Source organism: Nitrincola lacisaponensis (assembly GCF_000691225.1).
Lineage (GTDB): Bacteria > Pseudomonadota > Gammaproteobacteria > Pseudomonadales > Balneatricaceae > Nitrincola > Nitrincola lacisaponensis.
Window position 1 is genome coordinate 1 of sequence record NZ_JMSZ01000021.1, and the last position, 57671, is coordinate 57671.

Consider the following 57671-nt stretch of genomic DNA (forward strand, 5'->3'; position numbering starts at 1 on the left):
ATTCATCAAATGCTGTTTCGGGAGGAATATATTATTTCTTCTTTTCATTCGGCTGAAGATCCAAATAATCCCGGGTTCACAAGAACAGGGCGATCATATGAAGAGTTTAAAACTATTCAGCTTGAAGGTCATGGCCGTGGCATAGGGTGGGGCCTGTTTGTTATAGGTTTGCTAGTGGTCCCCTGGATTTTATTCAATATCAGCGTTCAAAACCCTGTCCGCTTTGATCGTAAGCGTCGCATTGTGTACACCTGGTCACGTGGGTGTTTTATGTGCATTCAGTTGCCGGAAAACACTGATGATCCACTAGCGCAGATCCGTGCCCATGTCCCACATGCGCCCAAAGTTAAGGACCCTTATAATCCCGACGGTGCTCTGGTGTTTTGGCTGCCGTTTCCGAAAAAAGAAGCCAATATGCCGATCGGTGTGGGTGCTAATTGCTTCATCGCACGAGCAGCGATCCGCTATCAGGCGCATTATCTGCGGGAGTTCATCGCCGATTTTATGACCAGCCCGGACCCACAATGGCTGAATCAGTTGGGATCGAAGCGTAAACCCAAGTATGTTCTGTGGATGGATTACTTCTTTTACAATATCGCCCGATTGCAACTACTGCCACAGTTTGCATTCAAAAAACGCAAAACTGAAAAGGCGATTGAAGAATTTATGCAGAATCCACGTACAGAGTTGTACACCAAGGATATGCCCTATTGATGGGGTGGGGCGGTTGTTGAGGACATAGAAAAGGATATTTTTAAAATCACGGAGATCTATATGTCAGTATATACTGTTTTAAGAGTTGAAAGTGTTAAGGATGGTGGGGCGGGTCATCAGGTTGGCTTGCAGAAGGGAGATATATTGCAAAAATATAACGACTATAAAATCACCAGTCATGCCAGTTTAGTTATTGCAAGTAGAAAACATAATGATCCTGATAAACCGGTTGTTTTGAGTGTTAATAGATCGGGGCAGGATTTGACTTTAAATGTTCAGCATGGAAAGTTAGGTGTTTCTTTTGAAGAGATTTTTACGTCATTAGATAATGAAAAGGTTGTGGAGTCGAAAGATAAGTCACTTATTAAAATCCTGAGTGTTGTTGCGTATGCATTTTTGATACTAGGTATTATCTCAAGTGGATTGGCATTTATTGCTTATGCTGATTCTTTTGAAATTGTAGCACTGCTTGCAGGTGTCGCTTTGTTAATTCAGAGTGTGACGGTTTTTTCTTTGCTAAAAGTTATTGCGGTAATGGCATTAGAGGTTAAAGATATTAAGTATCAGGTTTGTAAGTGATAATGTGGTATTTATGTCGCAATCATCTCATACAGCGACGTACATAAATAACTCCTGTCATGTCTGCATCCCTACACTGCAGGGTGTAGTACGTTCTTGACCCGCTAAAATAAACATAAATGGAGAAAAGCGATGGCTATTTCTACCGGAAATCGCGGTGTTGTGTACACTGGCCCAGGAGAAGTTGAAGTTCGCTCGATTGCCTTTCCTGAACTGTCTATCGGCAAGCGCCAATGTCAACATGGTGTTATTCTTAAAGTCCTCACAACCAATATTTGTGGCAGTGACCAGCATATGGTTCGCGGTCGCACCACGGCACCTTCGGGCCTTGTTCTGGGGCATGAGATCACAGGTGAAATTATCGAATGTGGTCGGGATGTCGAATTCCTTAAGGTCGGTGACATTGTCTCTGTGCCTTTTAATATCGCATGCGGCCGCTGTCGCAACTGCAAGGAAGGCCGGACAGGCATCTGTCTGAATGTTAACCCTGCACGTCCCGGCGCAGCTTATGGCTATGTCGATATGGGTGGATGGGTAGGTGGTCAGGCTGAGTATGTGATGGTGCCTTATGCCGACTTTAATCTGCTCAAATTCCCGGATTCAGATCAGGCGCGCGAGAAAATTCGTGATTTGACTCTGTTGTCAGATATTTTTCCAACCGGTTTTCATGGCTGCGTGACGGCAGGTGTCGGGCCGGGTTCAACGGTATACATTGCCGGGGCAGGGCCTGTCGGGCTTGCGGCGGCAGTCTCTGCACAGTTGCTGGGTGCGGCCTGCGTAATTGTCGGGGATATGATTCCGGATCGTCTGGCACAGGCAAAAAGCTTCGGATGCGAGACGATTGATCTTCGACAGGATGCCGAGTTGCCTGAGCTGTTGGAGCAGATCCTGGGCGTGCCTGAGGTCGATGCAGCAGTCGATTGTGTTGGCTTTGAAGCACGCTGCCATGGTCACTGTCATCATGAAGAAAGGCCTGCAGCGGTATTGAACTCGATGATGGATATTACCCGTGCGGGTGGCCAGATCGGTATACCGGGCCTGTATGTCACAGAAGATCCCGGCGCAACGGATGATGCCGCCAGGCATGGCAGTCTGAGCATGCGCTTTGGACTGGGTTGGGCTAAATCCCACTCCTTCCATACCGGTCAGTGTCCGGTCATGAAATACCACCGTCAGTTGATGCAGGCGATTCTGTTCGACAAGGTTCAGATTGCCAAAGCGGTTAACGTTCAGGTGATTTCACTGGATGATGCGCCCAAGGGCTATGCAGACTTTGATGGCGGCGCGGCGAAGAAATTTGTGATCGATCCTCACCGGTTGTTTGCGGCCTAAGCGCTTCTCGTTGCTGACCTTGTACCTTGTCACCTCTTGAAAGGCCTTTACGGGCCTTTTTTTATGCTGTTCATCACCTCCTGAAGCAAGCCTCTTGCGCAAAAAAATGCGATAATGTGCGGTTTCGCCAAAAGCTCCGTCTAATCCCAATCCGGTACCCCGCTCATGGAAATCAAAGTTAACTTTCTCGACAATCTCAGACTTGAGGCCAAGTTTGACGACTTTACAGTCATCACTGACCAGCCGATTCGTTACAAAGGGGATGGTTCAGCGCCCAGCCCCTTCGATTATTTTCTGGCGTCCTCAGCGCTGTGTGCGGCGTATTTTGTGCGGGTTTACTGTTTGGCGCGCAATATCCCGACAGAGAATATCCGTTTGTCGCAGAATAATATTGTCGACCCTGAGAACCGTTACAACCAGATTTTCAAAATTCAGGTGGAGTTGCCGGAGAGTATTTCAGACAAGGATCGTGAAGGGATTTTGCGTTCGATCGATCGTTGTACTGTGAAAAAAGTGGTACAGACGGGGCCGGTGTTTGAGATCGACACGGTTGAGAATCTGGATGAAGATGCGCAGGCGCTGTTGATGGTCAAACCGGAAGGGGAGTCCAGTACCTTTATTCCGGGTAAGGATCTGCCGCTGGAGCAGACCATTGCCAATATGACCGCGATTCTGGCTGACCTGGGTATGAAGATTGAGATTGCCTCCTGGCGCAATCTGGTGCCGCATGTCTGGTCGCTGCATATCCGTGATGCCGCATCGCCGATGTGTTTTACCAATGGTAAAGGTTCCACCAAAGAGAGTGCGCTGTGTTCGGCGCTGGGCGAGTTTATTGAGCGTTTGAGCTGTAACTTTTTCTACAACGATCAGTTCTTCGGTGAAGAGATCGCCAATAGCGACTTTGTCCATTATCCGAATGAAAAGTGGTTCAAGCCGGGCGTCGATGATGCCCTGCCTGAGGGGCTGCTGGATGAGCATTGTCTGGCGATCTATAACCCGGATGATGAGTTGCGTGCTTCCAACCTGATTGATACCAATTCCGGTAATGTGGCGCGGGGTATCTGTGCGCTGCCGTTTGTGCGCCAGTCTGATGAGGCGGTGGTGTATTTCCCGTCTAACCTGATTGAGAACCTCTATCTCAGTAATGGTATGAGTGCAGGCAACACGCTGTATGAGGCCCAGGTGCAGTGTTTGTCGGAGATTTTTGAGCGGGCAGTCAAGCGTCAGATTATTGAAGAAGAGCTGGCCTTGCCGGATGTGCCGCCATCGGTACTGGCGAAGTATCCGGCGATTGTTGAGGGTATCCAGGCCCTGGAAGCGCAAGGCTTTCCGGTATTGGTCAAGGATGCGTCACTGGGTGGCCAGTTCCCGGTCGCCTGTGTGACTTTGATGAATCCGCGTACGGGGGGTGTCTTTGCGTCCTTTGGTGCGCATCCGACACTGGAAGTGGCGCTGGAGCGCAGTTTGACGGAGCTGTTGCAGGGTCGCAGCCTGGAAGGTCTGAATGATTTCCAGCCACCGACCTTTAACAGTCTGGCGGTGACGGAACCGAACAATTTTGTGGAGCACTTTATCGATTCTTCCGGGGTGATCTCCTGGCGCTTCTTCAGTGACAAGGCAGATTTCGAGTTCTGTGAGTGGGACTTCAGTGGTTCCAATCAGCAGGAGTCCGAGACACTGTTCGGGATTCTTGAAGCCATGGGGCATGAAGTCTATATGGCTGTACATCAGGATCTGGGCGCTCCCGTGTGCCGTATTCTGGTGCCGGGTTACTCTGAGGTTTATCCGGTGGATGATCTGGTGTGGGATAACACCAATAAAGCGCTGTTGTTCCGCGAAGATATTCTTAACCTGCATCGTTTGACCGACACGCAACTGGCAGATCTGCTGGAGCGTCTGGAGGAGAGCCAGCAGGATGAATATATGGATATCATCACCCTGATTGGCATCGAGTTCGATGAGAATACCCCTTGGGGGCAGTTGACGATTCTGGAGTTGAAACTGTTGATTCATCTGGCCTTGGGCCAGCATGAAGAGGCGCTGGAGCGGGTGGAGCATTTTCTGCAATACAACACCAACACGGTTGAACGCGGGCTGTTTTACCGTGCCGTGAATGCAGTGCTGGAAATAGAGCTGGATGACAGTCTGTCTCTGGATGATTTTTTACCGAATCTGCAGCGCATGTTTGGTGAACAGACGATGCAGGCGGTAGTGGGATCAGTTAACGGTGACGTGCGTTTTTACGGTCTGACACCCACCAATATGCAGCTGGAAGGGCTGGATAAGCACTTGCGCCTGATCGAGAGCTACAAAAAACTCCATGCCGCCAGAGCGGCTGCAGGTTAAAGGCTTTTGTGGGCATACATGGCGCGGTCCGCTTTCTGGAGCAGGGCGGATGCGCTGTCACCGTCCTGCGGGTAGCGGGCAACACCGAGGCTGGTGCTGATGCGGATTTCGATATCACCCAACTGGAAGGGTTGTTCGATTGCCTGAATCAGCTTCTCAGCAACATGACTGACTGCTTTTTGCTCAGCATGTGGCATGAGAACCACAAACTCATCGCCTCCAATGCGTGCCAGCGTATCTGAATTACGTAAATGACTTTGCAGACGTTCAGCCACCGCTTGCAGGAGCTGGTCACCCATTTCATGACCCCAGCGATCATTCACGGGTTTGAAACCATCCAGGTCGAGAAAAATCACGGCGAGGGTGTGTTGATAGCGCTGCGCCTGATTGAGCAACTGTTCCAGGCGATCCATCAGCAGGCGGCGGTTAGCCAGTCCGGTTAGCGGGTCGTGGTTGGCCAGATGCAGTATTTCCCGTTCCGCTTCCTTGCGCTTGGAGATGTCGGTGACAAAATTCAGCGTAGCGGGCTGGCCATACCAGTCTACGACAACACCACTGACCTGAACATCCAGCAGGCTCTGGTCCTGGCGCAGTAATTGCACTTCGTAACGTTGCGGGGCAGTTTCACCCTGTAGCCGCTTACGATAATTCTGTTCAATCAGGCCGCGGTCCGCAGGTGCAACCAGTTCCAAAAATGTAGGCAGGTTGGTCAGACTTGCGAGACTGTATCCGGTCAGCTCCGCCAGACGGGGGTTCCCATACACCAACCGATCCTGCTGAATCACGGCGATGCCTTCATGGGCAGTATCGAGCAATGAACGATAAAAGTATTCGCTTTCGCGCAGCCGGGTTTCGATCTGGTTTTTGTCTTCCAGCGTGTTCTCCAGCGTCTGTTTCAACTGTAGCAAGCGTCGGTGGGCGCGGAACTGCAACAAACCTATGGCTAATAGCAGACTGACAAGGGCGGCTGCACCGACCAGAACCCGTAAGGTCATTGTCCAGTCCTGCCGGTAGTGCATGGCAATCTGAATATGCTGGTTAATGGCGGTGTTGATATCGGTTTCGGTCAGCGTGCCAACAGCCTGATCCAACTGCTCCAGCAGGCTGTTGTGCTCCTTTAAAACACCGATGCGAAGCAGGTTTTTGTAGTCCGGGATTTCACCGGCGACTTTGAGATTGAACCAGCCCTCTTTGCGAATAGTGTAGGCCGCAACCGTCAGAGCCCGAATGCTGGCGTCGGCGATGCCCCGATCCACCAGATCGAAGGCTTCATATTCTGAATCAACAGGGATGAGAGTGATCGCAGGATAATCACGCTTCACCCGCTCATACACGGAGGTGCCCGCAGGGAGGGCTACGCGTTTTCCGGAAAGCTGTCGCAGATCCGAGATATAAGGGTGCTCGTTGCGGGTCACGACAACATTTGGATCGATCAGATAGGGACGGGTAAAGTCCAGCCACTGGCTGCGGGCTTCAGTTTTATTCAATAAACCGATGATATCGCATTCGCCTGCCTGGGATTTTTTTAGCGTTTCATTCCAGTCGGCAGTCTGGACTATTTCGACCTTGAGCGCGGCCCGTTCAAAGATCAATCGCAGCAGATCTGCAGCGATCCCGATGAACTCACCTTCCGGAGTCAGTTTCTCCAGTGGCTCCCAGTCTGGGTCAACACACATCTGGACAGGTTGTTGTGTCCAGTCAGGTTCGGCGTGGCTGATTGTTGAGCCAAACACAAGTGTACACAACACACAGGTGAGCAGGTGTTTGAAACTCAAGCAGTCGACTCCTGAAGGATGGGAAATCTGTTGTCACGGTTGTGCGGAGTATATATTAATCAGCTAATTCAGAAAAATATATTTCGGAATTTTTCAAACGGATAGTTGATTTTAATCATATAAAACCTATGGATTTTGAGTAATTCAAACAAATTCTTTTTTTGTCGCTGTGTATTGGTTAGACTCGGGAACGCTGCAGAAAAAGTATAAGTAGTCACTGGAGCCGTCGTTGTCATCTAAATTATCGCTGCGTTTTATTTTGATTCTGGTCTTCCCGCTGATGCTGGTGTTGAGCAGTTTTGCATCAGTCGTTGCCAAGGGCCCTGCATTCGATCAGGTGTTCAGTGAATCCGGCGTCATGATGCTGTTGATTGAGCCAGAATCAGGACGCATCGTGGAAGCCAACAAGGCTGCAGCGGAGTTCTACGGTTATCCGCTGGATCAACTTCAACAGATGACTATTCAGCAGATCAATACCTTTACTCCCGAGCAGGTGGCGCGAGAGCGTGCCGCTGCTGAGTCAGCCGGGCGCAATTACTTTATCTTCAGGCATCGTCTTGCCGATGGTGAGATTCGCACGGTTGAAGTGCATTCCCGTCCTTATCGTTTCAACGATCAGAATCTGCTTTTCTCTATTATTAATGATATCTCTCCTGGTCGGCATGCGGATCAGGATTTGTGGTATTACCAGGAGCAACTGGAAGCGCTGGTCGATGCCCAGGTTGAAGAAATTCAACGCAGTCGCTCATTTCAGTACTGGACGCTGATCGGTGCGTTGGTGATTCAGGGATTGGTAATCCTGCTGTTAATCATCAATATTCAGCGCAAACGTCAGTTGCAGCGTCAGCAGCAGCAAACAACCGAGGCGCTGACCAATCTGGCGACAACCTTTGCACCCTTGTCGGGTCAGGATTTTTATCAGGCGGTATCTCAGTATCTGGTTGAAAAACTCAATGTCGATTATGTCTTTGTAGCCGCTTTGACTTGCGATGCCAGGCGTGCCGAGGTGCTGGCGGGCTGGGCTGATGGTAAACCCATACAACCCTTTGGTTACTCACTGGAGGGAACCCCCTGTGCTGATGTCTACGATGCGCATCGTATGATCCGCGCTCAGGGAATTCAGCAGGCTTATCCTGACGATGCCCTGTTGGCGGAGTTGGGCGCAGAAGCCTATATTGGCAGTGTGCTACTGGACAAGCGTCAGCAACCGGTTGGTTTGCTGGTCGCATTAAGTCGTCAGCCGATGCATAACGCCCATTCAGCCGATACGCTGATGCAGCTCTATGTAGATCGTGTCAGTGCTGAAATGCAGCGCAGTGAAGTTGAGCAGCAATTGGCCCAGATGGCGCACTTTGATCCCTTGACGAGCCTGCCCAACCGGACATTGCTGGCGGATCGTCTTAAACATGCGATGGCTCAGGCGTTGCGACATGAACAGATGCTGGCCATCCTGTTTATCGACCTGGATGGTTTTAAAGCGGTGAATGACAGCCATAGCCATGCAGTGGGTGATCAGTTGCTGGTGAGTATTGCTGCCCGAATGAAACAGGTGATACGTGATGAAGATACACTGGCACGTTTAGGGGGCGATGAGTTTGTGGCGGTGTTGCAGCATTTACACAGCCCTAATGACAGTGTGAAGTTCCTGAATCGTTTATTGACGGTAATTTCTGAGCCGGTGCTATTGGATGATTTGGAGTTCAGTATTTCAGCCAGTATCGGGGTGGTGTTTTATCCCCAGCAGGAAGGGCTGGATGCTGACCAGTTATTGCGCCAGGCTGATCAGGCAATGTATCAGGCCAAGCAGGCCGGCAAGAATCGCTACCATTTCTTTGATGTTGAGCGTGACCGGGCATTGCGGGATCAGCATGAAGGCTTGTTGAGAATACGTCAGGCACTGGAAGAGGGCGAGCTTGAACTCTATTACCAGCCCAAGGTGAATATGCGCAGTCGAGAGGTGATCGGTGCAGAGGCCCTGATTCGCTGGAATCATCCTGAACGAGGTGTGCTACCGCCAGCCAGTTTCCTGCCACTGATTGAGAATCATGTCCTGGCAATCGATATCGGCTATTGGGTGTTGAATACCGCGCTGGATCAGATTCTGAGCTGGCGTGAGCAGGGTATCCATGTACCGGTCAGCGTGAATATCGATGCTATCCATCTGCAGCATCCGGGCTTTGTGGACCAACTGGCGTCTGCACTCAGCCAGCGTCCAGGCATTCAGCCGTTTGACTTGCAGTTGGAAATACTGGAAACCACCGCGCTGGATGATGTCAAACAGGTATCCGGCATTATGCTGGCCTGTCAGCGTTTAGGTGTCGGCTTTGCACTGGACGATTTCGGGACAGGCTACTCGTCACTCACCTATCTGAAGCGTTTACCGGCTGAACTGTTGAAAATTGATCGCAGCTTTGTGCGTGATATGCTCGACGATCCGGAAGATCTGGCTATTCTGGATGGTGTGATACGTTTGGCGGGTGCATTTCAGCGACAGGTCATTGCTGAAGGGGTAGAAACCCAGGCACATTGTGATGAATTGTTGAAGCTGGGGTGTGAGTGGGGACAGGGATATGCAATTGCCCGCCCCATGCCCGCGTCCAGCCTGCCTGGCTGGTTAGCACAGTGGCTGCAATCTGAAAGCGTACCGTCTGCGTAGCATTAAACGCTTAATTCTTATACTCTATAAGACTTCCCTTATATTCAGTGCCGAGATGTTATGAAGCGGTTAAAACCTTTTGTGTTACCGGTGTTGCTGCTGGCTGTGTCCATAGCAGGATTTATGTTGCTGAAAGCGACTCGCCCGGAGGCACCGCCTGTTGATGAGGAGCAACGTCGCTGGCCTGTGGCTGCAATCAGCGTTGAAAAAGCCCCCCTGAATCCTGCCGTCCGGCTGTTTGGTCAGATAGATACGGCTGCTCTCACCAGTATTCGCTCTCGCAGTGCCGGTGATATTGAGCAGGTGCAGGTGCAGGTTGGTGACTGGGTGCAGGCGGGTGATCCGCTGATTCAGCTTGATCCGCTGGATGCCCAGGCTGAAAGGGATCTGAAACAGGCTGAGCGCGATGACTTGCTGGCGCAGCGTGAGCAGCGTTTGGCACAGCACCAGACCGACCTGCAATCACTGGCACAGGAGCGCGAGCTTCTGGCATTGGCCGAGCGTCAGCTGACCCGCTATCGGCAACTGGTTCAGGCGAACCGTGTGTCTGAACGGGATGTTGAGCTGGCTGAGCAATCCCTCAGGCAACAGCGTCTGGCGGTGCTGCAACGTGAGCTGGCTGTGGAACAGCACCCGGCCAGACTGCAGCAGTTGAATGCGGCCTTGCAGCGAGCGGAAACCCAGTTGCAATTGGCAGAGCGCAATCTGCATGCGACCGAGTTATTGGCACCGGAAGCCAGCCGTGTTGTGGCGCTGCTGGTGTCACCGGGTGACCGGGTGACGGCGAACACGACCTTAGCGACGCTGGTTGTGCCTCAGCGAATTGAGCTGCTCGCCAACTTGCCTTTGCGTTACGTCACCGAAGTTCAGGCCGCTGTTGCTGCACAACAGCCGGTGTGGGTGGAGGCGCTGATTGATGGGCAAGCCTATCGCTTTGTTCTTGAGCGTTTTGCTGCACAGACGGATCGTTCGGCCAGTGTCACCGGTTATTTTCGTCTGGTATCCGGCGATGCCAGTCTGCTTCCTCTGGGGCGCTTTGTCGAAGCCCATATGACCCTGCCGGTACAGGCTGACAGTATCTGGGTGCCGACATCTGCGCTCTATGGGCGTGATCGTGTCTACCGTATTCAACAGGGTGTGTTGCAACCGGTGAGTGTCGAATTACTGGGTGAATTTGAACAGCACCAGCAGCCGGGCTTCTTGTTGCGCGCGGATGTTCTGGCCGAGGGCGATCTGTTACTGGCGAGTCGGCTACCACAGGCGATTGAAGGCTTGGCGGTTGAGGTGGTCGGGAGTCAGCCATGAGTCTGCAACGCGGGTGGATCGCTTTATTTTTACAGCATCGGCTGGCCAGCAATCTGCTGATTGTGCTGATGTTGATGTCTGGCTTCTGGGCATTGATGAAGCTGAATACCCAGTTTTTTCCGACTTTCTCACTGGAAATTATCAGTGTTCGGGTCATCTGGACAGGTGCCAGTGCTGAGGATATTGAGTCAGGTGTGACGCTGCCGTTGGAGCAGGAACTGCGTAGCGTTGATGGTCTGAAGTCGATGACATCAACCTCCAGTCAGGGTATTTCCGCGATTACCCTGGAGTTTCGTGATGATACGGATATGACTCAGGCGCTGGCTCAGGTTGAAGACCGTGTCGCGCAACAACGCAATTTACCTGTTAATGCTGAAACGCCGGTTGTCTCCCGGGTTGTGCGCTATGAACCCATCGTGCGTATGTTGCTGACGGGGCTGCAATCCATGGATGAATTGCGTGTGCTGTCGCGTCAGTTTGAGCGTGAGCTGCTGGATATCGGGATAGAAAAGGTCGACTTTACCGGGCTTCCGGAAGAGGTCATGGCAATCGAAGTACCCAGTCATGCCTTGCAGGCTCTGCAGTTGACACCTCGGACGATGGCCGAGATGCTGGCGCGTTACACCACGGATCAGCCTGCGGGTGATTTTGGACGTGATCAGGGAACCCGGCAGCTAAGGGTATTGCAGCAGGCGCGTACGGAGCAGGCATTTTCACGGCTACCCCTCACCAGTGGTATCGATGCGGGACGTATCGAGCTGGGTGATGTCGCCTATATCGAACGTCGTGCCAGAGAAGGTGAGACGCGGATTCGCTATCAGGGGCAGCCTGCAATCGAGTTGCTGTTGCAGCGTACCGAAAGTACCGATGCACTGGTGGCGGCACGACAGTTCAGTGACTGGTTGCGAGTGACGGAAGCCTCCCTGCCTGCCAATGTCGAGCTGATTGTCTATGATCAGTTGTGGCAACTGATCAGTGAGCGTATCCAACTGCTGCTGAAAAATGGTGTTGGCGGCCTGCTGCTGGTGTTGGCTATTCTGTTTCTGTTCCTGAGTGGTCGTCTGGCCATCCGGGTTGCAGTGGGTATTCCGATTGCGTTCACCGCTGCATTCGTAGCGCTGTATTTAGCCGGAGGCAGTATTAATATGCTGTCCCTGTTCGGCTTTATCATGTCACTCGGTATTATCGTGGATAATGCAATTGTCGTCAGTGAGCATGCCTACACCCTGCGAAGTCAGGGAAAATCACCTGTCGATTCTGCCTATGAAGGGGCTCGGCGCATGCTAGGGCCTGTCATTGCGTCCTCTTTGACTACCGTGGCGGCGTTCTTCCCGCTGATGTTGATTGGTGGTGTGATCGGCAAAATTCTGTTTGAGATCCCGCTGGTCGTCATTTGTGTGATTCTGGCGACCCTGTTGATCAGTTTTTTAATCCTGCCGCATCAGTTGAGCCACGGACTGGCGGTGTCGCGTGCCCAGTTGCGTGAAGAAGAGCAGGGTTTCCGGGGGCGTTTTGAGCAGGGCTTGCTGCGTTTTCGGGACGGTTTTTTTCGTCGCACCCTGCAGCGTGCTATTCAGCAGCGCTGGACGACCTTGAGTGCTGCATTGGCCTTGCTGATTTTGTCTGTCGGGTTGATGGCTGGTGGTCGCGTCGGGTTCACGTTCTTTCCAAGCCCGGATGGAACGACTGTGCGTGCCAATATCTCGTTTGTTGCGGGAACCCCACCGGAAACGGTTGCTGCTTTTATGCAGGAGGTAGAGGCCGCTCTGGATCGGGTTGAATCCGATCAGGAGGAAGCCGTAGTCAAGGTCAAGGTGACCCGGTTGGGGCAGGGAATCAGTAGTCAGGGCACCGGGCCCCGAGGGGACCAGTTTGCTTCGATGATAATCGAACTGACCTCGCCTGATCGTCGTAAGCTGTCCAATCAGGCGTTAATCAATCAGTGGCAGCAGCAGATCCCCACCGCGCCGGGACTGGATTCGGTATTGATTACCGCGGTGTCCGGTGGTCCGCCAGGACGTGATGTGGATGTGCGCTTGAGCGGCGCAGATGCTCTGACGTTAAAGGCCGCAGCTGAAGTGCTGGCGGCACAGATGGCAGACATTCCGGGTTTGTATGCGGTTGAAGATGATACTCCTTACGGGCGGGAACAGTTGCTGATCAGCCTGACGCCACAAGGGGAGGCGCTAGGGCTGACGCCTGCCGGTCTGGCCAGTGAGCTACGCGGTTTTTTTGACGGGACACTGGTACAGCGCTTTCAGGATGGTCTGGAGGAGGTTGAAGTGCGGGTATCCTTGCCAGCCAATGAACGCCACAACCCCTTGACCCTGGACCGACTGTTTTTACCCTTGCCAGAGGGTGACTGGGTGCCTCTCGATCATGTGGCGCAGTTCAGCAGTCAGCCCGGCTTTGAAACGCTTCGGCACGCAGATGCCCGGCTGGCCATGCATGTGTCAGCAGAAGTGGATCGCAGCCAGGGGAATGCCGGGCTGATTCGTGAGCGTCTGGCGGCGGAGGTGCTGCCCAAACTGGCCAGTGACTTTGGTGTGGAGTGGTCATTTCAGGGGCGTGCTGTCGATCAGCAGGAAACGCTGGGAGATATGAAAATGGGGCTGGTGTTTGCACTGGTTGCTATTTATATCGTGCTGGCCTGGATGTTTGCTGATTACCGCCTGCCACTGGTGGTGATGGCGATTATTCCGTTCGGTCTGCTGGGTGCAGTGGCCGGACACTGGGTGTTAGGCCTGGAACTGACCATCCTGTCCTTCTTCGGGATCTTTGGCTTGACCGGAATCGTGGTGAATAACTCTATTATTCTGGTGAGCTTTTATCAGGAGTTGCGACGCCAGGGGATGGCGGCAGAGGAGGCCATCGTCGAAGCCGCCTGCCAGCGACTCAGAGCCGTGTTGATTACCTCGATTACCACGATTGCCGGTTTGACTCCGTTGCTGTTCGAGACCTCGGTGCAGGCGCAGTTCCTGATTCCGATGGCCGTTTCGATCATGTTTGGTCTGGCTGTTGCAACACTGCTGGTACTGTTTGTTATTCCTGCGCTGATGCGAGTTGCTGTGCGCTAAAGCCGCTGACCTGGGTTCGTAGCAGCCTGGGGACGGCGGCCTGTACGGCCGGTGATTCCCGCCAGCGCCATAAGCGTTCACGTGCGGCTCTTCCGGTGGCCTGAATATCAACGACCGGCTTCACATATCCTTCGGCAAACTCAGCAAACATCTGCGCTTCAAGTGGCGTCATCAGCCAGGGCTGATGGCGTAATGCGGTTGGAAAGTCACGCAGTTCGGGTACAAATTCAGTGATAAAGCGCGTCTCGGCATCTTGCTTGAGTGATTGTTGTACCGGATTGTAGATGCGCAGGGTATTAAAACCGGTCATGCCTGCCTGCATTTGTATCTGGGGGTAGTGAATACCGGGATCAAAATCGAGAAAGTGTTGTGCCAGATGCAGTGCAACGGATTTCCAATCCAGTTGCAGGTGATGGCATGCGACGCTGACCAGCATCGCCCGCATGCGAAAATTGACAAAACCGGTGGAGAGAAGGGCCCGCATGCAGGCATCCACCAGTGGCAAACCTGTTTGTCCTTCTGCCCAGGCTGTAAAGAACTCCTGCTGTTGAACCGGATCAAGCTGCTGCTGGTGCTCGGCCAATAATCGCTGGTATGCCGGATTCAGCGGCTCAAATTCAATTCGGCAATCAGATTCAAATTTCTGTACAAAGTGACAATGCCAGCGCATACGTGAGTAAAACGCCCGTCGATGCCGACTGGCAGGCAGGGGCTTCAGTGCATGCAGGACACTGCGTACTGACAGGTTACCATAGGCCAGATACGCGGACAGGCGTGATGAAAACTGCCGGCTGCTATGCGGCTTGCTGATATGAAAACTGTACTGTTCCAGGCGTTCATCGATGAAGTGCTGCAACTGCTGCTGTGCGGCCTGTTCGCCACCCGGTTGATAGTGCGGGTTTCGACTCAGCCACAGACGCGGCAGTTGCTGGCATTTCAGGCTGTACGCCCGGTGCTCCGGCTGCAGTTGCAGCGTCGTCAGCTGTTTTAGCTGAACCTGACAGCAGGGCTGTTTGAGAAACTGATCCGCAAAGGCTCGCCAGCCTGAGCGCCCACGATGGCCTCGTTGTACTGCATACTGGGGTATTTCTTGCCAGTGAACGCCATGTGTGCGACACCAGCGTGCCACGGCCTGATCACGCTGAAAAGTCGACATCACCCCGATTTCTTCATGGCTGTAAAGGTTCTGCAGGATGAAGTTTTCACTCAAAGACTCAAGCAGGGTGATAAAGTCGCACCAGAACACCTGCAGGGATAAACCCTGTTGTTTGAGTTGCCCGGACAGGTCGGCCAGCGATTCTACAATAAAGCGTTGGTGTGAGCTGTGCAGGTGCGGGTCGTTGAGAAGCGAGGGTTCAAAGCAATAACAGACTAGGGTGCGTCGTCCTGATTGACAAGCCATAGCCAGGGGGGCGTGATCCTGCAGGCGCAGATCGCGTTTTAACCAGACAATATCAATCAGTTCCATCGTGGCATCCTTGAAGCGTCGAATGCCTATGCGTATTTCGGGGTGATTTGGATCACTTTGCTGTAGTTACAGTGCGTCGAACAGATCCCCCTGCAGTGATGGTGGCCTGAAATCACGTGTGTTTAACCCCTGTTCGGTGTTGAACTGCAGTTGCCAGCGCTGACAGGCTTTTTGAAAACGCTGGGCAATCAACTGAGCAAATACACCTTCGCCACTGAAGCGCTTGCCAAATTGGGCGTCATAGTTCTGACCTCCCCGGCATTGTCGCATCAGACTCATGACCTTGGCGGCCCGATCCGGATAATGTGCTTCCAGCCAGGCTTCGAACAGTGGTGCCACTTCCCGTGGCAAGCGTAACAGCATCCAGTTGGCTGTACGTGCACCCGCCTGATGCGCAGCTTCCAGAAGTCGTTCAATTTCGTGGTCAGTCAAGCCGGGGATGATGGGTGACAGCAGGGTGCCGACCGGCACACCGGCTTCCCTGAGGGTCCTGATGATTCTTAAGCGCGCCTGAGGTGACGCGGCGCGTGGTTCAAGGCTGCGCTTGAGCTGCATATCCAGACTGGTCAGGCTGATAAAGACACGTACCAGGCGCTGTTGTGCCAGGGCCTGGAGTACATCCAGATCTCTGAGGATCAGCATGCTTTTGGTGACCAGAGTGACCGGATGACGGGCTTCCAGTAACAGGGACAATAGCTGCCGGGTGGTCTGGTATTTGGCTTCAATCGGCTGATAGCAATCGGTATTGCCCGACAGGTTGATCGGGCGACAGATATAACCAGGCCGGCAGAGCTCTTCCCGCAGCTGTTCAACCAGGCCTGTGCGAGCAATCAGACGGGTTTCAAAATCCAGTCCGGGCGACAGGTCCCAGTAAGCATGCGAGGGGCGCGCATAGCAGTAGACACAGCCATGTTCACAGCCACGGTAAGGGTTAATGGAGCGGTCAAATGGCAGGTCCGGAGAGCTATTCCATGACAGGGCGCTCTTGCAGGCTTCATCACGTACTTCGGTAGCAAGGGTTTCCTGCTGTTCTTCATGCCACCAGCCGTCGTCTACCGCTTCACTGATGCGGTCTGCAAAACGGTTATCCGGGTTGTAGGTTGCTCCCCGTCCGCGACGGGGGGCGGTGGATTGATCAGCCATAAAATCACCGATACTGTTTTTATATACAGTATACGATTGCAGGCTATAAATAAAGAGGCGATTAACCGGTCAATGCAACATACTACCAGCGCTTGGCTGGAGTGCTCTGTACGAGCAATCTTAGTGTTGGCAGGCAAGCTATCACTTGCAATATATGGACAGATATACCCGTTACGGGTATAGTTTTAAAAATGGACGGATATGGACGTTTTAAAGCGAAAGGACTTTGCACGGTGGCAAGCTACTGAAAAGCTCTCCGATACGGTCTTGTGCAAGGCTGTTCAGGAAATGGAGAGTGGGCTGGTTGATGCTGATTTGGGTGGCAACTTATACAAGAAACGAGTCGCTCGTCCTGGTGCGGGTAAGAGCAGTGGCTACCGCACTTTGTTATCGGCCCGTGTTGGCCACCGTTATGTATTCCTGCATGGCTTTCCGAAAAGCGACAAGCCGAATATCACTCAAGACGAGAAAAAAGCGTTGCAGTATGCAGGCAAGGTATTTCTGGAGCTATCAGCCAAGGGGTTGGCAAAGGCATTACAGGCTGGTGTTTTACTGGAGGTGTGTTGTGACAAGTAAAATCATTGAATCTTTGCGCGGTGACTTGGCCGCGCTGCACGACGCAGGCGCGATCAACAAAGTAACCATGCGCCAATTCGACGCGATTTGCCCGCCACCAGTGCGCGAATTCAGTGCCGACGATATTAAACGTTTGCGTGAAGCATTGCACTTCAGCCAGCCCGTATTCGCCCACCACCTGCATACCAGCGCTTCGACGGTACGCAAGTGGGAGCAGGGTGAAACGCGTCCTGCTGGCCCAGCGCTCAAGCTGCTTAACGTTATCGCCGATAAAGGCTTGCAGGCTATTATCTGATGATTGAACGCCGAAGATGCAGATAGTGGCGTCACAAATTACCTCATTCAGTTCTCTGCCATTGGAAGCTACCCACCGCACTTGCGGCGATAGTACTTGAGTGCCTGAGAGCCCAGCACTATCAGCAACAGGGCAATGATTCCCTGGGATATTGGACGTGTAAAAAACAGTGTCCAGTCATTTTGTGAAATCAGCATGGATAAGCGGAAGTTGCTTTCAGCCATGGGGCCCAGTAACACCCCCAGTACGATTGGAGCCAGAGGAAAATCCATACGGTTTAGCAGGTAACCTATCAGGCCAAATCCGAGCATCACATACAGGTCGGTGGTGTTGCCGTTGATGGTGTAAACGCCAATGGACATCAGTACGAGGGTGGTGGGCACCAGTAGGGTCGAAGGCAGTCGAAGTACCTGTGCAAACAGCCGTGTTGCCAGCATGCCCCCCAGTACAAAGAGCAGCAGTGATGTCAGTAACAGCTGCCAGATGAAGCCGAAAACGATATCGGCAGAATCGGTGAACAGGCGCGGTCCAGGCTGCAATCCATGGATCATCAATGCACCCAGTACCAGTGCTGCAATCAGGTTACCCGGGATACCGAGTGTGAGTGCCGGTATCATGGAGGATGCATTGTCAGCACTGTTGCCACATTCTGCGGCAGCGACACCTACCGGGTTGCCCTGGCCAAAACTTTCAGGTTCTTTGGCATTGCGCTTTGCCTCGTTATAGCTGAGCAGGGCTGCCAGATTCCCCCCGGCGCCCGGCAGTATGCCGACACAGACTCCGATGATTGAGGATTTTGACCAGGTGCGCCAGTAATCGCGGATCAACTGCAGGGCTTTGGAGGATTTGTGGGTACGGAAATTGGCGGGATCATAGTGTGCACTATTCTGCTTTTCCGCCATCTCCAGAATGGGTGGCACGGCATACAGGCCAATCAGCACAACCATTAATGGGAAGCCGCCAATCAGGTAGAGATTATCAAAGGTGAAACGCTCTTCGCCGCTGAGCGTATCAACGCCCACCAGTCCAATCAAAATTCCCAGTAAGGCCGCCAGCATCCCCTTGAACAGATCACCACCCACCAGCACTGCAATGCTGGTCAGGCCAAATACGGCGACCCAGAAATATTCTGTAGGACCAAACGCCAGGGTCATTTGGGCCAGAGGAGGGGCCAGTGTCATCAGTGCAATGGCACTGACGGTGCCACCAACTGCTGAAGACCAGCAGGCTGTTTTTAATGCCAGCCCGCCCATTCCTTTGCGGGTCATCGGGTAGCCGTCAAAGGTGGTTGCAATGGCGGAAGGTGTACCCGGAATCTTTAACAAAATGGCAGGAATCGCGCCACCATACATGGAGCCATTGTAGATACCTGCAATCAGGCCCAAGGCAATCAAAGGATCAAAACTATAGGTGAGTGGCAACATCAAGGCGATCGCCATCACCGGATTCAATCCTGGCAGGGCGCCGATCAAAATACCCGCGAGTGTGCCAACGAGCATGCTGAGCATGGAGGCGGGGGCCATAATGACGCCAAAGGCATGAAGCATTGCATCGAACATGATGTTTTCCTCAGACAGCCAGGAAAAATTCGACTGGCAGCGAGCGCTTGAGTACCAGTGCAAATAAAAGATAGAGAGCAGTAATAAAAACCAGCGTAATGGACAGAATCACCACGGGTCGTCGTTCTCCGATCAAGAGTGCCAGCGTGACGATGAATAGCGTGCTGCTGGTGTAGAAGCCGGCTACCGGCAAGAGCACGAAGTAGCCTATACAGCTGGTGAGTGTGGCGATGAATTTAGCCGGGTGGTCCATCAGTCGCATCTGGATCAGTTGGCTGTTCATCAAGCTTCTGAGCATTAACCCCAGTGCGAACAGGCTCATCAGTACACCGACACTGACCGGAATATACGCAGAGTCATCGTAGAAATCCTTTCCATACCAGACAGTGCCGATTCCCAGTAAAAAGAACAGGACACCTGTACAGAAATCCCGATAATTCATGCTGATCTCCCGTGTATCACACTCGACAGTTGGGTCTCATATCTATCCGTAGACAGACAGGAGGATATGAGACCCGATTCAGGTTCAGTTACGCTTCAAGCCCAACTGACCCAGTAGTTCACCCAGTGCTTCGGATTCATTCTTCAGGGCTGCCCGAAGGTCTTCTCCACGCATCAGGACAGGTACTTCTCCCTGCTTAGCCAGAAACTCCAGTAGTTCCGGGTTCTCCAGTGCACGCGCTACGGCATCGGCAATCACTGTTGCATGCGCTTCACTCATGCCGTTAGGCCCCAGCATCATTCGCCACAGCACAGTTTCCAGTTCGGGATGCCCAAGCGCTTCCAGGCCGGAAGCCTGAGGTAACGCCGGGTTGTCGCTGGCGGATGTGACGATCAGGCATTTGGCCTGGCCATCCTGTGCATAGGGTAGTACTGGAGGGATAGAGCCGCCGTAAATGTCGATATGCCCCCCCAGGAAGTTTTGCAGTGTTTCACCCGCGCCACCGAACGGAATGGCCCGGGCCTGGATGTCATAAGCTGCAAAAATGCGCTCGGCTGCCAGACGCATGGTGCCGCCTACGCCATCGTTACCATAGGTATAACGGCTGGGGTTGTTTTGTAATTCCGTCAGGAACTCTTCAGCGGTATCCGCTGGAAAGTCAGGTTTTACACAGAGCGTATAGGCACTTTGTGAAATGCTGGTAATCGGTGTCAGGGAATCGTAGGAATATTGAACGCGCTGCATATGCGGCACGGTTGTGATCGGGCTGTTCCAGGTGGACAGCAGTGTATAGCCATCCGGACGGGCGCGGGAAACCTGGTTAACACCGATGGCGCCACCGCCACCGGCAACGTTAATAATGGCAGCAGATTGCTTCAGTTCAGGTTCAAGATACTGATTCAGCATACGCGCGACAGAGTCGGTCCCGCCACCTGCCGGTGCTGGCACGATAATTTCAATTGGACGGTTTGGATAGTTACTTGCCAGAGCGGTCGTACAGGCAAGTGCGAGTGCGCAAGCACCCAAGAGGCGAACTGTGTACATGGTCATTTACCTTTTTAGTTTTATTTTACGGCCGTTGCCGATCTGTTTTAGTTGGGCTGTTCGCCCAGGGTTACGCGGTATCGAAAACGTTCAGGGCGTCCATGTGCCCGTCGGAACTCAATCACCCGGCCAATGGGGTTTCTGGCAAGGCGTTGAATGACAGCTACCGAAGACCCTTGTGGTAGCTCAAGGTATTTGGCGCTCTGGTCAGTGGCCAGGCCGAATGACAATTCATCGGTGGCTGAGCTGATCAGAATGCCAAACTGGTCCAGAAAAACGGGATAAAGCAGGGGCCCGCTGGTTTTGAAGTTGATCTTCTCCAGGCCGTTAAAATCTGGAAGTCTCAGATAGAGTTCTTCAAACAACAGCGGCTCACCCGACCAGAGACGTATACGTTCAAGGCGTATACAGGGTGATTTTGCCGGATCACCAAAGGCTGCCAGGACATCAGCAGGTGCCTCAGTGATCTCACAGCTGATAATGCGGCTTTCCGGTATCATCGGCTGATCATTGCCTTCCATGTCCATTACATGAAAGAAGCGAAACAAGTCGGCTCTGAAGGCCGGGCGTTTGACAAAGGTGCCTGTGCCTCGACGGCGCTCAAGCAGGCCCTCTTCGGAAAGCTGTTTGAGAGCCATGCGCATGGTGGCAACGGCTACACCATATTCTTCAGCCAGACGGTTTTCCGACGGAATCATGTCGCCAGGCGCCCACTCACCCTTTGCAATCCGTGAAGCCAACTGATCCCTGAGTCTTGCGTAGAGTGGCAGACGGTCATCAAAAGCACTGTTGATTGGATTGCTCAGCATAAAAAGCGTCCTGTTTCGGTTGATGCGTTTCATGAATACTAATACTATAGTTCTTCAGTAGTCAACTAGTTCTCTATAGAACTGAATAACCTCATATGACCTGAACGTCGGGGTATAAAATAGATGCAAACAGCAGGTTTCGACTGCCATGCTCACGTATATGGTGTGGTAAACAGAACACAGGGATCGAATTATAAACCCCGATCCGTTGCACCTTTAGCCACCTGGAAGCAACATCTGCAGAGCTGTGGCCTGGCAGGCGGAGTCATCGTTCAGCCGAGTTTTCTGGGTCACGATAATCAGCAATTGCTGGATAATCTGGCGATTGCCGGTTCAACCTTCAAAGGGGTTGCTCAACTCCCCAGTGATGCTTCATTGGCAGAAATGCAACGTCTTGATCAGGCAGGTGTAGTGGGTGTGCGCTGGAATCTGATTGAACATCGTGCCGAGCTGCCAGATCTTGACGACCCGCAATGGATTCAGTTTCTTGAGCAGTTAAAGGCGATGGACTGGCACCTGGAACTTCACCTGGAAGGGGATCGCTTGCCTGCTTTGTTGCCGGGCCTGATCCAGCGAGGGGTACGACTGGTGATTGATCATTTTGCCTTGCCTTATCTGGATAACCCTGACCAGGATGCAGGGTTTCAGCAAATCTTGCAGGCCGGTCAACAGGGTAATCTGTGGGTCAAGCTGTCGGCGCCTTACCGCTCTCCAGTGCAGGACCTGAAGCCTTATGTGTCTGCTTTATTGAACCATTTGGGCAGTGAGCGTCTGGTGTGGGGAAGCGACTGGCCCTGGACCCGCCATGAAGGCAAGCACGGCTATCCTGATACGCTGGCCTGGTTGCGTGAGTGGGTTGAGGATTCAGCCGACCGTATCTGCATACTGGAACGCTCACCGCGTACCCTCTACCGGATTACCGGGTAGGGGGTAAGCAGTTCATTGCCTCTCAGGTTAGCAGTCGCTCAGCTACTTCGATGAAGCCAAAGCCACCTTCCTGGCGGGTGATGTATTTTGGTGGTCTTGGCAGGCTGTCCAGGCAGTGGCGGATGTTGGCAACACCAAAGGTCAGCCGGAAGTGTTCAAACATGGCCGCGTCATTGGCTGAGTCGCCGATAAACGCAGTTTTGTGCAGCCAGTCCTGTTCCGGTACGCCCTGATCACTGAGCCAGGCCAGAGCGGTCGAGGCTTTGTCGTAGTCACCATGCCAGGCATTGATGTGAATGGAGCTGACCCGAGCATGCAGTCCTGAGGTTTGGAGTGCCTGACGCAACTGTTCAATCTCTTCCGCTGTATTCTGATGCTGCTGGCGAATATCGAACGCAATATCGGTTTCACGGTAGCGCTGATCCGCTGTGGCGCGTGCAAACGGAAAATGCTCAAGCAGTTGTTGCTGAATCTGGCGCAGTGCCTGGTATTGTTCACTGCGTTCTGGTTCTTCAAGGCGGTAGTGCGTATCGATCCGTCCCTGACCATTTTTCTGCATCCAGAAAGCACCGTTTTCACCTATGACGGCGGCAACAGGCCAGGTACGCACCATGCAGTCACACCAGCCAGCACAAGCACCGGTTACCGGAATAACCTGAATACCCGCTTCGGCCAGCTGTTCCAGAGCCTGCAGTGTCTGGCTTGGCAGTTTTCCTTGCCAGGTCAGCGTGTCATCGACATCGGTAAACAGATAGCGAACCTGATGCATTAGACTGTCGGGTAGTGGCAGGGCAAATTCTGCTTCAAAGAGGTTAAGGTGTGTCATGAACAGACGGCTCCAGGGTCACAATCAAAGGTTGGTGATCAGATAACGGGGTTTGTGTATCGACTGTAAAGGTCGCGGCTTGCAGTGACTGCAGCCAGATATAATCGCGGCAATGGGGTCCTTCTGGCCATTGCTCTGGATCATGCACACCGCAGGTTGGTATGGATGCTTGTCCAGGAAAACACTGCTGAAATGCATCCTGCCAGCCCTGCTGTGTCAGCCAGTGATACTGATCACTGCGACTGACCAGGTTCAGATCACCGCAGAGCAGGGTAGCCTGAGCCGGATAGGGCTGTGCATAGATACCCTGGCCCTTGGCACGTGTTGGTAAACGGTCCTGCCTGGCCAGGTCGCTGAGATAGGTCAACTGAGCATGGCGCTCTGCTGTATCATGGTACGCCAGATGGGTGTTGAAAATACGGATAGGTTGAGGGCCCTCAATCAGCGTCTCCACAGCGTTGCGAGGTGTTTGCCAGAGCTCTGTCGAGCCGGTACCGGGCAGGCTGTGCAGACGCTTGTCGAGCAGAGGCGCATTGACCAGTGTCAGATTTCCGAATTCCCGGCGCTGGTCCTGCTGTGGACCTGGCCAGCTCAGCGCCGCACCCCAAACCGGGGTGTATTCGCTGAAGGCCTGACACAGGACGGCGAGCTGGTCTGGTTGCATTGGCGATACGTACTCGTCGAAATAGCGAGCGACTTCCTGTAAACAGATCACCGTCAGCGGGCCTTGATCACGGATGTATTCAATCATCCGATCCAGCGCGATCTGTCCATCACAGCCTTTGCCACTCTGGATGTTCCAGGTGAGCAGACGTATGGGGGTCTGGGGCATTATTTCAGTCCTGCATGCATAAAGGATTGTAAGAAGCGCCGCTGAAAAATCAGGAAGACAATCAGCAACGGGCCGATGGCAATCAGGGTTCCGGCGCAGATGACTGGCCAGTCGACACCTGATTCCGGCGCACCGAAAATAGCCATACCCACGGTTAACGGGCGGCTGTTGATGGTATTGGTCACCACCAGCGGCCAGAGGAAGTTATTCCAGTGATGGCTCACCGACACCAGACCATAGGCCAGATAGGTCGGTTTGGCGAGTGGTACATAGACCTTCCACAACACCCCCAGCCAGGTACAGCCTTCCAACCGGGCCGCATCTTCCAGTTCTTGTGGCACTGTTTTAAAGGTCTGTCGCAGCAAGAAAATGCCAAAGGCACTGGCCATATAAGGCAGGCCAACCCCCAGCCAGGTGTCGATTAACTCCAGTTTGGCCAGGGTGCGGTAGTTCTCGACAATCAGAATTTCCGGCACGATCATCAGTTGCAGCAGCACCAGCGCAAAAATCAGGCTGCGTCCTTTGAAAGGCATACGTGCCAGCGCATAGCCTGCCAGGGTACAGAGAATCAGCTGGAAGACTAAAATCAGTCCGGTGATCATGACGGTGTTGAACATATAGCGCATAAAGGGTGCCTGTTGCCAGGCGGTCACAAAGTGTTCCAGTGTCAAGGGCGCGAACAGGTCAAAACGGGTGGCATATTCCGCTGGATGAAACGCCGCCCAGAAGGCGTAAAGCAGCGGAAATATCCAGACCAGGCCCAGTGTCCAGGCGGCGGTAAAGGAAAACATTCGAGTCAGTGTTGGCATCATCTTGTCTCAGCGGTAATGAACACGGCGTTCGATCAATAAAAACTGCACCAGTGCCAGCAGTATCAGTAGTGTCAGCAGAACCAGTGTCAGTGCAGCGGCATAGTTGCTGTCAAAGAAGCTGAAGGCGTTTTCATAGATGTAATAGAGCAGCAGATTGGTGGCGTTATTGGGGCCCCCTTTGGTCAGAATAAACAGGTGATCGACCAGCTTGAATGCATTCAGGACCGCATTCACCAGCACAAACAGCGTGGTTGGCATGAGCAAAGGCAGGGTGATGCGCCGGAATACATACAATGGACTGGCATTCTCTACGGCAGCGGCGGCATAGATATCCTTGTTCAGGCTTTGCAGTGCGGCCAGATAAAAGATCATGAAGAAACCGGCTTCCTTCCAGATCGTCATCAGCATCAGACTTGGCAGGGCCCAGTTCGGATCACCCAGCCAGTTGATTCCGGAAAGACCCACTGAATTGAGGAGTTTGTTAAACAAACCGATTTCAGGGGTGTAGAAAAACAGCCAGATATTGGCGACAGCAATCATCGGCAACATGGTTGGCGTGAAGTAGGCCAGACGCAGGGCTGCACGACCACTGATCTTGCTATTGACCCAAAGTGCCATGGCCAGAGCCAGTCCCATGGAGGTGGGTACGGTGCCGATGGCGTACCAGAGGTTGTTGTAGAAAGCCTGCCAGAACACGGCATCGTCGAGCATCGAGCGATAGTTTTCCAGTCCGGCAAACTCTGACGGACGTCTGCCGCGTGCCGGAAAAAACAGTGAATGCCAGAGGGTGGTCAGTGCTGGAATATGGGTGAATGCCAGCAGCAGTACTAATGCAGGCAGCAGCATTAACCAAGCATAAAGTTGATTGAGACGGTTCATCAGACAACCTGGATCACAAAGAGAGACAAGTGGTAGCCTCCAGGGAGGCTACCGGTTTGGGCAGTATCAGTAGCGAGACAAAATACGCTGCGCCTGATTTTGTGCACTGTCCAGCGCTTCCTGAGCGGATTGCTGTCCGTTCAATGCGGCCTGAATGGCATCATCCAGCAGCTTGCGGACACGGCCAGACTCATGCGTTGAAAGCTCGGCAGTGGCGTACTCCAGCTGGTCACGGGCTACGGCAGCCGGTGGGAAGTCGGCAACATAGGCCTTCAGCGCATCCGTTTCATAGGATGCCGGGCTGACGCCCATATAGCCGGTGGCAATGCTCCAGTGAGCTGCCTGTTCCGGAGACGTCATGAAACGTACCAGTTGCAGGGCAGCACGGCGCTCTTCTTCACTGGCATCCTTGAACAGGTAAAAGTTACCTCCGCCGGTTGGTGAACCCAGGCGCTTGTTTGCTGGCAGCATGGCAACCCCAAAGTCAAAACTGGCGTTGTCTTTTACAGCGGTCAGGTTGCCGGTGGAGTGCCACATCATGGCTGTTTTCTGCTCCAGGAAATTTTGACGCAGGGTGCCCCACTCAATCATTCCCTGCGGCATAACCGCATATTTGCCGCTCAGGTCCTGCCAGTAGGTCAGTGCCTCTACCACACCCGGGTTATTGAAGAAGGTTTCGTTTCCTTCGCTGTTCATCAGCACTTCGTCGTTCTGCATCGCCAGGGCACCGAACATCCAGTAAGGATAGCCGGTGGATGGAATCATCAGACCCCACTGATCGACTTCGTTGTTACTGCCACGTACGGTGAGTTGCTGGCCCATTTCAACCATTTCTTCCCAGGTTTGGGGTGGTTGTTCCGGGTCCAGCCCCGCTGTGCGGAAGGCATCCTTGTTGTAATACATCACAATGGTTGAACGCTGGAAGGGAATACCCCAGACCTGGTTATCAACCACGCCGTTTTCCATCAGAGCGGGGTAGAAGCTGTTCAGCCAGGCACGCTCCTCATCTGTTTCGACGACTTCGTCGAATGGCACGATGGCATCAATGCCCATCAATTCGTGTACATCAATGGAAAACAGCACGGATAGCTGTGCCGGTTGTCCGCTGTTTAACGCCGCAAGTGCTCTGACCCGGGTATCGTTGTAGTTGCCTGCATAGATGGCATTGACTTTGATATCCGGGTGTTGCGCCTCAAATTCACTGATCATGCCATCCACCACATCGGTGAGCGGTCCACCCACTGAGATGGGGTAATACATGGTGAGCTCTGTTTGCGCATGGGCGACGGTGCTCAGTGCGAATGCGGTAAAGCCGGTCGCCAGCAGGCGCTTAGTGCTGCGTAACATGGTGTAACTCCTTTTGGATTAAAGAGTGGGTTGTGAGCGTGGGTTGAGCGTAATCGGGCAGACGTTGCCCGGTGGTATTGCAAAACAGGTGCTGGTCATCACTGAACCACTGCAGGTTAAGCCGGGTGCCTGTCGCAAGCAGTTGGTGTCCGGGCAGGCGCAACTTGATCAACTGCTGTGACAGTGAAGGCAGGCAGGCGTCGATAATGGTGTCGGCACCATGGTAATCACAACGCTGCACGTCAGCGGCGATGCCGGTTTCTGCCAGGCGGATATGTTCGGGGCGCACGCCTAGCATCGATCTGTCCTGATGGAGCAGGTTCATGGGTGGGTTGCCGATGAAGCGTGCCACAAAGGTGTTTTCCGGTGTCTGATAGAGAGCGTTAGGTGTTCCGCACTGGGCAATTTCACCCTGATTCAGCAACAGAATGCGATCAGCCATGCTCATGGCCTCCACCTGGTCATGAGTGACGTAGAGCACCGTCATCCCCAGGCGTTGCTGTAGCGCACGCAGTTCAACTCGCATTTCATTACGCAGCTTGGCATCCAGATTCGACAGAGGTTCATCCATCAGGCATAGGGGTGCTTCGGCAATGATGGCTCTTGCCAGAGCGACTCGCTGACACTGTCCACCTGACAGTTGTGAAGGCTTTTTGGCCAGGTGGTCACCCAGATTCACCAGATCGGTGACACGCTTGAGTCGCTGATCCCGCTCCAGTGCTCCAACGCCACGGGCTTTCAGACCAAAGACAATGTTTTCGGCAATACTCAGGTGAGGAAACAGGGCATAGGACTGAAATACCATTGCCAGACCTCGCTTGCCGGGTGGCAGATGGGTTATATCCTGGCCGTTCAGGTGAATCGATCCGGCCGATGGATCTTCCAGTCCGGCAATCATTTTCAAGGTGGTGGATTTACCACAGCCGGATGGGCCGAGCAGGGCGACAAACTCCCCTTGGGCAATTTCAAAACTGATATCTTTGACGGCCAGTGTTTCCTGCCATTGTTTACGCAGCTGGCGCACTTCCAATTGACTCATTGAGCCTCCTCAGACTCTTAATTCAATACCCGCGGCTTCAGCCAGGCTGGCAAGCTCGGGGGTGATCTGATCGGTTACAAACAGGTCTGTATCACTCAGGGTCGCGGTGCGGACAGGAGCTTTGCGCAGATACTTGCTGCTGTCGGCGACCAGAATACGCAGATCACTGTTTTCAATAATGGCGCGGGACAGGTGTGATTCTTCCGGCGAAAAATCCATCAGTTCGCCTTCAGGCCCCAGTCCGCCAATACCAAAAATGCCGTAGTTCACCTGGAAACGGCGCAGAAAGCGGGTAGCATCTTCCCCCATCAGATCCTGATCGGAAGGACGTATGCGCCCACCTGTCAGCAGTGTTTCGATTTTCGGGTTATGGCAGAGCGCCATGGCGGCATTGAGGTTGTTGGTGATGACCTGCAGCCCCGGATGATCGATCAAGGCAGCGGCAACCTGTTGTGGTGTGGTACCAATACCCAAAAAAATGGTGGCGCCTTCGGGTAACAGCGCGGCAACGGTTTGCCCGATACGACGCTTGGCATCCAGATTGATGACCTGACGGGTCTGGAATGACAGGTTGCGGTTATGGAAGGGTAAACGAATACCGCCATGCACCCGCTGTACCAGTCCCCGGTCACTCAACTCATTGAGATCCTTGCGAATGGTTTGTACAGATACATGAAATGCATCGGTCAGCTCCTGGCTGGAGAGCTGTCCCCCCGCTTGCTTGAGCCAGGCGAGTATTTTGATTTGACGCTCGGATAATTCCATATCTGACCTTCGAACGAACTCTGATAAGTGATTTAAGCTTTCGAACGAGAGTCTAGGGCCGGAATATTTCATCCGAATGACGGAATTATGATGATTTCGTAAACCTTGCAAACAGGGTGCATTGCAACAGGCAGGGCGCATATGCCGCAATAAGTGTCGCTATCACGACAGTTTTGTTCGCTGTCAACAGTAATATTGATTTTACTTGATGTTTATCAAGTTTTTTATTTGGTGGTACAGTTTTTTTGAGTTTTAGGGTGGTGTGAGTCAGATCAATACGCGTTATTAAAAAGAACAATAGGAGAAAATCATGCAGATGATTTTATCGATCGCCTTTGTGGCGGTCCTTGTGTCAGCAGTGCTGATTGTACTGCGCTGGGGTGATCTGAAGTGTAAAGGAACCATGCCGGTATCCTTGTTTACCTTTATTGCTATTCTGTTTACATCAGGCCTGGATGTTGGCCTGATCATGTTTCCGCTGACAGAGTTTCCGGTATATGCAGAAGATTCTGCGTATGCTTTCACCAATCCGCTGGCGATTGAGTTTGGCTTCTGGGGTTTTCTGGTCTGGGGGCTCTACTTCCTGACCACGTTTTACTTCTGTGTTGTTGAGCCCAGGTTGAAGCTGTTCGAGATCCCGGTGGTCAAGATCGTCAACAACTTTGTCATCATCACGACCTGTGCCTTCACCGGTTTCCTGTTTCTGAGCTATCTGCCTGATTATATTGAAGGGATCAGTGATCCTGTTCGCTATCTGCTGGTGGCAGCGGTTGTGATGGCAGCGGTGATGTCCAGCACTGATATCAAATATGTCAAAATTCTCAGTGTCAGTTCAACCTGGTTGTTCTTTGCACTGATTGCGGCCATCTGGTTCAGCTCTGGTATGGGCGTCGGGGGCTTGGCGAGTAGCCTGAGCAATGTTGGTGGATACTTCAGCAACCTCCATCGTTTTGTCACGCCAATTACCGAATATCACGAATTTTATCTCTTCTGGTGGTTTGCCTGGAGCATCATGATCGGCCAGTTTGTCGCCCGCTTTGTGGGCGGGCTGAAAGCCTGGCAGTTACTGGTGGCATTGCTGGTGTTCCCATCTATCCCGCTGGCCATCTGGTTTGCAGTGCTTTACTTCCACTTTGTGTTTGATCAGGAAATCATAGGTTATCTGAGAATGGCCATGGTCGTGGTGGGCATTATCTTTGTGATCAACTCGCTGGACTCATTGATCCGCCTCTATACCGAGAATCTTGGTATGACGGTTGAGCGCTTTGGAAAACCTGCCTATATACTGGGTAACTGGACGCTGATGTACGGCATCATTCTGCTGTATCAGTTCACACCATTTGAGATCCAGTGGGTCGGTCTGGTCGTTATCACACTCTATATGGGTATCTACTCCATGCTTTTCCTTAAACGTGAAGATGTTCAGGCGGTGGTACACAGGGTTCACACGAGTGGCTGAACAGAAGTTGGTAAAAGGCCGATACGGCATCCGCTGTATCGGCATACAAAGCACATATATTTGATATTTCTTATCTCAGGAGAACACCATGCGTAGCAAACTGATTCCAGTTGCGTTCATTGCTGCGGTACCCATGTTTAGCGTTGCACCGGCTGTTGCAGAAGATGGGCCATTTTCGGCCAACATCAGCCTGGTTTCTGATTACGTATCACGCGGTTATAGCCTGTCGAATGGCCGACCTGCGCTCCAGGGAGGGCTGGATTATAACCATGAAAGCGGACTCTATGTTGGCACCTGGGGCTCCAGTGTCTCGGAGCGTGCGCTGGTGGAGGGTGTTGATGGTGTCGAGATTGATATCTATGTCGGCTATGCCGGTGAGGTGGGAGAGCTGGGCTATGATGTCAGCCTGGCGCGTTACATTTTTCCGGGATCGCATGACAGTAAGGAGACCGACTCTACCGAGTTTGTAGGTGTGCTCTCCTGGGATTTCCTGAGCTTTGCCTACAAACGCGATTTTGATTTCAAGGTCCATTATTACAATCTGTCTGCCTCTTATGAGGTGATGGACGGGCTGTCGATGGATGCGAGCTTCGGTTATTCCAAACCCGATAATGACAGTTCCTACCGTGACTGGAGTCTTGGCGCCACCAAGCACCTGGCCGGTCTTGATTTTGGTCTTCACTATGTCAACAGCAGCGTGAAGAATACGCCTAATTTCGATGATACGGTGGTGTTCTCGATCAGCAAGACCTTCTGATACAGACAACTCAGTGCAGAATGAACACGGGGTTGATCACTGACCCGCCCCGTGTTTTTCTACCATGCAGTCCAGATAGGATTCGGTCATGCGAAGTGCCAGAGAGCAGGGCACTTCGCAACCATCCATCGCCTGTTGCAGCCATAGACCATCCATCATCAGACTCAGTCCCCGGCTCACATCCAGAGCCTGCTCCAGTGGCATGAGTTTTTTCAGATAACACAACAGGTTACTCTGAAGGCGACTGTAAATCAGGTTCTGGAGTCTGACAAACCCCGAACTTTTTGGGGTTTGCGCATACAACGCCAGCCAGGCGCGTGCATTTTCCGGGTTAAAAATCTCCGGATCAAAATATCCCCCCAGTACGGCAGACAGTTTTTCCCGAGGGGTTGTTGCTTCACGCATCAGCGCCACTACGCGATCGCCGATCAGGCGATTCGCATAACGCACGACGGCATTCAGCAGTTCACCTTTATTCTTGAAGTGATAGTTGACGATACCGTGCGACATACCAGCCTGCTCACCTACACGGGCGACAGTGGTGTTTGCCAAACCGTGCTCCAGCATGACCTGATAGGCGGCGCGGGTGAGGTCCATGCGTCGAATATCTCTGATTCGGGTCTTCATACAACAATTATTCCCTGGGGCTGAGGGTCTTTTTTTATTTCAGTGGCGCAGTATAGGCCAGTCTGCTGCATCGACGCTATCCATGTAGGGCGTTTGTGCCTGGCCACCCCAGCGTTGGATGAAGCTGCCATCCGGATCATATTCCTGTGCCTGCTTGTGCAAATTGAAATGCCGCAGTCCTCGGGGATCCGCGCCTACACCTGCCAGATATTGCCAATTTCCCCAGTTGCTGGCGACATCGTAATCCAGCAGTTGCTGTTCAAAATAGGCAGCACCGTAACGCCAATCCAACTGCAACTCATTGACCAGACAACTGGCTACCCACTGACGTCCTCGATTGGAAAGGTAACCTGTAGCCTTCAGCTGTTTCATGCAGGCATTGACTGCAGCATAAGGTGTATTGCCTTCACACCAGGATCGAAACCGCTGCGGATAGAAGCTGGTCAGAGGGCGGCTCGACCTCAATCCGGAGAAGTTGAACAGGCGCTGCTTGTGCTTGAGTGCATACCACTGAAAGTATTCACGCCATAACAACTCAAAGTAGATCCAGTAGGTGGATTCGTTTGCACCCATGCTGTGTTCATGTTGGCGGAGACCACTCAGAATACGTCGTACTGACAAACTTCCCTGTGCCAGCCATGGTGAAAACTTGGTGGAGTGTTCCCAGGTATCCAGTGCATTACGGGTGATTTTATAGGTTTGTGGCGCCTGGCTGGCAAAATAGTCAGACAGATGCTGAAGACCAGGTGTCGCGCCACCTCGAAACGGATTTTCGTGATTGCAAGGCAAGGGCGCGGGTATCAGCAGATCATCAGGTTGCTGAAAAACTGGCGGTGGCAGCTGAGTGACAGGGTTTAAGGGCGGCAGTAGGTCCAGCGTTTCCACACGTTTACGAAAGTTGCTGAAGGTCTCAGGCAGGGCCGACAGTGAAAACGGCAGCTGTTCTTGCTCAAACAGCCGGTAGGTGTTGAGTTGTATAAAGCTGACACTGTCATGTTTTTGTTGCAGTGTCTGCCAGATGCGTTGCTCATCAGTACCAGCAGGTTCGGAGGAGAACACTGCGTGAACCTGATGCTCTGTTATCAGGCGTGACAGTTGTTTAACCGGCGAGCCTTGAAGCACCAGCAGCGTTTGCCCAAGCGGCTTCAGTTGTTGTTGCAGATCTTGAAGTCCCTGATGAAGAAAACGCCAGCGATGCGGTCCCAGCCCTTGCAAGCCATAGCGATTGGGTTGAGCCGGGTCGGTATCGAGACAGTACACCAACAGCAGTCGGTCACACTGAGCGGCACGCAACAACGCAGCATGATCATCAAGGCGCAGATCCTGTGTAAACCAGTAGAGATGAGTGCGTTTCACCCGATGAGACTCCTGTTCAATCAGTGATGTAGAGCCAATACGTCGGGTAAGTGGAAGCAGAGCAGGGGAAGGGTAAAAAACAGGCAAAAAAAACGCCGCATCCTAAGATGCGGCGGTCTCGCAGTGCCCCTCGAGTGCGAAAAAAAAGTGATTTGCTGGCGTTGTGCGCTCAGTAAATCTTGTCTTATATATAGCATTTGCCGTGCCAGTTTTTGATTTTCTATCAAAAACAAATACTTATTGTTTTTAGTGTGTTTTTTTGCCTTGTCGGGTGATTGAATGCGTGCTCAATAATGGTGCGTTTTTATCGATTCATGCGTTGATATGGCTCAATCGGATGCCATAGCCGCAAAGCCGGTCTACAGGCTATAATTACGGTTTTGTTTAACCTGAGCACAGAGACCGATTCCTATGACAGTTCGTACCCGTGTCGCGCCGTCACCAACAGGTGATCCGCACGTTGGCACCGCATATATTGCCTTGTTTAATCTGGCATTTGCCCGTCAACATGGCGGTGAGTTTATCTTGCGTATAGAAGATACTGACCAGACGCGCAGTACCGCGGAATCGGAACAGGCCATCCTGGATTCGCTGCGCTGGCTGGGACTTGAATGGGATGAGGGCCCTGACATCGGTGGACCTCATGGCCCATATCGTCAGAGCGAGCGTAAACACATTTACAAAGATTATGCGATGCACCTGGTCGAAGCCGGTCATGCTTTTCTGTGTTTCCGTACGCCGGAAGAGCTGGATGAACTGCGTGAAACACGTCGGGCCAGCGGTGACCATACAGCACTGAAGCAGAGTGATCTGGAACTGCCTGCTGAAGAGGCTGATCGTCGCCGTGCTGCCGGTATGCCGTTTGTCGTGCGTATGCGTGTCCCGGAAAGTGGTGTCTGCGTCATCGATGATATGCTGCGTGGACCCATGGAACTGGATTGGGCTCAAGTGGATGCACAGATTCTGCTGAAATCCGACGGTATGCCGACCTATCATCTGGCCAACATCGTTGATGATCATCTGATGCAGATTACCCATGTGATCCGTGGAGAAGAGTGGATCAACTCGGCACCCAAGCACAAACTGCTTTATGAGTACTTTGGCTGGGACATGCCCAAACTCTGTCATATGCCACTGCTGCGTAATCCGGACAAATCCAAGCTGTCCAAGCGCAAAAATCCGACCAGCATTCTGTATTATCAGCGCATGGGGTATCTTCCGGAAGCCCTGCTCAACTACCTGGGGCGTATGGGCTGGTCCATGCCGGATGAGCGGGAGAAATTCAGCCGTGATGAAATGTTTAGCCATTTCGATCTGACCCGCGTATCTCTCGGAGGACCGGTATTTGATCAGGAAAAACTTAGTTGGCTGAATGGTGTGTGGATACGGGAAGACCTTTCCACCGAGGCGTTTGCTGCTGAATTCCAGAAGTGGGCTTTGAACCCGGAATATCTGATGCAGATCATTCCGCTGATTCAGCCCCGTGTTGAAAAATTCTCCGATGTTGCACCCCTGGCTGGTTTTTTCCTGTCCGGTATGCTGCCTGTCACGGCTGACAGCTTTGCGCACAAATCCCTGACCCAGGAAGATTGTCGCCGTATTCTGCAGTTTGCTTCCTGGTATCTGGATAAACAGACCCAGTGGCATAAGGATGCCTTGTTCAGTGGCTTGAAAACGCTGGGTGAGGGCATGGGGTACAAGGTTCGTGACTTCCTGTTCCCGCTGTTTGTTGCGATTGCCGGCACTTCGCAGAGCGTATCCGTCGTTGATTCGATGCAGATTCTCGGACCGGATATGAGTCGTGCACGTGTCCGTTTTGCACTGGATCAACTGGGTGGCGCTTCCAAAAAAGAGGCCAAGCGCTGGGAAAAAGAGTTTGCAGCCATAGGTCAGCAGAATGAAATTACAGCTGAGTGATGCAGCCAGTTTTTTTCTGTTGCAGTTTTTGGCCCTCGCGCTGGTAGTGACCTTTATCCTGGGTTACTGGGATGGTGTCGACAGAGATGTCTTCGAAATTCTGAACAGCTGGCTGGTAATGTCGGTCAGCTGGGCTGAGTTTGTTGCACTGGCCAACCAGCGCTGGATCGATCTGCTGTCAGGTGGCTTCATGCTGGCGTCGGTAGGCTTTTACTTTGCCTGTGCGGACGGTCGTGAGCGGGTACGTGTTTGCTGTGCTATCGTCTTGATGGGTGCCGCCTTCAGTGTACAAGCCAGTGCAGGAGGGCTGTTTCCGAATCGGGACAGCCCGACACTGGTGTATGAGCATGCCGTCAAGGTGACAGAGCAGTTCCCGGAAATCAAGCGGACCAAGGATGCATCGCATTCTTCCAATCCCAGCGATCACGGTATTGGCTTTTTTACCTTCCTGATGTTTTGCTTTTACCGTTTCCGCGGCAAATATTTGTGGGTTGTTGTGCCGGTGGTTATCGCTCTTGGGACACCGCGATTGCTGGTGGGGGCTCATTGGCTCACCGACTTTATCTGCGGCGCATTACCGATGGCCTTAATCACAGCAGCCTGGCTGTTCCACAGCATGCCAGGCAAGTGGGTCGAGCGAAACATGGCAGTCCTGACCATTCGGTCACTGGAATGGGTCGGTATTCTGAAGCGACAAACGGCTGCAACCTAAACAAATGAAAATTATCTGAAAACGGCTCTTGACACGGACGGGGGGCGGGCTTAATATACGCCCCGTCCTGACGAGATGGGGTCTTAGCTCAGCTGGGAGAGCGCAACGCTGGCAGCGTTGAGGTCAGGGGTTCGATCCCCCTAGACTCCACCAAATTCCGGGTGTTCGGCGGTAAGTGAATACTGACCGGACAAAAACCGGACAAAAACTCATTCTGTAAAATCTCCTCCGATTACTTCCTTAGTAAATTGCACCTCAACTGTTTCATACGGTAGTTCGTGACCTTCCTGATATGGCCTATCCTGACAGGCTTGTTATGCTCCAAGTATTGGATTCACATCCATGCTCTTATGCAAAATACGGATGATCCTTATTTGTTGGCTCCCTGTTTGTTGATAAAAAATGACATGGTTAGCTTGAGGAAATTTTCGGTAGCCGTCTCGGATTTCATCGCACGATTTACCCATATCGGGATTTTCAGCTAAAAGCCAAAATGCATCATCAAATTGCCTTAAGTAGATATTTCGCTGTTCTCTGCCCCACCGACGCTGAGTAAATAAAGCGATATCACGTAAATCCGTTTTGGCTGCTGCTGTCAGATTAAATGGTTTCATCGTGTATGTGTTCACTATCGAGTTCATTGATAAAACTATCTAGCTCATAGTCAGCGTCACCACTTTGCTCACCTTCGACAAGCAGTTGTCGAAGAGTCTGTAGTTTAGTCTCTTGATTCTCGAGTAATCGTAAAGCTGAACGAATAACCTCACTTGCAGAACCGTAACGTCCACTTTTAATTTGGTGTGCAATAAAGCTATCAAAGTGATCACCAAGCGAAATACTTGTGTTCTTAGCCATGCTTTTTATCCTCGCTGATACCAACAATTACCTAATTTTGGTACTAAATGGCTTTTAAGGCAAGTCACATAACTCACATAGGATGCACCTCTTAAAAAGGAAAAAATCGTACGGTGAGCGTTTGCCAAGATTCATGGTCTTGGTTACCAGCCTCTTATGAAGCAGATCCTTACTCGGTTTGTAGAAGCAGAGAAAAAGCGACTTCTGCGTGAGGAAGCCTGTCGGGCAGCGTGCAGCGAGGATGCTGAACGCTGCCGTGACGAACCACAGCTTGCATGTGGTTAAGCATACCTTCTAAGCCTAGAACCCGCCCATTGAGGCGGTTTTTTTTGTGGGTACTTACTGGCCTGCGGCAGTGATATTCATGAGTGTATTAAGCTACAACCTGGGGCAGATGCTCGATAGTTAGAATGATGATAGCATTCAATATGGTTGTATCGGTCATCAGCTAGGGCTGTAAGGATAAGTATGAACGCGCAACACGTATTGAAATCAGTGAACTTTGAATTTTTACGACCAGAAAACGATGTGCTGGCTAATTTTGGCGGCTTGGCTGAAGCTGTGCTGCACATAGATCAGGGCAGTGCCATGACTCGCTTGCGAAGTTTTGCTGAACCGTTTATACGGCTACTACGCCACTACTGTCATTTTCATCGACTCATCCATTACCGGAATAAACGTTGGTAACAGATAGCACAGCGACCTTCGAATTGAAGATTTCACCTCACTGGTTGCCAAAGTTGTTTGGGGCCAAGCCGGCTGTGCTTAATATTGCAGATGGGAAGGTTTCAGTATCTGTTAATGGTTCGCAATCTGTTGCTGTTGAGTTAAACGACTTCGATCTGTCCAAGGTAGTCAAGAAAGGAATTTTCTTTTCTAGTGTTAACATTAAAACGGTTCATGGAAATATCCAGCTGAAGGGTTTGACTCATGATACAGCCAATGAATTTTTTGTTTGGCTGCGTGCGCAATGGCTGGTTCAGATCGCACCCTCGATAAGAAAAGTAGATGAAGCGGTACGACGTATATTAGGGCGAGGGTATCCCAGAACGTCTCGAATAGAAAAAGCACAAGCGTATGTCAGGAAAGCCTATTCAACATTCAAAGTGCTACCCGAAGCGGATTGGAACGATCAGCCTGATTCAGCTTCTTTTAAATTGCTAGCTGATATTGCGAATAAGGACAGCGATGGCTGGCGACAGTTCCAAAACCGATATGTGGCCAAGCAGCTAAAAGCCTATCGTGATTTCTTTGATACTGTAGAAAGTCAGCCGCTAACCGATAAGCAGCGTGAAGCCTGTATTGTCGATGAAGACAACAACTTGGTGTTAGCCGGTGCCGGCACAGGTAAAACCAGTGTGATGGTTGGTCGAGCAGGGTACTTACTAGAAAGTAAGCAAGCGAAGCCAGAGCAAATATTGATGTTGGCCTTTGCCAACAAAGCTGCCGCTGAGATGCAAGAACGTATCGAAAACCGGCTAGGGCATACCCATATCACGGCGAGTACGTTTCACAAACTGGGCAAGAATATTATTGCCAAAGTTGAAGGGGAGCAACCTTCGCTGAGCCCTTTGGCCGAAGACGATACCTTATTGGCTTGGCATATAAACAATTGGCATGCACAGCATCTTGAAGAACCCGCCTATAAAAAGTTAACGCTGGATTACTTCGAAAAATATCTATATCCAGAAGCGAATCCTTTCGATTTCGAATCTGAAGGGGCTTATTTCGACTTCATTCTGGCTAATGATATCCGCACACTTAAAGGCGAGTTGGTTAAGAGCTTGGGTGAGTGTTTGATTGCCAATCATCTCTTTAAGCTGGGTATCGAATACGAGTATGAAGCCGCCTATGAGCATCACACAGCTACAGTGCTTCATAGACAGTATCAGCCAGACTTCTATTTGCCAGAACACGGCATTTACATTGAATACTTTGGTATTGATCGAAACAGAAATACAGCCCCCTATATTGATAGAGATAAATATCACGAGGGAATGGAGTGGAAGCGTTCGCTCCATCAGCAACATCAAACTCAATTGATCGAACTATTTCACTACCAGAATCTTGAAGGAACACTACTGACTTCAATTGAAGAGCAGCTCACTTCACTGAATGCAGAGTTTGAGCCACTACCAGAAGATGCTGTACTCAATACCCTGAGAGAGTTTGGAGCAATTAATCACTTTGCTATATTACTCAAGGATTTGTTAAAACGTTATCGTGCAAATTGCTTCGAACCTGCGCAACTGGAAAGGACAATCCAGGCTGCACCCAACCAAAATCAGGTAAGAGCAGCGATTGGATTGTTAACACCTATTCTGAAAGACTACCAGGCATTTTTAGATGCTCAAGGATATATCGATTTCGACGATATGATCAACAAAGCGTTGAAATACGTTGAAATGGGCCAGTTCAAAAGCCCTTGGCGGTTTATCTTAGTCGATGAATTTCAGGATATCTCTGACCCTAGAGCACGATTAGTGAAAGCGTTGCGAGATAGTGCGCCAGATTCTTCTCTATTCTGTGTCGGGGACGACTGGCAAGCGATCTATCGCTTTACAGGGAGTGATTTAACCTTTACGACGCAATTTGAACAAGTATTTGGAACGACAGCCATTACACCTCTGGATCTAACTTTCCGTTTCAATAGCGCGATTGGAGAGGTTGCTACTCAGTTCGTGCTGCAAAATCCAAATCAGATCAAAAAAGAACTCAAATCAAATAGAGTCGAGAGAAGGCCGACAGTCTCGCTAATGCGGGCAGATAATAATGACCAAAAACCGGATGCTGAAAGCCGCACAGCAAGGGTTCTGCGAAGAATTTCCAGCATCGCTGAGCCAAACAGTAAGGTTTATTTTCTGAGTCGGTTTGGTTTCTATTTACCTGACCTCCATATGCTCAAAATGTTTCGAGCACAATACCCAGCTTTGAATATAGAAGCGATGACTATTCACACCTCGAAGGGCAAAGAAGCGGATTATGTTGTTGTATTAGGGTTGGAAGCTGGTAAGCATGGATTTCCTTCCGAAAAGGTCACCCACCCCTTACTGGAAGCATTGCTCCCGCCTTTAGAAGCGTATAAACACGCCGAAGAAAGGCGATTGTTCTATGTCGCACTTACCCGAGCTAAGCAAAGAGCCTATTTAGTTGCTGATATGGCTGTTGCCTCAGACTTCGTTGTTGAGCTGTTAAAGAACGACTATAAAATTGAACTTAACGAATTTGAAGCATCGCTGGCCCAACAGCTATTTCATTTACTTAAATGCGTCAAGTGTAAAACTGGCACCTTAGTCTCACGCCAAAGCCAGTTCGGCAAGTTCTTTGGCTGCAATAAATATCCGTTATGTTCGCACAAAGAACGAGGGTGCGCTCAGTGTGGTAGCCCCATGACACGCGTAGATAGATTTAAAGTATGCGTGAATTCAGAGTGCAGACACTGGGTTCCTATCTGCCCTAAATGTGGTGCTGAATTGACGTTGCGTAAAGGTAAGTATGGCGAATTTTGGGGTTGTCGTAACTACCGGCAAGAAGGCGATGCTTGTCGGCATACCGAGAACAGCATAATCTTTGATAAAGATAAGATTCTAAAGGAACTGGAGAAGCATATAGAGACGGCCACCTCCAATGCCGAGTAGAACTTCTGAGAAGCTTGTACTTATTTATTCACAAACAAGACCTCATTATAGCTACAGTCGCAGGTCAGCCAATAATGGTTGCCTTGCTTTTTAATGCGTGATTTAGGGTTTCCGCAAGCAGGGCAGGGTGTTTTCATCGATGTATTTGTTTCACAGACACCGCACTGAACGTAGTATCCGTATTTGCCATATTGAGCGGTGAGTTTTTCAGTTTCGCCACATTTCTTGCATGCTAAACTGATCGTTTTTTCATTATTTGGTTGTTCTTTAATAGCCTCTATTTTAGTTACGATAGGCTGTTCAATTGTTTCAGATTCTAACTTTTCTGCATGATTTGTCGAAGATAATACGTTTGTAGTTACATTTGATAGGCATCGTTCAAGCAAAAACTCACCGATATTTTTAAGCTCTTCGTCATTAAATACCGGTTTCGTTGAAAGCAAAGAACCTATTTTTGAGTAGCCACCGATACGCTTTACTTCATCAGCAACGCTTTCGCTTTTGATGACTTGTTTGCTAATGCTTTTGGGAATATCTTCCCTATGGAGAATGCAGTTGTTCGAGACGGTACAAAGAACATCCCATTCACGATGAGTAACTTGTGTTTGGATGCCAAGAATTTTTCCTAGAAATAATTCCACATTGGCGATCATAAGCTTGCGCAAGAGGTCTTTCTGTAATTCTGCTTGAATGATAGGTGAAGGCATACCTGTCCACTGGCCTTTGTAGCTTCTTGACCACTCACCATGACTGTTAACTTTAACTTCACCGAAAATACTCTTGGACTCAATGATGATGAAACCAGTTCGATGCACCACTAGGTGATCAATTTGTGCAATTTCTTCGTTAAAGGTGAAGCGGTAGTCATTTAATACAAGAAAATTTTCATTATTTTTAAATGCGCGACGGAGGTAAAAAGCGACATCTTTTTCTTGCTGTTCACCGGCCGCTAAACGTGGATTGGTGTGTTCAGTAAAATCCTTTTGCTTCAGAATGGTCATGGCACATCTCTGTCCAAATTAACTAATTGAATTAGATATACTTTATCAAACCTTTTTGCAAACAACCACATTCCACTACCGTTTATCTTGGTTAGGCTTGTTGTGCGGACTGTACTTTAAGGCTTACCTCGGTATAAGCGGTTGAAATGCCGCTGCTACATGCGTGATCTCACTGCCGACTCTAGTAATATAAGCTTACAGCATAGCTACCACATCCATACTGTGATACTTTCCAAACAACCCGTAAATTTTAAACTGTCCATTTAATTCTGTAGCAGAAAAGGACTCAAGATGTGCGCCAGCTGATTCAGGTAATCGCATGTGCAGCAGTGTCTTTACTGACCGTGGCGCTTGCCATGGCTTTTCTGTTTTTATTCCTTGAGCAGATCTCACCAAGTGAGCTCTTCACGTCATCTGCTGCGTTTCGGGTCGGGTTTCAGGCTACGCTTCTGTTTGGTGTTCTTCCTGCCATTCTGTTCGGTGCCCCTGCTTACTGGTGGATTTGGCGGCAGGGGCAGGCCAGGTGGCTGACGATTCTGCCACTGGGTGCTGTATTGGGTTTGTTGGTTTTTTTGCTGGACTCTGCACTGATTAGTTGGGGTGTCGGATGCGGTGTTCTGGTGGCTGGATTGACTCATATACTGGCACGTCGATGGCTGGGCGCTAAGCCTTCTGGCTGTTAATGGGTCTGTTATTTGAATGATTCTGACAAGTTAGTCATATAAATCTGTAAGAGACGAAATTATGCAACGTATAGCGACTCAAGATCCGTCGTTTTTTCTGCAGTTTGCTACTCCTGAAGATGCGGCATTGGTCGTGAGCTTCATGAAAAAGCTGGGTGCTTTTCAGCAAATGTCCGATAAGATTACTGCGACACCGGAGCGAATAGAGCGGCTGCTTGCCGCCAGGCAGGGTGAGGCTGTTTTTGGCGTCTACGATGACAATGTAGTTGCTTTTGCCTATTTTCATCAAAAAAGCTCAGCCTTTACTGGACGCCTGGGGTTATACATTGATGGTTTTTACGTTGATGATGCGCTGCGCGGAAAAGGGTTGGGTCATATCATGATGCAGTTTTTGTCGCAGCATGCTCTGGAGCGTGGCTGTGAAATGCTCGAGTGGGGCTGTTTGGATTGGAATACCCCAGCTATCGAATTTTACCAAAACCTGGGTGCCTACTGTGTTGATACAATGCGAATATACCGTCTATCACCTGAAAGTTTAGCGACAAATGCATTGTTATTTCAGGACGCTAAACACACTGAGTCAGATATCACTGTCTTGGAGGGATAGCCTGCATGACCTATGAAGAATTCAATCAGTTCTGTGGCGCATTACCTGCGACAACCCATGTTGTGCAATGGGGTGGTGCTCATGTATGGAAAGTTGGCGGCAAAGTGTTTGCGATTGGTGGCTGGAGCAAGGATAAGCAACCTGCATTTACGTTTAAGGTATCGGATTTGAACTTTGATTTTCTCCGTGATCTGGATGGCTATATTCCTGCTCCGTACTTTGCAAACCGTGGGATGAAATGGATTCAGCAAATCAGCACATCCCGTGAGCTGGATGATGAGTTAGGTTACTACTTATCAGAGTCTTATCGAATCGTATCACTTGGACTCAGTAAACGCCTGCAAAAAGAGCTGGGTATACAGCCTCAGACCTGACCCGCAAGCGCTTCAGAAGGCGGGTTCACTCTGGTGGGAAAGAGTCTCTTACTCGAGACCGCAAGAATCGGAGTGTTGTTGTTTTCCACTTCTCCTAAGTTAAGTGCATTCAAAAAACGGAAGGCCGAATGCACATGAAAGTCATAAATCGTTCAATGGGATCACTGGAGTGGTTTCTGCTGATAGCCCTGTCAGCCCTCTGGGGAGGATCATTCTTTTTTGTTGAAGTAGCCGTTGATTCTCTTGGTCCACTGACCATCGTTGCGCTACGTGTTGGGCTTGCGGCGGTTGCGCTCAATGTGATTATTGTGGCAATGGGGTTAAGAATGCCTCTGGACCGGCAGGTGTGGACGGCTTTTCTGGGCATGGGGTTTCTGAATAACATGATCCCTTTTAGTTTGATTGTCTGGGGGCAGGTATATATCACCAGCGCTCACGCATCGATCCTTAATGCATCAACCCCTTTCTTTACGGTAATTGCGGCACATTATTTAACCAGTGATGAAACGTTAAGCAGGGGGCGCTTTATCGGGGTTATGCTCGGAATTGCTGGTGTGATCGCCATGGTGGGGGCCGATGCGCTTGAGAGTATTAACGTCAACACACTCGCTCAGCTGGCTGTTCTAGGCGCGGCAATATCCTACGCGTGTGCCAGTATTTTTGGTCGGCGCTTTCGCACTCTGGGCTGCTCTCCTCTGGTTACAGCGACTGGGCAGGTGACAGCCTCAGCAGTTGTCCTGATTCCTTTGGCGTTGGTGGTTGAACAGCCCTGGTTGCAGCCTTTGCCCTCCCGGGAGGTTTTTGGCGCGGTTGTCGGACTTGCCTTGTTTTCGACAGCGCTCGCTTATATTCTCTATTTCCGTATCCTGGCAACAGCCGGTGCAACCAACCTGGCGCTGGTAACGTTTCTTATCCCTGTCAGCGCTATTCTGCTGGGCACAACTCTTCTGGGTGAGCAGCTTGAGCCGAAGCATCTTGCTGGAATGCTGCTGATTGGATTGGGGCTGGCAGCGATGGATGGCCGACCGCTAGGGCTTTTACGACGCAAATTGTCTTACAGCGAATAAAAACCGGAGGCTTTAGGGATGGTAAAGAACACTAAGGCGTCGGTAGCACTGATCGTTCAGGCCTGCCGTCATATTGAACAGGCGGAGACTGCTCCAACGCTGGAGCAGCTTGCCGCTAGTGCTAACCTGAGTCCCTGGTATTTTCATCGCCTGTTCAAGGAGGTCGTCGGGGTGACCCCGAAACAATATGCTACCCGACACCAGACTCAGCGCTTTCACGCCAGCCTGAATAGTGAATCGACTGTTACTGAGGCCATCTACAATGCGGGCTTTGGTTCAAGCAGTCGTGCTTACGATAAAAGTCGTGATCGTCTTGCGATGACTCCATCTGACTATCGAAAAGCGGCTGAAGGTTTGACGATTCGCTACGCTATAGCGTCGTGCTTTCTGGGTTGGGTCATTGTGGCTGTGACCGACCGTGGTATTTGCGCCATTGAGTTTGGTGATAATCCGGAAAGTTTGCCAGCGCTGGTTCAGGCACGATTTAGTAAAGCACATTTGCGAGAAGGTGGGGCTGAGCTTAGCAGTCTGATTGAATCAGTGATCTCTTTTATAGAAGTGCCGGGCAGTGCAATTGAGCTTCCTCTGGATATTCAGGGCACGGCATTCCAGGAGCGCGTCTGGAATGCTCTGCGTTCAGTACCGCCTGGCAGTAAGGTCAGCTATACCGATATTGCTTGTCAGATAGGCTCACCTAAAGCCGTGCGTGCGGTTGCTCAGGCTTGTGCTGCGAATAAGCTTGCTGTCATCGTGCCGTGTCATCGCGTGGTACGAAGCGATGGTCAGTTGAGTGGCTATCGTTGGGGTGTGGAGCGCAAGCGTTTGCTGCTGCAGCATGAAAGTGAGCTGTTGGAAGAGTGATCTCCTCGACAGCTCTTTACCTTGAAGGTGTTTTCGCGATCCTATTGATAATCAACCAGTTTGGCAACTTCCTTGGGATATCCCTTGAGTTCAAAGATGTTATAGATGACGCCAATACCTTCAGCGATACAGAACTCTGAATAGCCTTCTTTTTCCATATCAATGAAATAGATATGACAACTAAAGCTTCCGGCTGGAACAGTGGTCCTGTGTTTACCCCGATAAGTAATTACATCACCATCTACTGTGGTCCATTGTTCACCCGGTTCGGCTGGAAATTTGAATATCAATTGCATCTCTACACCAGAGGAGGGCGGCATCTCTGATGTCATACTGCTTAACGCCTCCATTTGTCCCTGGCTTGTATTCGTTATCCAAAATATCTCATCAAACTCCACTAATCGATACCATACAGTACCGTCCACTATGTGTTTATCGTCAATGTGATTGACTAGGGTATAGCTAGTGCCGCCTTTTACGTCGACCTCATATGTCCAGGAGGCTCCAACTCTCAACTCAAACAAGGGGGTTGCATTGACAGAAGTTGCAAACCAGAAGCCGATCGCCAGTATTAGTGGTATTCTCATATTACATTCGATCCATTGAATTCAGTTAGGTACTTATGTTCTGGGCAATAGTGCATGTTTTGCATGCGCATGCCTACATTTTAGCTTGACCATTCTAATGCAAGAAGGGAAGGGTTTATGCACACGGGAAGCTGTTTATGTGGCCGGGTGGCGTATCAGTATGAGGGTGAGATTCACAATCCACAGAAGCCGGATTGTGAACGCCAAAAATATCTCTATAGATCCTTGTTGCAGATCAACACTGCATTGATTAATGGCTTCCGCTCTTGTAAATAAAAACAATTCGCACTAGCATTTGATTGTTTTTAATTTCAGGAGATTGAAAGATGAGAAGCCTTACTCTGGCCCTGGTGCTGATGTGTTTACCTGTATTGGCTCAGGCGTCTGCGTGCGAATTGACGATCGACAGTACTGATCAGATGCGTTTTTCTGAGGCAGAGCTGACGGTTCCCTCCGGCTGCGAAACGGTGACCTTGACGCTGACCCACAGTGGCAACCTGCCTAAAACCGCCATGGGCCATAACTGGGTCCTGGTCGAAACGGATCAGTTGAGTGCGCTCGCGGCCGACGCCATTGCGGCAGGACCTGCCAATCAATACGTACCGGATAATGATCCACGTGTACTGGCAGCGACAGACCTGATCGGAGGGGGAGAAAGTACCTCTGTCGAGTTTTCTGTGGCTGGGCTGCAGGGCAAGGATTTGAGCTTTTTCTGCTCTTTCCCGGGACATTCTGCATTGATGAAAGGCAAGTTTATTGTTGAGTAACAGGTGAATGCAAGACACCGGATAACCCGGACGGGTTATCCGGTGGTTATGCTTATACGTCTTCCAGTCCCAGCTCTTTTACCGAGATTTCACGCATTTTGAATTTCTGAATTTTTCCGGTGACGGTCATTGGGAAGGTGTCTACAAACTTGAAGTAACGCGGTATTTTGAAGTGAGTAATTTTGCCTTTGCAGAAGTCACGCAAGGATTCATCACTCATCGGGTCGGCACCGGGTTGCAGTTTGATCCAGGCGATCAGCTCCTCACCATATTTTTTGTCGGGAATGCCGGTCACCTGAACCTCGGCAATATCAGGGTGAGTGTATAAGAATTCTTCCACTTCTTTGGGGTAGATGTTTTCTCCTCCCCGAATCACCATGTCCTTGATACGACCTTCGATTTTGATATAGCCCTCGTCATCCATACTCGCAAGGTCGCCTGTGTGCATCCATCCGGCTTCATCGATAGCTTCCTGAGTGCCTCTTTCGTTGTTCCAGTATTTCAGCATAACGCTGTAACCACGCGTGCAGAGTTCTCCGATTTCACCACGTGGCAGGATGCGGCCGGTTGCTGGATCTATGATTTTGCTTTCCAGGTGTGGCTGAGTCCGACCGACGGTCGTGACACGTTTTTCCAGTGAGTCAGAGGCGCCGGTTTGTGTGGATACCGGGCTGGTTTCTGTCATGCCGTAAGCGATCTGAACTTCCTTCATGTTCATTTTGTTGATCACCTGCTTCATCACTTCGGTAGGGCACAAGGAACCTGCCATAATCCCTGTTCGAAGGCTGGAGAGGTCCATCTTTTCAAAATCGGGATGCCCCAGCTCGGCAATGAACATGGTGGGCACGCCGTAGAGGGCGGTAGCACGTTCCTGGTGTACGGCCTGCAGAACGGTGCCAGGGTCAAAACCTTCATCAGGGTAGATCATGGTTGAACCGTGTGTAACACAACCCAGGTTGCCCATGACCATCCCGAAACAGTGATACAGCGGCACTGGAATCACCAGTCTGTCTTTTTCAGTAAACCCCATGCTCTCCGCAACAAAATAGCCATTATTGAGGATGTTGTGGTGAGACAGGGTGGCTCCTTTGGGGAAGCCTGTTGTGCCGGAGGTGTACTGGATATTGATAGGGTCGTCAAACTGCAACTGTGATTGCGTCTGGTCGAGGGTTTCCTGCGGGATTTCTTTGTACAGTTCAATAAAATCCTGCCAGCGCCACATTCCTGGGTGTTTGTGGTCATCCAGGTTAATGATGCCTTTGAGTAACGGCAGCTTTTGCGATTTCAGCTGACCTTCGGCAGACATTTTCAGTTCCGGGGCCAGCTCATACAACATGCTGCGGTAATCAGAAACCTTGAAACGATCTGCAGTGACCAGGTAGCTGGTTTCAGATTGATTCAGGGCATATTCCAGTTCATGCGTACGATAGGCCGGGTTGATATTGACCAGAATAGCACCAATTTTTGCGGTTGCAAATTGTGTGAGTGTCCATTCGTAGCGGTTGGGCGACCAGATGCCGACTCTGTCACCGCGGCGCACGCCAAGTGCCAGGAACGCACGTGCGCAACGGTTTACCTGTTCATGCAGCTCTTGATAGGTCCATCGAATCCCCTGATGTAAAACGATCAGCGCATCGTTATCCGGGTAGCGGTTTGCCGTGGTATCAAACATGTCTCCTATAGTCATACCGATAAGAGGTTTTTGACTGATACCGCTGGTATAGCTTGGAAGTGTTGACATAGCGCAGGCTCCATTATTTTTTTTATGCAAAGAGGCTGGTGTATTGTTAAGCTTATTGGCGATTACCGGTGCAGGGCGTGATACTCCGTGTTCGGCACCATCTCGACTGCAAGTGCGATACGGTTGGTCATGTTATAGAAACCGACCAGATTGCAGATATCCCAAATTCCCTGATCACTGAATCCGGCGTCACGCAACGGCTGAGAATCTTCCGGAGTGACTTCTGCCGGTGTGCGGGTCAAGCGGGATGCATAATCCAGCATTGCCCTGTGGCGAGGTGAGAGTTTGGCACTGCGATAGTTCATCACCAGATGCTCACCCAACTGCGGATCACCACTATACTCACGAACGGCTGCTCCATGTGCGACCAGACAGTAGAAGCACTTGTTGTCTGATGAAACGACAACCGCAATCATTTCCCGCTCCAGCGTGCTCAGTTCACTTTCGCCAAACATCAGTTGGTTATAAAAGCGGGAAAACACCTCAAGCTGTTCCAGGTTCTGGCTGTATGCCTTCAGCACGTTCGGGATCATCCCCAGCTTTTCCTGGCACTTGTCAAAGTACTTTTGAACGGATTCTGGCAGCTCCGAATAGTCCGGGACGGGTAAATCCAGTGCAACAACTTTGCTATTCATGGCAATCTCCTCTGGCCAGGGCAACTTTCGAACCGTTGTGACGACTAAGTGTGCGTGAAATCCAGTGACCCGTATTGATCAGTTGCTGGAGGTCTGTGCCGGTCTCTATGCCTAAGCCCTGCAGCAGATAGAGCACATCTTCTGTTGCCACATTACCTGAAGCACCTTTGGCGTAGGGACACCCGCCCAGACCTGCAACGGAGGCATCCACGACAGCGATACCTTCTTCCAGAACGGCGTACAGATTGGCGATTGCCTGGCCATAGGTGTCATGAAAATGTGCCGCCAATCGATCGATGGGGACTTCCTTGCTCACCGCTTCCAGCATCCGCTTGGCTTTCAACGGGGTGCCGACGCCGATGGTGTCGCCCAGGGAGATTTCATAACAGCCCATCTCAAGCATGGCTTTTGCAACCCGCGCAACCTGCTGCGGATCAACCTCGCCCTGATAGGGGCAGCCCATCACGGTAGAGACATAGCCACGTACCCGGATACCGGCGTGCCGGGCGGTTTCCATGACCGGTGCAAAGCGTTCCAGGCTTTCTGCGATCGAGCAGTTAATGTTTTTCCGGGTAAAGGCTTCGGAAGCGGCGCTGAAGACAGCGACTTCATCTGCTTTAGCCTCAATCGCAGCTTCCAGCCCTTTCATGTTGGGGGTGAGGGCCGCATAGATCACACCCGGTTGACGGCTGATGCCTGCCATGACGTCACTGGCATCACCCATCTGGGGCACCCACTTGGGTGATACAAAGCTGGCTGCTTCGATATGTGTGAGACCACATTGGCTTAGGCGGTTGATCAGTTCGACTTTAACAGTGGTCGGAATCAGCTCACCCGGTTCGTTTTGTAGCCCGTCACGCGGGCTCATTTCGAAGATTCGGACAGTGGTGGGGAAGCTCATACGGCAACCTCTTCATCACTGGTCACAGAAAGCAGTTCGGCACCTTCGGACACCAGTTCACCTTCGTTAAAGTAGATTTCATCCACCACTCCGGGTTTAGGTGCTTTGATGGCGTGTTCCATTTTCATCGCCTCCATGATCACCAGTGTTTGTCCCGCTTTCACTGTGTCACCGGATTTCACCATGATGGCGACGACAGAGCCGTTCATCGGGGCGGTCAGGCTGCCGGCAGCACTGACATCTTCCAGGCCGAAGGTTTCTTCATGAGCTTCGCAGCGGAAAGATTCACCCTCATGAAAGACCACCAGCTCTTTACCCTGTTGGGTCGCATGCACCGTGATGCGATGGCCGTTAATCACGGCCTTGAGTTGATCGTTAAGCAGGTCTGCTGCCAGAGTATACAGGCTGTCAGCGACACGTATTTCGTAATGCTGATCCTTCTCCAGCACTTTCAGCTCATGAATCTGATCTCCGACTTTGAGTGCCAGAGGCTTGGCGTATTCCGAGTTGAGGCGCCAGCTGTTTTGGTGGGCAAAAGGGGACCAGCGGTCTTCATTGTTGGGGTTAGGGCTGCGCTTCTGCTCGAGTAAAAAGCCAGCGGCCAAAACCAGCGCTTTATGCAGGTCCAGTTTGGCCGGTGGAAACAACAATGGACGATGCTTTTCAATAAATCCGGTATCCAGGTTCGCTTCACGGAAAGGCTGAGCATCTGCCAATGCATGCAGGAAGCGGATGTTGGTTTTTACACCGTGAATGCGATACTGCTCGAGGGCGTGCACCATGCGGTTGATTGCCTGGTCACGGTTTTCATCCCAGACGATCAGTTTGGCGATCATCGGGTCATAATGCACACTGACCTCATCCCCCTCTACTACACCGGTATCCACGCGAACATGAGCGCTTTCATCCGGCGTACGCAAATAGTTCAGCTGGCCTGTCGCGGGTAAAAAGTCATTATCCGGATCTTCTGCATAGATGCGCGCTTCCAGGGCATGACCGCGTATGCGGATTTGATCCTGTTGTAACGGCAGGGGCGAGCCCTCAGCGACACGCAATTGCCATTCAACCAGATCCTGGCCAGTGACCATCTCGGTGACCGGGTGCTCGACCTGAAGACGGGTGTTCATCTCCATAAAGAAGAAGGAACCATCCACGTCATAGAGGAACTCAACCGTTCCGGCACCGACATAATGAATCGCTTGAGCTGCCTTAACCGCCGCTTCACCCATGGCAATGCGGGTTTCAGTTGATAACCCCGGTGCTGGCGCTTCTTCCAGAACCTTTTGATGACGACGTTGAACCGAGCAGTCACGCTCTGCCAGGTAAACACCATTACCATGGCTGTCACAGAAGACCTGAATTTCTACATGGCGCGGTTGCGTCAAATACCGCTCAATCAGCATGTCGGGATTACCGAATGCATTTTGGGCTTCGCGTTTGGCTGCCGACAGGGCATCATCAAACTCGTCAATAGCATTCACAACGCGCATCCCTTTACCGCCGCCACCTGCAACGGCTTTTAACAGCAGGGGAAAGCCACACTTGAGTGCCTCTGCACGCAGTGTTTCAGGGCGTTGGTCATCGCCGTGATACCCTGGTACTAATGGGACACCGGCTTTTTCCATAATGGCTTTGGCGGCGGACTTTGAACCCATCGCGGCAATAGCCGCTGCGGGAGGGCCAATAAAGACGATGCCGTTTTGGCTGCAGGCATCAGCAAATTCGGTGTTCTCAGACAGAAAGCCGTACCCCGGATGAATTGCCTGGGCACCACTTTGAAGCGCAATCTCGATAATTTTGTCGCCGCGCAGGTAGCTTTCACTGCTGGGCGCCGGGCCTAACAGAAAGGCTTCATCTGCCAGCGCCACATGGCGTGCATTACGGTCTGCTTCTGAGTAGACCGCAACACAACGAATCCCCAGACAGCGCGCGGTTTGAATCACGCGGCACGCAATTTCACCACGATTGGCGATAAGAATTTTACTGAACATTGTTATTCTTCTCCTGATTCCAGTGTGGAAGACCAGTTAGGGCGGCGTTTGTTCAGGAAAGCACTGAGTCCTTCCTGCCCTTCATCACTCACGCGAATATCGGCAATACGCTGAGTGGTTTCATCGATCACAGTTTGCGTGATGGGCAGGTGGCTGACAGCAAAAATCAGTGATTTGGCTGCTTGCATGGCCTGAGGACTGTTCTGATTCATGGTGCTAATAAAGGCTTGAGCGGCTGGCAGCAATTCACTGGCGTCATCAACCAGGTGGTGAACCAGGCCAAAGTCCTGTGCGGTTTGGGCATCAAATACTTCAGCGGTCAAAAAATAGCGTCTGGACTGCCGCTCTCCGATAGCGCGTATGACATACGGGCTGATCACGGCGGGAATCAGGCCGATTTTGACTTCGCTCAGGCAGAAACGCGCATCACGGCTGGCAATAACAATGTCACAGCAAGCAGCAAGGCCGACTGCACCGCCATAGGCCGCGCCCTTAACCAGTCCGATTACCGGTTTGCTAAAGTGGTTAAGCGAGTTCATCAACTGTGCAAGCTGACCTGCATCTGTCAGGTTTTCAGCATGGCTGTTGTTGGCCATACGCTTCATCCAGTTCAGATCAGCTCCGGCTGAAAAGTGTTTTCCTTCAGAGCGAAGAATCAGTAGGCGAAGATCACTGTTTTGCTCTGCTTCATCCAGTTTGCTGATCAGTTGGCTGATCATGCTGTCATCGAAGGCGTTATGCTTATCCGGGCGATTCAGCACCAGTTCGGCGACACCTGTATCCAGCATGCGAAGTGTGATGATTTCAGTCGTCTCAGACATTATCCGCTCCTTACATTCTGAACACGCCAAAGCGTGTTTCTTCGGTGGGGCGGTTGAGGGTGGCGGATAGACTCAGTGCGATCACTTCACGTGTTTGTGCCGGATCGATCACCCCGTCATCCCACAGGCGACCACTTGCGTAGTAGGGGTGACCCTGGTGCTCATAGGTGTCGATGATGGGTTTTTTAAACTCGGCTTCTTCTGAGTCTGACCAGGTTTTACCATTACGCTCCAGACTTTCACGACGTACCGTCGCCAGAACGCCTGCGGCCTGTTCACCCCCCATGACTGAGATGCGCGCATTGGGCCACATCCATAAAAAATCAGGATTATAGGCACGTCCACACATGCCATAGTTCCCCGCACCAAAGCTGCCACCAATCAGCACGGTGAGTTTGGGTACATTGGCACAAGCGACTGCCATGACCATTTTTGCGCCGTGCTTGGCGATACCCTCTGCCTCGTATTTGCGACCGACCATAAAACCGGTGATGTTTTGCAAGAAGAGCAGGGGAATATTGCGTTGGCAGCAGAGTTCGATGAAGTGCGCGCCTTTTTGAGCAGACTCTGTAAACAAGATGCCGTTATTGGCAATAATGCCGACAGGGTAGCCATGAATATTGGCAAAACCTGTGACCAGGGTGGTGCCATAAAACTGCTTGAACTCGTCAAACTCGGAGCCGTCCACTAAACGGGCAATCACTTCACGCACATCGAACGGCTTGCGCAGGTCGGTGCCGACAATGCCATAGAGTTCATCGGCATCATATAAAGGCGCTTTGGGTGGTGCGATGGCGATATCGAGTTTCTTTTTACGGTTAAGATTCGCCATGCAACGTCGTGCTATTTGCAGGGCGTGCTGATCATTTTCAGCATAGTGATCGGCAACTCCGGAGATTTTACAGTGCACATCCGCACCACCCAGATCCTCGGCGCTGACCACTTCACCTGTAGCCGCTTTCACCAGTGGAGGGCCCGCCAAAAAGATTGTGCCCTGGTTACGCACGATGATCGACTCATCCGCCATGGCGGGTACATAAGCACCACCGGCGGTGCACAAGCCCATTACCACTGCAATTTGAGGAATGCCTTTGGCAGACATGCGTGCCTGGTTATAAAAGATACGACCAAAATGATCACGATCCGGAAACACTTCATCCTGGCGCGGCAGATTGGCACCGCCTGAGTCCACCAGATAGATGCAGGGCAGGTGATTCTGCTCGGCAATTTCTTGAGCACGAAGATGCTTTTTCACGGTTAAGGGGTAATAGGTACCGCCTTTGACCGTGGCATCGTTGGCAATGATCATGCATTCGACGCCGGAGACGCGGCCAATGCCGGTGATCAGACCGGCAGCAGGAACCTCTTCATCATATACCTTGTACGCCGCTAATTGAGACAGCTCCAAAAAGGGGGAGCCATCATCAATCAGGCGATTGATCCGCTCACGCGGCAGGAGTTTACCGCGCGCCAGGTGTCTGGCCTGATAATCAGCTCCGCCACCCTGTTGAACCTTGGCTATTTTTTCCTTCAGATCTGAAACCGCGAGGGTCATCGCATCTGCTTTGGCTCTGAATTCATCAGAGCGGGCATTTATTTTGGTCTGCAGAATGGGCATGGTTATGCTCCCGGTAAAAAGCCATCAATTATTGAGGAACAGCTCGCGGCCAATCAGCATGCGACGAATTTCGGAGGTGCCTGCACCGATTTCATAGAGTTTGGCGTCACGCAACAGGCGTCCGGTCGGGTATTCATTGATATAGCCGTTACCACCGAGTAATTGAATGGCGTCCAGTGCTATCTGAGTTGCCATCTCTGCAGAATACAGAATGACACCGGCAGCATCTTTACGCGTGGTTTCGCCACGATCTGCGGCCATCGCCACCATATAAACATAGGATTTTGCGGCGTTCATGCGGGTGTACATATCGGCCAGCTTGCCTTGTACCAGTTCAAACTCACCGATCGCTTTACCGAACTGTTTCCGGTCACGCACATAGGGTACAACGATATCCATTGCCGCTTGCATAATACCAAGTGGGCCACCGGCCAGTACCAGGCGCTCATAATCCAGTCCTGACATCAAGACTTTAACGCCGCCATTCAGCTCGCCCAGCAGGTTCTCTTTGGGTACTTTGCAGTCCTGGAACACCAGTTCACAGGTGTTTGAGCCACGCATACCCAGCTTGTCGAGTTTTTGAGCCTGGGTGAATCCAGGGCTATCCCGCTCAACAATAAAAGCAGAAATTCCCTTCGGACCGGCACTCACATCGGTTTTGGCGTAAATGACATAGACATGTGCATCAGGGCCATTGGTGATCCACATTTTGTTGCCGTTCAGCAGGTAGTGATCGCCGGCATCACGAGCCGTGAGTTTCATGGAAACCACATCTGAGCCTGCATTGGGTTCAGACATGGCCAGTGCACCGATATGTTCACCGGTAATCAGCTTGGGCAGGTATTTCTCTTTCTGCGCCTGGTTTCCGTTACGGTTGATCTGGTTAATACAGAGGTTGGAGTGGGCTCCATAGGAGAGGGCAACAGATGCAGAGGCGCGGCTAATTTCTTCCATGGCAAGCACATGAGCCAGGTAGCCCATACCTGAACCACCAAACTCTTCATCGGCAGTGATGCCCAAGAGTCCCATATCACCAAACTTTTTCCATAGATCCGCAGGAAAAAGATTGGCCTGATCAATTTCAGCGGCTCTGGGCGCGATTTCTGCTGCAGCAAAGCTGTTGATCTGCTGACGGAGCATGTCCAGTGTTTCGCCAAGACCAAAATTCAGTTCGGAGTATTGAGAGATCATATCTGTACCCTGTTTTGTTATTTTTAGTGGAGAGACGAATCCAGAGTGGAGTTATCCGTCAGCTGATGAGATGTTTCAGATTTCGACTTCTTGCTGCGTAACTCCTGAAGCGCTGCTTCACAACGGGCTTGAGCGCTGTCCAGCTCAATTTTGGCCATTTGAATATCGTTCAGTTGCGTTTCAAGTTGCTGTTTCTTCTGATCGAGGGTTTCAAGCATCTTCAGTAGCTGTCGTTCACTGCCACTTTCTGTTTCATCCCATAATTCGAACAGTTCACGTGATTCTGCCAGTGAAAATCCGAGTCGCTTTCCGCGCAATATCAATTTGAGTCTCACCCTATCCTTGGAGCTGTAGATCCGTGTCTGGCCTCTGCGCTCGGGTTTGAGCAAACCTTGATCTTCATAGAAGCGGATGCTGCGTGTGGTGATATCAAACTCATTCGCAAGCTCGCTGATGGAATAGGTTTTTTTAGGGTTTCCCATGAGGAATTTCCTTCGACTTCAGAATTGCAGTTGGTCATTCGAGCTTAAACAAAGTTTACGTAAACGTAAAGATAGATGGATCAAAATATTTCTGAGGCATACCTTTACGTAAAGGTAAAGCTGTGTTATCAATTGCCCAAGAAAAAATATAAAAAACAGAGGCAGGCATTATGAGTGGAATGGAATATTCTGATTTTTATGCTGCATTTCAACCAGATAGTGTTGAATGTCAGATTCTGCAAGGGCGTCTCGATTCAGGACTTAATGTGTGTAATGAGGTATGTGACCGTTGGGCGGATGATCCTGCCAGGGTTGCGCTCTACCACTTCGATCCGGATGGTCGCCAAACACAGCTGACCTTTCAGGAGTTAAGCTGTCAGGCTTCCAGATTTGCCAATTACCTGACACAACAAGGGGTTGTGAAGGGTAGTCGGGTTGCAGGTTTGTTGCCTAGATCACCCGAGTTGCTGGTTGTTATTCTCGGAACCTTAAAAGTGGGCGCTGTATATCAGCCGCTGTTTACGGCCTTTGGATCAGGAGCGATTGAATATCGTCTGCAGCAGGCAGGTACGCAGCTCATTGTTACCGATGCAGCCAATTATCCCAAGTTGCTGGATGTCAGTGGTTGTCCGCCTGTGTTGTGTGTTAATCCTGATGCTGGACAGTCTGTCATGGCGTTTGATCAGGCATTGGCAGGGCAATCTGATTCATTTGAACCGGTTCTAGTGACAGGTAATGATCCGTTTTTGCAGATGTTTACCTCTGGAACGGTTGGCAAATCCAAAGGGGTAGCTGTACCTGTCAGGGCTTTGTTGTCTTTTTATCTCTACATGAAATTCGCGATTGATCTGCAACCGCAAGATCGCTACTGGAATGTTGCTGATCCAGGTTGGGCATATGGACTGTATTACGCGGTGATTGGTCCTTTGTTGATGGGGCATGCTACCCATTTTAACCAGCAGGGGTTCACGCCCGAATCGACGTATCAGATGATTCGTCAATTCAATATCACCAATCTGGCCGCCGCTCCAACGGCCTATCGCTTGCTGATGGCCAATGACCATCTTCTGCCGCAAGGCGAGTCTATGGGTTTACGTGTTGCCAGTAGTGCGGGCGAGCCGTTAAATCCGGAAGTGATTCACTGGGTGTCAAAACGCCTGGGTTGCCCGGTAATGGATCATTATGGTCAGACCGAAACTGGCATGACCTGCTGTAATTTTCATGCACTTTCACACCCGCAACGCGTGGGATCAATGGGCTATTCAATGCCGGGACACCGAGTGGTGGCGCTGGATGAGTCCTTTAATGAGATAGGTGAAGGTGAGGTGGGACAGCTGGCGGTTGATGTTGAGCAGTCTCCTTTGTTCTTTTTTGATGGTTATACCTGGGCTGAAAAAAATCCGTTTCAGGGTCGTTACTATCTCACCGGGGATATGGTGTTTAGTCATGGTGATGGCGGCTTTTCATTCACCGGACGAGATGATGACATTATTACCACTGCGGGCTATCGCGTAGGACCAGCCGATATTGAAAGCACACTGCTGGAGCATCCCTCTGTTGCGGAGTCTGGTGTGGTAGGCAAGCCGGATCCGGAAAGAGGTTCGGTGATTAAAGCCTTTGTGGTGTTGAAAACAGGCTATGACGCGGTTGATTCCTTGAAAGACGAGTTGCAGTCCCTGGTTCGCAAGCGATTGTCGACGCATGCATTTCCGCGCGAGATTGAGTTTGTGGCTGAGCTGCCCAAAACACCCAGCGGTAAAATTCAGCGTTTTATTTTGCGACAGTTGGCCGCTGAGCCCAGTTAGCCGCTGAACAGGGTGCCTGGCATATCGCTCAGGAAAATAGGATGTAGGTGAGTCGCTACTCTACAACAATAAATAAAGAGGCTGCGCAATTTTATGAGTTCAGAATTTGTTCTGGAAACCCGGAACCTTGTCAAAGAGTTCAAAGGGTTTACTGCGGTAGATAATGTTGATCTTAAAGTCAGGCGAGGTCATATACACGCATTAATTGGTCCGAATGGCGCGGGGAAAACAACAGTTTTTAATTTGTTGACCAAGTTCCTGATTCCCACCCGTGGGCAGATTTTATTCAATGATCAGGATATTACCTCTCTTAAATCTGCGGCAATCGCCAGAATGGGGATTATCCGTTCTTTTCAGATATCGGCTGTTTTTCCTCATATGACTGCCCTAGAGAATGTCCGGGTCGCCTTGCAGCGGTTTGAAGGGAGCAGTTTTCACTTTTGGAAGAGTGAAAAAAGCCTGAACAAGTTGAATGACAAGGCGTATGCGTTGCTTGAGTCCGTCGGGTTGCAGGAATTTGCCAACACGGTGACTGTCGAGCTTTCCTATGGCCGTAAAAGAGCACTGGAGCTGGCGACTACTCTTGCAATGGAGCCTGAACTGGTGCTGCTGGATGAGCCAACACAGGGGATGGGTCATGAGGATGTTGATCGGGTCGTAGAGCTGATCCG

General features: G+C 51.2%; 52 protein-coding genes and 1 tRNA gene (1 of these 53 running past the window's edge). 25 read left to right on the top strand and 28 right to left on the bottom strand.

The features are described from left to right. The 4 genes from ADINL_RS07180 to ADINL_RS07195 all read left to right on the top strand — a co-directional run. A partial coding sequence (locus ADINL_RS07180) for a hypothetical protein (protein ID WP_036545739.1) occupies positions 1 to 714 on the top strand: 714 nt, incomplete at its 5' end. A 60-nt stretch (positions 715 to 774) separates the two neighbouring features. Continuing rightward, positions 775 to 1293 carry a PDZ domain-containing protein gene (locus tag ADINL_RS07185; protein WP_036545741.1) on the top strand — a complete coding sequence of 173 codons (519 nt, stop codon included), beginning with the start codon at positions 775 to 777 and terminating at the stop codon, positions 1291 to 1293. A 132-nt stretch (positions 1294 to 1425) separates the two neighbouring features. Beyond that, positions 1426 to 2625 (top strand): formaldehyde dehydrogenase, glutathione-independent, encoded by a 1200-nt coding sequence (fdhA, locus tag ADINL_RS07190; RefSeq protein ID WP_036545743.1) that lies wholly within the window; start codon positions 1426 to 1428, stop codon positions 2623 to 2625. 165 nt (positions 2626 to 2790) lie between these two features. After that, complete coding sequence (locus ADINL_RS07195) at positions 2791 to 4971, top strand: OsmC domain/YcaO domain-containing protein (protein ID WP_036545745.1); 2181 nt, start codon at positions 2791 to 2793, stop codon at positions 4969 to 4971. Here the strand turns inward: ADINL_RS07195 and ADINL_RS15935 are convergent. Further along, complete coding sequence (locus ADINL_RS15935; protein ID WP_051632633.1) at positions 4968 to 6746, bottom strand: diguanylate cyclase domain-containing protein; 1779 nt, start codon at positions 6744 to 6746, stop codon at positions 4968 to 4970. The genes ADINL_RS07195 and ADINL_RS15935 overlap by 4 nt on opposite strands. A 229-nt stretch (positions 6747 to 6975) precedes the next feature. Here ADINL_RS15935 and ADINL_RS15940 point away from each other — a divergent pair, with 229 nt between their 5' ends. Genes ADINL_RS15940 through ADINL_RS07220 form a run of 3 tightly spaced genes read left to right on the top strand, consistent with a single transcriptional unit; the run spans position 6976 to position 13784 of the window. Continuing rightward, positions 6976 to 9402 (top strand): sensor domain-containing protein, encoded by a 2427-nt coding sequence (locus ADINL_RS15940; protein ID WP_051632634.1) that lies wholly within the window; start codon positions 6976 to 6978, stop codon positions 9400 to 9402. A gap of 60 nt (positions 9403 to 9462) precedes the next feature. Further along, a complete protein-coding gene (locus ADINL_RS07215) occupies positions 9463 to 10707 on the top strand; it encodes an efflux RND transporter periplasmic adaptor subunit (protein ID WP_036545747.1) in 1245 nt (414 codons plus the stop codon). Beyond that, positions 10704 to 13784, top strand: a complete 3081-nt coding sequence (locus tag ADINL_RS07220) for an efflux RND transporter permease subunit (protein WP_036545750.1) — start codon at positions 10704 to 10706, stop codon at positions 13782 to 13784. Before ADINL_RS07215 ends, ADINL_RS07220 begins: the two co-directional genes overlap by 4 nt. On the opposite strand, the gene ADINL_RS07225 is transcribed toward ADINL_RS07220, so the two are convergent. Together ADINL_RS07225 and ADINL_RS07230 are read right to left on the bottom strand one after the other, a co-directional pair. Next, on the bottom strand, positions 13750 to 15252 hold the full coding sequence (locus ADINL_RS07225; RefSeq protein WP_051632635.1) for an FAD-binding domain-containing protein: 1503 nt from the start codon (positions 15250 to 15252) through the stop codon (positions 13750 to 13752). The two genes, ADINL_RS07220 and ADINL_RS07225, sit on opposite strands and share 35 nt — an antisense overlap. 66 nt (positions 15253 to 15318) lie before the next feature. Then, positions 15319 to 16395: a PA0069 family radical SAM protein gene (locus tag ADINL_RS07230; protein ID WP_036545752.1), complete on the bottom strand. Its 1077-nt coding sequence runs from the start codon at positions 16393 to 16395 to the stop codon at positions 15319 to 15321. Between the two features lie 201 nt (positions 16396 to 16596). Here ADINL_RS07230 and ADINL_RS07235 point away from each other — a divergent pair, with 201 nt between their 5' ends. After that, positions 16597 to 16971: a type II toxin-antitoxin system RelE/ParE family toxin gene (locus ADINL_RS07235; RefSeq protein ID WP_036545755.1), complete on the top strand. Its 375-nt coding sequence runs from the start codon at positions 16597 to 16599 to the stop codon at positions 16969 to 16971. Further along, positions 16961 to 17266, top strand: coding sequence for a helix-turn-helix domain-containing protein (locus ADINL_RS07240; protein ID WP_022987525.1), 306 nt, complete (start codon positions 16961 to 16963; stop codon positions 17264 to 17266). The genes ADINL_RS07235 and ADINL_RS07240 overlap by 11 nt, the downstream gene beginning before the upstream one ends. Positions 17267 to 17334: 68 nt before the next feature. On the opposite strand, the gene ADINL_RS07245 is transcribed toward ADINL_RS07240, so the two are convergent. The 4 genes from ADINL_RS07245 to ADINL_RS07260 form a co-directional block, all read right to left on the bottom strand. After that, the gene (locus ADINL_RS07245; RefSeq protein ID WP_036545768.1) at positions 17335 to 18825 is read right to left on the bottom strand and encodes a tripartite tricarboxylate transporter permease; all 1491 of its coding nucleotides are present in this window, start codon (positions 18823 to 18825) and stop codon (positions 17335 to 17337) included. 10 nt (positions 18826 to 18835) lie between these two features. After that, positions 18836 to 19267 (bottom strand): tripartite tricarboxylate transporter TctB family protein, encoded by a 432-nt coding sequence (locus ADINL_RS07250; RefSeq protein WP_036545772.1) that lies wholly within the window; start codon positions 19265 to 19267, stop codon positions 18836 to 18838. Positions 19268 to 19351: 84 nt separating this feature from the next. After that, a complete protein-coding gene (locus ADINL_RS07255) occupies positions 19352 to 20311 on the bottom strand; it encodes a tripartite tricarboxylate transporter substrate binding protein (RefSeq protein ID WP_036545775.1) in 960 nt (319 codons plus the stop codon). Between the two features lie 47 nt (positions 20312 to 20358). Further along, positions 20359 to 21120, bottom strand: coding sequence for a GntR family transcriptional regulator (locus ADINL_RS07260; protein WP_036545778.1), 762 nt, complete (start codon positions 21118 to 21120; stop codon positions 20359 to 20361). A gap of 123 nt (positions 21121 to 21243) precedes the next feature. Between ADINL_RS07260 and ADINL_RS07265 the strand changes: the two genes are divergently transcribed. After that, positions 21244 to 22047, top strand: a complete 804-nt coding sequence (locus tag ADINL_RS07265) for an amidohydrolase family protein (RefSeq protein WP_036545783.1) — start codon at positions 21244 to 21246, stop codon at positions 22045 to 22047. Between the two features lie 22 nt (positions 22048 to 22069). Here ADINL_RS07265 and ADINL_RS07270 read toward each other — a convergent pair whose 3' ends face one another. The 7 genes from ADINL_RS07270 to ADINL_RS07300 form a co-directional block, all read right to left on the bottom strand. Then, positions 22070 to 22873, bottom strand: a complete 804-nt coding sequence (locus tag ADINL_RS07270; protein ID WP_051632636.1) for an HAD-IIB family hydrolase — start codon at positions 22871 to 22873, stop codon at positions 22070 to 22072. Beyond that, a complete protein-coding gene (locus ADINL_RS07275; RefSeq protein ID WP_036545787.1) occupies positions 22860 to 23705 on the bottom strand; it encodes an endonuclease/exonuclease/phosphatase family protein in 846 nt (281 codons plus the stop codon). Before ADINL_RS07275 ends, ADINL_RS07270 begins: the two co-directional genes overlap by 14 nt. Continuing rightward, positions 23705 to 24514 carry a carbohydrate ABC transporter permease gene (locus ADINL_RS07280; RefSeq protein ID WP_036546307.1) on the bottom strand — a complete coding sequence of 270 codons (810 nt, stop codon included), beginning with the start codon at positions 24512 to 24514 and terminating at the stop codon, positions 23705 to 23707. The genes ADINL_RS07275 and ADINL_RS07280 overlap by 1 nt, the downstream gene beginning before the upstream one ends. Before the next feature lie 9 nt (positions 24515 to 24523). Next, on the bottom strand, positions 24524 to 25396 hold the full coding sequence (locus ADINL_RS07285; protein ID WP_036545790.1) for a carbohydrate ABC transporter permease: 873 nt from the start codon (positions 25394 to 25396) through the stop codon (positions 24524 to 24526). Positions 25397 to 25462: 66 nt separating this feature from the next. Further along, complete coding sequence (locus tag ADINL_RS07290) at positions 25463 to 26743, bottom strand: ABC transporter substrate-binding protein (protein WP_051632638.1); 1281 nt, start codon at positions 26741 to 26743, stop codon at positions 25463 to 25465. After that, positions 26727 to 27782 (bottom strand): ABC transporter ATP-binding protein, encoded by a 1056-nt coding sequence (locus tag ADINL_RS07295; RefSeq protein ID WP_036545792.1) that lies wholly within the window; start codon positions 27780 to 27782, stop codon positions 26727 to 26729. The genes ADINL_RS07290 and ADINL_RS07295 overlap by 17 nt, the downstream gene beginning before the upstream one ends. A gap of 9 nt (positions 27783 to 27791) precedes the next feature. Next, the gene (locus ADINL_RS07300; protein ID WP_036545794.1) at positions 27792 to 28547 is read right to left on the bottom strand and encodes a DeoR/GlpR family DNA-binding transcription regulator; all 756 of its coding nucleotides are present in this window, start codon (positions 28545 to 28547) and stop codon (positions 27792 to 27794) included. A gap of 310 nt (positions 28548 to 28857) precedes the next feature. Here ADINL_RS07300 and ADINL_RS07305 point away from each other — a divergent pair, with 310 nt between their 5' ends. Then, positions 28858 to 30006 carry a BCCT family transporter gene (locus ADINL_RS07305; RefSeq protein WP_036545807.1) on the top strand — a complete coding sequence of 383 codons (1149 nt, stop codon included), beginning with the start codon at positions 28858 to 28860 and terminating at the stop codon, positions 30004 to 30006. An 88-nt stretch (positions 30007 to 30094) separates the two neighbouring features. Then, positions 30095 to 30763, top strand: coding sequence for a TorF family putative porin (locus ADINL_RS07310; RefSeq protein WP_036545809.1), 669 nt, complete (start codon positions 30095 to 30097; stop codon positions 30761 to 30763). A gap of 36 nt (positions 30764 to 30799) precedes the next feature. Here ADINL_RS07310 and betI read toward each other — a convergent pair whose 3' ends face one another. Together betI and ADINL_RS07320 are read right to left on the bottom strand one after the other, a co-directional pair. After that, positions 30800 to 31390 carry a transcriptional regulator BetI gene (gene betI / locus ADINL_RS07315; RefSeq protein WP_051632639.1) on the bottom strand — a complete coding sequence of 197 codons (591 nt, stop codon included), beginning with the start codon at positions 31388 to 31390 and terminating at the stop codon, positions 30800 to 30802. Between the two features lie 39 nt (positions 31391 to 31429). Then, positions 31430 to 32746 (bottom strand): DASH family cryptochrome, encoded by a 1317-nt coding sequence (locus tag ADINL_RS07320; protein WP_036545812.1) that lies wholly within the window; start codon positions 32744 to 32746, stop codon positions 31430 to 31432. Positions 32747 to 33157: 411 nt separating this feature from the next. Between ADINL_RS07320 and gltX the strand changes: the two genes are divergently transcribed. The 3 genes from gltX (at position 33158) to ADINL_RS07335 (ending at position 35528) form a co-directional block, all read left to right on the top strand. Then, positions 33158 to 34663 carry a glutamate--tRNA ligase gene (gene gltX / locus ADINL_RS07325; RefSeq protein ID WP_036545815.1) on the top strand — a complete coding sequence of 502 codons (1506 nt, stop codon included), beginning with the start codon at positions 33158 to 33160 and terminating at the stop codon, positions 34661 to 34663. Next, positions 34644 to 35375 (top strand): phosphatase PAP2 family protein, encoded by a 732-nt coding sequence (locus ADINL_RS07330; RefSeq protein WP_051632640.1) that lies wholly within the window; start codon positions 34644 to 34646, stop codon positions 35373 to 35375. Before gltX ends, ADINL_RS07330 begins: the two co-directional genes overlap by 20 nt. A 77-nt stretch (positions 35376 to 35452) precedes the next feature. Next, a tRNA-Ala gene (locus ADINL_RS07335) sits at positions 35453 to 35528 on the top strand. A gap of 161 nt (positions 35529 to 35689) precedes the next feature. On the opposite strand, the gene ADINL_RS07340 is transcribed toward ADINL_RS07335, so the two are convergent. After that, on the bottom strand, positions 35690 to 35989 hold the full coding sequence (locus ADINL_RS07340; RefSeq protein ID WP_036545818.1) for a type II toxin-antitoxin system RelE/ParE family toxin: 300 nt from the start codon (positions 35987 to 35989) through the stop codon (positions 35690 to 35692). Continuing rightward, positions 35976 to 36230, bottom strand: coding sequence for a type II toxin-antitoxin system ParD family antitoxin (locus ADINL_RS07345; RefSeq protein WP_036545822.1), 255 nt, complete (start codon positions 36228 to 36230; stop codon positions 35976 to 35978). The genes ADINL_RS07340 and ADINL_RS07345 overlap by 14 nt, the downstream gene beginning before the upstream one ends. Positions 36231 to 36698: 468 nt before the next feature. Between ADINL_RS07345 and ADINL_RS07350 the strand changes: the two genes are divergently transcribed. Together ADINL_RS07350 and ADINL_RS07355 are read left to right on the top strand one after the other, a co-directional pair. After that, positions 36699 to 36917, top strand: a complete 219-nt coding sequence (locus ADINL_RS07350; protein ID WP_036545827.1) for a hypothetical protein — start codon at positions 36699 to 36701, stop codon at positions 36915 to 36917. Next, on the top strand, positions 36911 to 39868 hold the full coding sequence (locus ADINL_RS07355; RefSeq protein WP_051632641.1) for a UvrD-helicase domain-containing protein: 2958 nt from the start codon (positions 36911 to 36913) through the stop codon (positions 39866 to 39868). Before ADINL_RS07350 ends, ADINL_RS07355 begins: the two co-directional genes overlap by 7 nt. A gap of 20 nt (positions 39869 to 39888) precedes the next feature. On the opposite strand, the gene ADINL_RS07360 is transcribed toward ADINL_RS07355, so the two are convergent. Beyond that, positions 39889 to 40869, bottom strand: a complete 981-nt coding sequence (locus ADINL_RS07360; protein WP_036545830.1) for a nuclease-related domain-containing protein — start codon at positions 40867 to 40869, stop codon at positions 39889 to 39891. Positions 40870 to 41162: 293 nt separating this feature from the next. Here ADINL_RS07360 and ADINL_RS07365 point away from each other — a divergent pair, with 293 nt between their 5' ends. From ADINL_RS07365 to ADINL_RS07385, 5 genes are all read left to right on the top strand, one after another. Next, entirely contained in the window at positions 41163 to 41552 is a 390-nt protein-coding gene (locus ADINL_RS07365) for a hypothetical protein (protein ID WP_036545834.1), read from the top strand. Between the two features lie 61 nt (positions 41553 to 41613). Then, positions 41614 to 42159, top strand: a complete 546-nt coding sequence (locus ADINL_RS07370) for a GNAT family N-acetyltransferase (protein WP_051632642.1) — start codon at positions 41614 to 41616, stop codon at positions 42157 to 42159. A 5-nt stretch (positions 42160 to 42164) separates the two neighbouring features. Further along, positions 42165 to 42533: an MmcQ/YjbR family DNA-binding protein gene (locus ADINL_RS07375; protein ID WP_036545837.1), complete on the top strand. Its 369-nt coding sequence runs from the start codon at positions 42165 to 42167 to the stop codon at positions 42531 to 42533. Positions 42534 to 42667: 134 nt separating this feature from the next. Then, on the top strand, positions 42668 to 43600 hold the full coding sequence (locus tag ADINL_RS07380) for a DMT family transporter (protein ID WP_036546326.1): 933 nt from the start codon (positions 42668 to 42670) through the stop codon (positions 43598 to 43600). 18 nt (positions 43601 to 43618) lie between these two features. Beyond that, positions 43619 to 44461 carry a methylated-DNA--[protein]-cysteine S-methyltransferase gene (locus ADINL_RS07385; protein WP_051632643.1) on the top strand — a complete coding sequence of 281 codons (843 nt, stop codon included), beginning with the start codon at positions 43619 to 43621 and terminating at the stop codon, positions 44459 to 44461. Between the two features lie 41 nt (positions 44462 to 44502). Here ADINL_RS07385 and ADINL_RS07390 read toward each other — a convergent pair whose 3' ends face one another. Continuing rightward, the gene (locus tag ADINL_RS07390; protein ID WP_036545841.1) at positions 44503 to 45048 is read right to left on the bottom strand and encodes a hypothetical protein; all 546 of its coding nucleotides are present in this window, start codon (positions 45046 to 45048) and stop codon (positions 44503 to 44505) included. 326 nt (positions 45049 to 45374) lie between these two features. Between ADINL_RS07390 and azu the strand changes: the two genes are divergently transcribed. After that, positions 45375 to 45815: an azurin gene (gene azu / locus ADINL_RS07395; protein ID WP_036545843.1), complete on the top strand. Its 441-nt coding sequence runs from the start codon at positions 45375 to 45377 to the stop codon at positions 45813 to 45815. Between the two features lie 52 nt (positions 45816 to 45867). Here the strand turns inward: azu and ADINL_RS07400 are convergent, their stop codons facing one another. The 8 genes from ADINL_RS07400 to ADINL_RS07435 all read right to left on the bottom strand — a co-directional run bounded on the left by ADINL_RS07400 (position 45868) and on the right by ADINL_RS07435 (position 55195). Continuing rightward, positions 45868 to 47556, bottom strand: coding sequence for an AMP-binding protein (locus tag ADINL_RS07400; RefSeq protein ID WP_036545847.1), 1689 nt, complete (start codon positions 47554 to 47556; stop codon positions 45868 to 45870). A gap of 62 nt (positions 47557 to 47618) precedes the next feature. Next, positions 47619 to 48191: a peroxidase-related enzyme gene (locus ADINL_RS07405; protein ID WP_036545850.1), complete on the bottom strand. Its 573-nt coding sequence runs from the start codon at positions 48189 to 48191 to the stop codon at positions 47619 to 47621. Next, complete coding sequence (locus ADINL_RS07410; RefSeq protein WP_036545852.1) at positions 48184 to 49092, bottom strand: hydroxymethylglutaryl-CoA lyase; 909 nt, start codon at positions 49090 to 49092, stop codon at positions 48184 to 48186. The genes ADINL_RS07405 and ADINL_RS07410 overlap by 8 nt, the downstream gene beginning before the upstream one ends. Continuing rightward, positions 49089 to 51083, bottom strand: a complete 1995-nt coding sequence (locus ADINL_RS07415; protein ID WP_036545855.1) for an acetyl/propionyl/methylcrotonyl-CoA carboxylase subunit alpha — start codon at positions 51081 to 51083, stop codon at positions 49089 to 49091. The genes ADINL_RS07410 and ADINL_RS07415 overlap by 4 nt, the downstream gene beginning before the upstream one ends. Before the next feature lie 2 nt (positions 51084 to 51085). After that, positions 51086 to 51904: an enoyl-CoA hydratase/isomerase family protein gene (locus tag ADINL_RS07420; RefSeq protein WP_036545857.1), complete on the bottom strand. Its 819-nt coding sequence runs from the start codon at positions 51902 to 51904 to the stop codon at positions 51086 to 51088. A 10-nt stretch (positions 51905 to 51914) separates the two neighbouring features. Continuing rightward, positions 51915 to 53522: a carboxyl transferase domain-containing protein gene (locus tag ADINL_RS07425; protein ID WP_036545860.1), complete on the bottom strand. Its 1608-nt coding sequence runs from the start codon at positions 53520 to 53522 to the stop codon at positions 51915 to 51917. Between the two features lie 24 nt (positions 53523 to 53546). Continuing rightward, a complete protein-coding gene (locus ADINL_RS07430) occupies positions 53547 to 54713 on the bottom strand; it encodes an isovaleryl-CoA dehydrogenase (protein ID WP_036545863.1) in 1167 nt (388 codons plus the stop codon). Positions 54714 to 54736: 23 nt separating this feature from the next. Further along, positions 54737 to 55195 carry a MerR family transcriptional regulator gene (locus ADINL_RS07435; protein ID WP_036545866.1) on the bottom strand — a complete coding sequence of 153 codons (459 nt, stop codon included), beginning with the start codon at positions 55193 to 55195 and terminating at the stop codon, positions 54737 to 54739. A gap of 170 nt (positions 55196 to 55365) precedes the next feature. Between ADINL_RS07435 and ADINL_RS07440 the strand changes: the two genes are divergently transcribed. After that, entirely contained in the window at positions 55366 to 57000 is a 1635-nt protein-coding gene (locus tag ADINL_RS07440) for an AMP-binding protein (protein WP_036545869.1), read from the top strand. Between the two features lie 93 nt (positions 57001 to 57093). Next, positions 57094 to 57671: the 5' portion of an ABC transporter ATP-binding protein gene (locus ADINL_RS07445; RefSeq protein ID WP_036545872.1), read on the top strand. The gene runs 196 nt beyond the window's last position; 578 of the gene's 774 nt are visible here — the first part of the coding sequence; it begins with the start codon at positions 57094 to 57096; its stop codon lies off the right edge, out of view.

Coding starts and splice junctions, on each gene's coding strand:
- ADINL_RS07385 (WP_051632643.1), top strand. CDS start 43,619: ATGGTAAAGAACACTAAGGCGTCGGTAGCACTGATCGTTCAGGCCTGC.
- ADINL_RS07220 (WP_036545750.1), top strand. CDS start 10,704: ATGAGTCTGCAACGCGGGTGGATCGCTTTATTTTTACAGCATCGGCTG.
- ADINL_RS07370 (WP_051632642.1), top strand. CDS start 41,614: ATGCAACGTATAGCGACTCAAGATCCGTCGTTTTTTCTGCAGTTTGCT.
- ADINL_RS07435 (WP_036545866.1), bottom strand. CDS start 55,195: ATGGGAAACCCTAAAAAAACCTATTCCATCAGCGAGCTTGCGAATGAG.
- ADINL_RS07275 (WP_036545787.1), bottom strand. CDS start 23,705: ATGCCCCAGACCCCCATACGTCTGCTCACCTGGAACATCCAGAGTGGC.
- ADINL_RS07245 (WP_036545768.1), bottom strand. CDS start 18,825: ATGTTCGATGCAATGCTTCATGCCTTTGGCGTCATTATGGCCCCCGCC.
- ADINL_RS07330 (WP_051632640.1), top strand. CDS start 34,644: ATGAAATTACAGCTGAGTGATGCAGCCAGTTTTTTTCTGTTGCAGTTT.
- ADINL_RS07295 (WP_036545792.1), bottom strand. CDS start 27,782: ATGAGTCAATTGGAAGTGCGCCAGCTGCGTAAACAATGGCAGGAAACA.
- ADINL_RS07305 (WP_036545807.1), top strand. CDS start 28,858: ATGCAGATGATTTTATCGATCGCCTTTGTGGCGGTCCTTGTGTCAGCA.
- ADINL_RS07290 (WP_051632638.1), bottom strand. CDS start 26,743: ATGTTACGCAGCACTAAGCGCCTGCTGGCGACCGGCTTTACCGCATTC.
- ADINL_RS07235 (WP_036545755.1), top strand. CDS start 16,597: ATGGACGTTTTAAAGCGAAAGGACTTTGCACGGTGGCAAGCTACTGAA.
- ADINL_RS07405 (WP_036545850.1), bottom strand. CDS start 48,191: ATGAATAGCAAAGTTGTTGCACTGGATTTACCCGTCCCGGACTATTCG.
- ADINL_RS07390 (WP_036545841.1), bottom strand. CDS start 45,048: ATGAGAATACCACTAATACTGGCGATCGGCTTCTGGTTTGCAACTTCT.
- ADINL_RS07415 (WP_036545855.1), bottom strand. CDS start 51,083: ATGTTCAGTAAAATTCTTATCGCCAATCGTGGTGAAATTGCGTGCCGC.
- ADINL_RS07360 (WP_036545830.1), bottom strand. CDS start 40,869: ATGACCATTCTGAAGCAAAAGGATTTTACTGAACACACCAATCCACGT.
- ADINL_RS07430 (WP_036545863.1), bottom strand. CDS start 54,713: ATGATCTCTCAATACTCCGAACTGAATTTTGGTCTTGGCGAAACACTG.
- ADINL_RS07350 (WP_036545827.1), top strand. CDS start 36,699: ATGAACGCGCAACACGTATTGAAATCAGTGAACTTTGAATTTTTACGA.
- ADINL_RS07425 (WP_036545860.1), bottom strand. CDS start 53,522: ATGCCCATTCTGCAGACCAAAATAAATGCCCGCTCTGATGAATTCAGA.
- ADINL_RS07300 (WP_036545794.1), bottom strand. CDS start 28,547: ATGGAATTATCCGAGCGTCAAATCAAAATACTCGCCTGGCTCAAGCAA.
- ADINL_RS07280 (WP_036546307.1), bottom strand. CDS start 24,514: ATGCCAACACTGACTCGAATGTTTTCCTTTACCGCCGCCTGGACACTG.
- ADINL_RS07420 (WP_036545857.1), bottom strand. CDS start 51,904: ATGTCTGAGACGACTGAAATCATCACACTTCGCATGCTGGATACAGGT.
- ADINL_RS07225 (WP_051632635.1), bottom strand. CDS start 15,252: ATGGAACTGATTGATATTGTCTGGTTAAAACGCGATCTGCGCCTGCAG.
- ADINL_RS07345 (WP_036545822.1), bottom strand. CDS start 36,230: ATGGCTAAGAACACAAGTATTTCGCTTGGTGATCACTTTGATAGCTTT.
- ADINL_RS07310 (WP_036545809.1), top strand. CDS start 30,095: ATGCGTAGCAAACTGATTCCAGTTGCGTTCATTGCTGCGGTACCCATG.
- gltX (WP_036545815.1), top strand. CDS start 33,158: ATGACAGTTCGTACCCGTGTCGCGCCGTCACCAACAGGTGATCCGCAC.
- ADINL_RS07230 (WP_036545752.1), bottom strand. CDS start 16,395: ATGGCTGATCAATCCACCGCCCCCCGTCGCGGACGGGGAGCAACCTAC.
- ADINL_RS07285 (WP_036545790.1), bottom strand. CDS start 25,396: ATGAACCGTCTCAATCAACTTTATGCTTGGTTAATGCTGCTGCCTGCA.
- ADINL_RS07250 (WP_036545772.1), bottom strand. CDS start 19,267: ATGAATTATCGGGATTTCTGTACAGGTGTCCTGTTCTTTTTACTGGGA.
- ADINL_RS07260 (WP_036545778.1), bottom strand. CDS start 21,120: ATGCTGAGCAATCCAATCAACAGTGCTTTTGATGACCGTCTGCCACTC.
- ADINL_RS07270 (WP_051632636.1), bottom strand. CDS start 22,873: ATGACACACCTTAACCTCTTTGAAGCAGAATTTGCCCTGCCACTACCC.
- ADINL_RS07185 (WP_036545741.1), top strand. CDS start 775: ATGTCAGTATATACTGTTTTAAGAGTTGAAAGTGTTAAGGATGGTGGG.
- ADINL_RS07410 (WP_036545852.1), bottom strand. CDS start 49,092: ATGAGCTTCCCCACCACTGTCCGAATCTTCGAAATGAGCCCGCGTGAC.
- azu (WP_036545843.1), top strand. CDS start 45,375: ATGAGAAGCCTTACTCTGGCCCTGGTGCTGATGTGTTTACCTGTATTG.
- ADINL_RS07255 (WP_036545775.1), bottom strand. CDS start 20,311: ATGTACACAGTTCGCCTCTTGGGTGCTTGCGCACTCGCACTTGCCTGT.
- ADINL_RS07215 (WP_036545747.1), top strand. CDS start 9,463: ATGAAGCGGTTAAAACCTTTTGTGTTACCGGTGTTGCTGCTGGCTGTG.
- fdhA (WP_036545743.1), top strand. CDS start 1,426: ATGGCTATTTCTACCGGAAATCGCGGTGTTGTGTACACTGGCCCAGGA.
- ADINL_RS07340 (WP_036545818.1), bottom strand. CDS start 35,989: ATGAAACCATTTAATCTGACAGCAGCAGCCAAAACGGATTTACGTGAT.
- betI (WP_051632639.1), bottom strand. CDS start 31,390: ATGAAGACCCGAATCAGAGATATTCGACGCATGGACCTCACCCGCGCC.
- ADINL_RS07400 (WP_036545847.1), bottom strand. CDS start 47,556: ATGTCAACACTTCCAAGCTATACCAGCGGTATCAGTCAAAAACCTCTT.
- ADINL_RS07380 (WP_036546326.1), top strand. CDS start 42,668: ATGAAAGTCATAAATCGTTCAATGGGATCACTGGAGTGGTTTCTGCTG.
- ADINL_RS07265 (WP_036545783.1), top strand. CDS start 21,244: ATGCAAACAGCAGGTTTCGACTGCCATGCTCACGTATATGGTGTGGTA.
- ADINL_RS07440 (WP_036545869.1), top strand. CDS start 55,366: ATGAGTGGAATGGAATATTCTGATTTTTATGCTGCATTTCAACCAGAT.
- ADINL_RS07375 (WP_036545837.1), top strand. CDS start 42,165: ATGACCTATGAAGAATTCAATCAGTTCTGTGGCGCATTACCTGCGACA.
- ADINL_RS07195 (WP_036545745.1), top strand. CDS start 2,791: ATGGAAATCAAAGTTAACTTTCTCGACAATCTCAGACTTGAGGCCAAG.